This window comes from Pseudomonas sp. HUK17 (assembly GCF_001566765.1).
The window spans coordinates 1-56,295 of sequence record NZ_LSMW01000007.1 but is presented as its reverse complement, the minus strand read 5'-3'; the positions used below and the strand labels follow the sequence as shown (position 1 = coordinate 56,295).

At 65.3% G+C, this 56,295-nt stretch carries 52 protein-coding genes and 1 pseudogene (1 of these 53 only partly in view); 28 read left to right on the top strand and 25 right to left on the bottom strand.

The window, feature by feature from the left end; translation table 11 throughout:
* From AX284_RS04355 to AX284_RS04310, 10 genes are all read right to left on the bottom strand, one after another.
* On the bottom strand, positions 1 to 273 hold the 5' portion of the coding sequence (locus AX284_RS04355) for a GNAT family acetyltransferase (RefSeq protein ID WP_017642403.1). Its footprint begins 147 nt before the window's first position; 273 of the gene's 420 nt are visible here — the first part of the coding sequence; the start codon lies at positions 271 to 273; the stop codon falls past the left edge of the window.
* 106 nt (positions 274 to 379) lie between these two features.
* On the bottom strand, positions 380 to 1,405 hold the full coding sequence (locus AX284_RS04350; protein ID WP_017642402.1) for a peptide ABC transporter ATP-binding protein: 1,026 nt from the start codon (positions 1,403 to 1,405) through the stop codon (positions 380 to 382).
* Positions 1,392 to 2,423: an ABC transporter ATP-binding protein gene (locus AX284_RS04345; RefSeq protein ID WP_068383758.1), complete on the bottom strand. Its 1,032-nt coding sequence runs from the start codon at positions 2,421 to 2,423 to the stop codon at positions 1,392 to 1,394. Before AX284_RS04345 ends, AX284_RS04350 begins: the two co-directional genes overlap by 14 nt.
* Positions 2,420 to 3,331, bottom strand: a complete 912-nt coding sequence (locus AX284_RS04340; RefSeq protein ID WP_068383754.1) for an ABC transporter permease subunit — start codon at positions 3,329 to 3,331, stop codon at positions 2,420 to 2,422. Before AX284_RS04340 ends, AX284_RS04345 begins: the two co-directional genes overlap by 4 nt.
* Before the next feature lie 22 nt (positions 3,332 to 3,353).
* A complete protein-coding gene (locus tag AX284_RS04335; RefSeq protein WP_017642399.1) occupies positions 3,354 to 4,364 on the bottom strand; it encodes an ABC transporter permease subunit in 1,011 nt (336 codons plus the stop codon).
* A 360-nt stretch (positions 4,365 to 4,724) separates the two neighbouring features.
* Entirely contained in the window at positions 4,725 to 6,143 is a 1,419-nt protein-coding gene (locus AX284_RS04330; protein WP_068383753.1) for an OprD family outer membrane porin, read from the bottom strand.
* 145 nt (positions 6,144 to 6,288) lie between these two features.
* Positions 6,289 to 7,881 carry an ABC transporter substrate-binding protein gene (locus tag AX284_RS04325; RefSeq protein ID WP_064307245.1) on the bottom strand — a complete coding sequence of 531 codons (1,593 nt, stop codon included), beginning with the start codon at positions 7,879 to 7,881 and terminating at the stop codon, positions 6,289 to 6,291.
* Positions 7,882 to 7,918: 37 nt separating this feature from the next.
* Positions 7,919 to 9,517: an ABC transporter substrate-binding protein gene (locus tag AX284_RS04320; protein ID WP_068383752.1), complete on the bottom strand. Its 1,599-nt coding sequence runs from the start codon at positions 9,515 to 9,517 to the stop codon at positions 7,919 to 7,921.
* A 70-nt stretch (positions 9,518 to 9,587) separates the two neighbouring features.
* Complete coding sequence (locus AX284_RS04315; protein ID WP_068383750.1) at positions 9,588 to 11,186, bottom strand: ABC transporter substrate-binding protein; 1,599 nt, start codon at positions 11,184 to 11,186, stop codon at positions 9,588 to 9,590.
* 246 nt (positions 11,187 to 11,432) lie between these two features.
* Entirely contained in the window at positions 11,433 to 12,140 is a 708-nt protein-coding gene (locus AX284_RS04310; RefSeq protein WP_017642394.1) for an SIMPL domain-containing protein, read from the bottom strand.
* Positions 12,141 to 12,318: 178 nt separating this feature from the next.
* Here AX284_RS04310 and AX284_RS04305 point away from each other — a divergent pair, with 178 nt between their 5' ends.
* From AX284_RS04305 to kdgD, 5 genes are all read left to right on the top strand, one after another.
* Positions 12,319 to 13,578, top strand: a complete 1,260-nt coding sequence (locus AX284_RS04305; protein WP_017642393.1) for an ATP-binding protein — start codon at positions 12,319 to 12,321, stop codon at positions 13,576 to 13,578.
* Positions 13,579 to 13,594: 16 nt separating this feature from the next.
* Positions 13,595 to 14,155, top strand: coding sequence for a response regulator transcription factor (locus AX284_RS04300; protein ID WP_017642392.1), 561 nt, complete (start codon positions 13,595 to 13,597; stop codon positions 14,153 to 14,155).
* A 122-nt stretch (positions 14,156 to 14,277) separates the two neighbouring features.
* Positions 14,278 to 16,011 (top strand): ABC transporter ATP-binding protein/permease, encoded by a 1,734-nt coding sequence (locus AX284_RS04295; protein ID WP_068383748.1) that lies wholly within the window; start codon positions 14,278 to 14,280, stop codon positions 16,009 to 16,011.
* A gap of 83 nt (positions 16,012 to 16,094) precedes the next feature.
* On the top strand, positions 16,095 to 16,847 hold the full coding sequence (locus AX284_RS04290) for a FadR/GntR family transcriptional regulator (RefSeq protein WP_026083998.1): 753 nt from the start codon (positions 16,095 to 16,097) through the stop codon (positions 16,845 to 16,847).
* Positions 16,848 to 16,980: 133 nt separating this feature from the next.
* Positions 16,981 to 17,892: a 5-dehydro-4-deoxyglucarate dehydratase gene (gene kdgD, locus AX284_RS04285; RefSeq protein ID WP_017642389.1), complete on the top strand. Its 912-nt coding sequence runs from the start codon at positions 16,981 to 16,983 to the stop codon at positions 17,890 to 17,892.
* Positions 17,893 to 18,281: 389 nt separating this feature from the next.
* Here the strand turns inward: kdgD and AX284_RS04280 are convergent, their stop codons facing one another.
* The 4 genes from AX284_RS04280 to gatC form a co-directional block, all read right to left on the bottom strand.
* Complete coding sequence (locus AX284_RS04280; protein WP_068383746.1) at positions 18,282 to 18,680, bottom strand: septal ring lytic transglycosylase RlpA family protein; 399 nt, start codon at positions 18,678 to 18,680, stop codon at positions 18,282 to 18,284.
* An 89-nt stretch (positions 18,681 to 18,769) separates the two neighbouring features.
* A complete protein-coding gene (gene gatB, locus AX284_RS04275) occupies positions 18,770 to 20,218 on the bottom strand; it encodes an Asp-tRNA(Asn)/Glu-tRNA(Gln) amidotransferase subunit GatB (RefSeq protein WP_017642387.1) in 1,449 nt (482 codons plus the stop codon).
* A 14-nt stretch (positions 20,219 to 20,232) separates the two neighbouring features.
* Positions 20,233 to 21,684 carry an Asp-tRNA(Asn)/Glu-tRNA(Gln) amidotransferase subunit GatA gene (gene gatA, locus AX284_RS04270; protein WP_068383741.1) on the bottom strand — a complete coding sequence of 484 codons (1,452 nt, stop codon included), beginning with the start codon at positions 21,682 to 21,684 and terminating at the stop codon, positions 20,233 to 20,235.
* 8 nt (positions 21,685 to 21,692) lie between these two features.
* The gene (gatC, locus tag AX284_RS04265) at positions 21,693 to 21,980 is read right to left on the bottom strand and encodes an Asp-tRNA(Asn)/Glu-tRNA(Gln) amidotransferase subunit GatC (protein WP_017642385.1); all 288 of its coding nucleotides are present in this window, start codon (positions 21,978 to 21,980) and stop codon (positions 21,693 to 21,695) included.
* A 232-nt stretch (positions 21,981 to 22,212) separates the two neighbouring features.
* On the opposite strand from gatC, the gene mreB reads away from it, so the two are divergent.
* The 8 genes and pseudogenes from mreB to tldD all read left to right on the top strand — a co-directional run bounded on the left by mreB (position 22,213) and on the right by tldD (position 33,526).
* Positions 22,213 to 23,250 carry a rod shape-determining protein MreB gene (gene mreB, locus AX284_RS04260; RefSeq protein WP_007159533.1) on the top strand — a complete coding sequence of 346 codons (1,038 nt, stop codon included), beginning with the start codon at positions 22,213 to 22,215 and terminating at the stop codon, positions 23,248 to 23,250.
* 126 nt (positions 23,251 to 23,376) lie between these two features.
* A pseudogene (mreC, locus tag AX284_RS04255) lies at positions 23,377 to 24,345 on the top strand (rod shape-determining protein MreC); the annotation flags it as partial.
* 206 nt (positions 24,346 to 24,551) lie between these two features.
* Positions 24,552 to 25,040, top strand: a complete 489-nt coding sequence (gene mreD, locus AX284_RS04250) for a rod shape-determining protein MreD (protein ID WP_017642382.1) — start codon at positions 24,552 to 24,554, stop codon at positions 25,038 to 25,040.
* A 63-nt stretch (positions 25,041 to 25,103) separates the two neighbouring features.
* Positions 25,104 to 25,706: a Maf family protein gene (locus tag AX284_RS04245; RefSeq protein ID WP_017642381.1), complete on the top strand. Its 603-nt coding sequence runs from the start codon at positions 25,104 to 25,106 to the stop codon at positions 25,704 to 25,706.
* 61 nt (positions 25,707 to 25,767) lie between these two features.
* Positions 25,768 to 27,222, top strand: coding sequence for a ribonuclease G (gene rng, locus AX284_RS04240; protein ID WP_017642380.1), 1,455 nt, complete (start codon positions 25,768 to 25,770; stop codon positions 27,220 to 27,222).
* A 12-nt stretch (positions 27,223 to 27,234) separates the two neighbouring features.
* Entirely contained in the window at positions 27,235 to 31,071 is a 3,837-nt protein-coding gene (locus AX284_RS04235) for a YhdP family protein (protein WP_068383783.1), read from the top strand.
* A 58-nt stretch (positions 31,072 to 31,129) separates the two neighbouring features.
* Entirely contained in the window at positions 31,130 to 31,969 is an 840-nt protein-coding gene (locus AX284_RS04230) for a carbon-nitrogen hydrolase family protein (protein ID WP_068383736.1), read from the top strand.
* Between the two features lie 111 nt (positions 31,970 to 32,080).
* Entirely contained in the window at positions 32,081 to 33,526 is a 1,446-nt protein-coding gene (gene tldD, locus AX284_RS04225; RefSeq protein ID WP_068383735.1) for a metalloprotease TldD, read from the top strand.
* 35 nt (positions 33,527 to 33,561) lie between these two features.
* On the opposite strand, the gene yjgA is transcribed toward tldD, so the two are convergent.
* A complete protein-coding gene (gene yjgA / locus AX284_RS04220) occupies positions 33,562 to 34,086 on the bottom strand; it encodes a ribosome biogenesis factor YjgA (RefSeq protein ID WP_017642376.1) in 525 nt (174 codons plus the stop codon).
* Positions 34,087 to 34,178: 92 nt separating this feature from the next.
* Here yjgA and pmbA point away from each other — a divergent pair, with 92 nt between their 5' ends.
* Positions 34,179 to 35,528, top strand: a complete 1,350-nt coding sequence (gene pmbA / locus AX284_RS04215; protein WP_017642375.1) for a metalloprotease PmbA — start codon at positions 34,179 to 34,181, stop codon at positions 35,526 to 35,528.
* Positions 35,529 to 35,751: 223 nt separating this feature from the next.
* Positions 35,752 to 36,366: a superoxide dismutase gene (locus tag AX284_RS04210; protein ID WP_017642374.1), complete on the top strand. Its 615-nt coding sequence runs from the start codon at positions 35,752 to 35,754 to the stop codon at positions 36,364 to 36,366.
* Positions 36,367 to 36,437: 71 nt separating this feature from the next.
* On the opposite strand, the gene AX284_RS04205 is transcribed toward AX284_RS04210, so the two are convergent.
* From AX284_RS04205 to AX284_RS04165, 9 genes are all read right to left on the bottom strand, one after another.
* The gene (locus tag AX284_RS04205; protein ID WP_059314022.1) at positions 36,438 to 36,710 is read right to left on the bottom strand and encodes an HPr family phosphocarrier protein; all 273 of its coding nucleotides are present in this window, start codon (positions 36,708 to 36,710) and stop codon (positions 36,438 to 36,440) included.
* A gap of 31 nt (positions 36,711 to 36,741) precedes the next feature.
* On the bottom strand, positions 36,742 to 37,596 hold the full coding sequence (gene rapZ / locus AX284_RS04200) for an RNase adapter RapZ (RefSeq protein WP_017640050.1): 855 nt from the start codon (positions 37,594 to 37,596) through the stop codon (positions 36,742 to 36,744).
* A 1-nt stretch (position 37,597) separates the two neighbouring features.
* A complete protein-coding gene (gene ptsN, locus AX284_RS04195) occupies positions 37,598 to 38,062 on the bottom strand; it encodes a PTS IIA-like nitrogen regulatory protein PtsN (protein ID WP_017640051.1) in 465 nt (154 codons plus the stop codon).
* A gap of 17 nt (positions 38,063 to 38,079) precedes the next feature.
* Complete coding sequence (gene hpf, locus AX284_RS04190; RefSeq protein ID WP_017640052.1) at positions 38,080 to 38,388, bottom strand: ribosome hibernation-promoting factor, HPF/YfiA family; 309 nt, start codon at positions 38,386 to 38,388, stop codon at positions 38,080 to 38,082.
* A gap of 91 nt (positions 38,389 to 38,479) precedes the next feature.
* The gene (locus AX284_RS04185; RefSeq protein WP_026083728.1) at positions 38,480 to 39,979 is read right to left on the bottom strand and encodes an RNA polymerase factor sigma-54; all 1,500 of its coding nucleotides are present in this window, start codon (positions 39,977 to 39,979) and stop codon (positions 38,480 to 38,482) included.
* Between the two features lie 102 nt (positions 39,980 to 40,081).
* Positions 40,082 to 40,810 carry an LPS export ABC transporter ATP-binding protein gene (gene lptB / locus AX284_RS04180; RefSeq protein WP_068383734.1) on the bottom strand — a complete coding sequence of 243 codons (729 nt, stop codon included), beginning with the start codon at positions 40,808 to 40,810 and terminating at the stop codon, positions 40,082 to 40,084.
* Positions 40,807 to 41,349, bottom strand: a complete 543-nt coding sequence (gene lptA / locus AX284_RS04175) for a lipopolysaccharide transport periplasmic protein LptA (RefSeq protein ID WP_017640055.1) — start codon at positions 41,347 to 41,349, stop codon at positions 40,807 to 40,809. The genes lptB and lptA overlap by 4 nt, the downstream gene beginning before the upstream one ends.
* Complete coding sequence (gene lptC / locus AX284_RS04170; protein WP_007159515.1) at positions 41,336 to 41,908, bottom strand: LPS export ABC transporter periplasmic protein LptC; 573 nt, start codon at positions 41,906 to 41,908, stop codon at positions 41,336 to 41,338. Before lptC ends, lptA begins: the two co-directional genes overlap by 14 nt.
* Positions 41,909 to 41,989: 81 nt before the next feature.
* Entirely contained in the window at positions 41,990 to 42,964 is a 975-nt protein-coding gene (locus AX284_RS04165; protein WP_068383733.1) for a KpsF/GutQ family sugar-phosphate isomerase, read from the bottom strand.
* 204 nt (positions 42,965 to 43,168) lie between these two features.
* On the opposite strand from AX284_RS04165, the gene AX284_RS04160 reads away from it, so the two are divergent.
* The 10 genes from AX284_RS04160 to hisC all read left to right on the top strand — a co-directional run bounded on the left by AX284_RS04160 (position 43,169) and on the right by hisC (position 51,129).
* Positions 43,169 to 43,978 (top strand): ATP-binding cassette domain-containing protein, encoded by an 810-nt coding sequence (locus AX284_RS04160; protein WP_017640057.1) that lies wholly within the window; start codon positions 43,169 to 43,171, stop codon positions 43,976 to 43,978.
* On the top strand, positions 43,978 to 44,772 hold the full coding sequence (gene mlaE / locus AX284_RS04155) for a lipid asymmetry maintenance ABC transporter permease subunit MlaE (RefSeq protein WP_017640058.1): 795 nt from the start codon (positions 43,978 to 43,980) through the stop codon (positions 44,770 to 44,772). Before AX284_RS04160 ends, mlaE begins: the two co-directional genes overlap by 1 nt.
* Entirely contained in the window at positions 44,772 to 45,248 is a 477-nt protein-coding gene (gene mlaD / locus AX284_RS04150; protein WP_007159511.1) for an outer membrane lipid asymmetry maintenance protein MlaD, read from the top strand. Before mlaE ends, mlaD begins: the two co-directional genes overlap by 1 nt.
* 14 nt (positions 45,249 to 45,262) lie before the next feature.
* Entirely contained in the window at positions 45,263 to 45,913 is a 651-nt protein-coding gene (locus AX284_RS04145) for an MlaC/ttg2D family ABC transporter substrate-binding protein (protein WP_068383732.1), read from the top strand.
* Positions 45,910 to 46,224 (top strand): STAS domain-containing protein, encoded by a 315-nt coding sequence (locus AX284_RS04140; protein ID WP_064306770.1) that lies wholly within the window; start codon positions 45,910 to 45,912, stop codon positions 46,222 to 46,224. Before AX284_RS04145 ends, AX284_RS04140 begins: the two co-directional genes overlap by 4 nt.
* A 73-nt stretch (positions 46,225 to 46,297) precedes the next feature.
* A complete protein-coding gene (locus AX284_RS04135) occupies positions 46,298 to 46,537 on the top strand; it encodes a BolA family protein (protein WP_007159508.1) in 240 nt (79 codons plus the stop codon).
* 22 nt (positions 46,538 to 46,559) lie between these two features.
* Complete coding sequence (murA, locus tag AX284_RS04130; protein ID WP_017640061.1) at positions 46,560 to 47,825, top strand: UDP-N-acetylglucosamine 1-carboxyvinyltransferase; 1,266 nt, start codon at positions 46,560 to 46,562, stop codon at positions 47,823 to 47,825.
* 9 nt (positions 47,826 to 47,834) lie between these two features.
* Positions 47,835 to 48,467, top strand: coding sequence for an ATP phosphoribosyltransferase (hisG, locus tag AX284_RS04125; RefSeq protein ID WP_007159506.1), 633 nt, complete (start codon positions 47,835 to 47,837; stop codon positions 48,465 to 48,467).
* A gap of 290 nt (positions 48,468 to 48,757) precedes the next feature.
* Positions 48,758 to 50,077 (top strand): histidinol dehydrogenase, encoded by a 1,320-nt coding sequence (hisD, locus tag AX284_RS04120; RefSeq protein WP_017639067.1) that lies wholly within the window; start codon positions 48,758 to 48,760, stop codon positions 50,075 to 50,077.
* Positions 50,074 to 51,129 carry a histidinol-phosphate transaminase gene (gene hisC / locus AX284_RS04115; RefSeq protein ID WP_017639066.1) on the top strand — a complete coding sequence of 352 codons (1,056 nt, stop codon included), beginning with the start codon at positions 50,074 to 50,076 and terminating at the stop codon, positions 51,127 to 51,129. Before hisD ends, hisC begins: the two co-directional genes overlap by 4 nt.
* A 13-nt stretch (positions 51,130 to 51,142) precedes the next feature.
* Here the strand turns inward: hisC and AX284_RS04110 are convergent, their stop codons facing one another.
* Complete coding sequence (locus AX284_RS04110) at positions 51,143 to 52,264, bottom strand: S1C family serine protease (RefSeq protein ID WP_017639065.1); 1,122 nt, start codon at positions 52,262 to 52,264, stop codon at positions 51,143 to 51,145.
* Positions 52,265 to 52,379: 115 nt separating this feature from the next.
* Between AX284_RS04110 and AX284_RS04105 the strand changes: the two genes are divergently transcribed.
* The 3 genes from AX284_RS04105 to cysN all read left to right on the top strand — a co-directional run bounded on the left by AX284_RS04105 (position 52,380) and on the right by cysN (position 56,118).
* A complete protein-coding gene (locus AX284_RS04105) occupies positions 52,380 to 53,135 on the top strand; it encodes a Nif3-like dinuclear metal center hexameric protein (RefSeq protein ID WP_068383731.1) in 756 nt (251 codons plus the stop codon).
* 165 nt (positions 53,136 to 53,300) lie between these two features.
* A complete protein-coding gene (gene cysD / locus AX284_RS04100; protein WP_017639063.1) occupies positions 53,301 to 54,218 on the top strand; it encodes a sulfate adenylyltransferase subunit CysD in 918 nt (305 codons plus the stop codon).
* A gap of 1 nt (position 54,219) precedes the next feature.
* Entirely contained in the window at positions 54,220 to 56,118 is a 1,899-nt protein-coding gene (gene cysN / locus AX284_RS04095; RefSeq protein ID WP_068383729.1) for a sulfate adenylyltransferase subunit CysN, read from the top strand.
* Positions 56,119 to 56,295 lie beyond the last annotated feature (177 nt).

Below are 56,295 nucleotides of genomic sequence, written 5' to 3'. Positions count from 1 at the left end.
GGCAGTCGCCACCAGCCGCCGGGCGTGGCCACGCCGCTGATGCTCCGGTGCCACCGCCAGGTAGTAGAGCCAGCCGCGATGGCCATCGGTGCCGACCATGACGCTGGCCATGAGGGTGCCGTCCACCTCGCCCACCAGGAACAACTCGGGTTGCTCGGCAAGCTTGCGCTGGATGTCACGGTAGGGATCGTTCCAGGGGCGAGTCATATCACAGGCCTGCCAGAGGCTGACCAGGGCATCGGTGTCGGCGGACTGGAAGGGGCGGATGTGCATGGGGCGGGATCTCCATCGCGGCCATGGCGGTGCGCCGTAGCGACCGCTCCTACAGGTTACGGTACACCCTGTAGGAGCGGCCCATGGCCGCGATCAGCTTTTCCAGCTAGAGAAAGTTCTCCGCATAGTGGCAGGCCACCTGGCGGGCTTCCACGTTGCGCAACGCCGGGACCTCGGTCTTGCACTTCTCCGTCGCATAGGGGCAACGACGGTGGAAGACGCAACCGGGTGGCGGATCCAGCGGATTGGGCAGTTCGCCCTGGATGCGGATGCGCGGCTTGCTCGGATCCGGGTGCAGACTCGGGGTGGCCGACAGCAGCATCTGGGTATAGGGATGCAGGGGCCGCTCGAACAGCAGGTCGCGACTGGTCTTTTCGACGATGCAGCCCAGGTACATCACCATCACCTCGTCGGCGATATGGCGCACCACCGAGAGGTTGTGGGAGATGAACACATAGGCGGTCCGGTACTGCTGCTGCAGATCCATGAACAGATTGAGCACCTGCGCCTGGATGGAAACGTCCAGCGCCGAGGTCGGCTCGTCCGCCACCAGCACCTTGGGCTGCAGCATCATGGCGCGGGCCACGGCGATACGCTGGCGCTGGCCACCGGAGAACATGTGCGGATAGCGCTGGTAGTGCTCCGGACGCAGGCCCACCTGCTGCATCATCGCCTGCACCTTCTCGCGTCTTTCGCTGCGGGACAGGCTAGTGTTGATCTGCAGCGGTTCGGCCAGCTGGTCGCCGATCTTGCGCCGCGGATTGAGCGAGGCGTAGGGGTTCTGGAACACCATCTGCACCTCGCGGCGCAGTTCCTTGCGGCGGGCGGCGTCGGCGTTGGCCACGTCCTGGCCGCCGATGACCAGGCTGCCGGCGGTGGGCTGCTCGATCAGGGTCAGGGCACGGGCCAGGGTCGACTTGCCGCAACCGGACTCACCCACCACGGCCAGGGTGCGCCCGGCCTGCAGGTCGAAGGAGACGCCGTTGAGCGCCTTGACCGTGGCATTGTCCTTGAACAGCCCGCGGGAGATTTGATAGTGCTGGGTCAGGCCCTTGGCTTCGAGCACGAGGTGCTCGGGCGCCTGCTCCGCAGGGGTGGAGCGGGCGAGGACGGTGGCTTCAGACGGCGCCATGGCGATCCTCCGGCAACTGGCTGGGACGTTGATGTTCGGGCAGCACATCGGGCACCTCGCCGGGCGCTACGTTGCGCGGGAAGAAGCAGCGCACCGCCCCGCGATCGTAGGGCTCCAGCGCCGGGCGCTCCTGGCAGCGCGGCTGCACATAGGGGCAGCGCGGGCTGAGCAGGCAGCCGGCCGGCCGGTCGTAGCGACCGGGGACGATGCCGGGCAGGGTGTGCAGGCGGTCGGTCTGGCTGTGTTCGGGAATGGCCGCCAGCAGAGCTTCGGTGTAGGGATGGGCGGGGGCGTCGAACAGCGTCGGCACCACGCCTTTCTCCACCGCCTGACCGGCATACATCACCACCACGCGCTGGGCGGTCTCGGCCACCACGGCGAGGTCGTGGGTGATGAGGATCAGGCCCATGCCCTCGTCGCGCTGCAGATTGACCAGCAGCTCCATGATCTGCGCCTGGATGGTCACGTCCAAGGCGGTGGTGGGTTCGTCGGCGATGAGCAGGCGCGGCTCGGCGGCGATGGCCATGGCGATGGCGACGCGCTGGCTCATGCCCCCGGACAGCTGGTGCGGATAGGCGCCGAGGCGACTGGCCGCGGCCGGGATCTCGACCTTTTCCAGCAATTCCAGGGCGCGCTGGCGAGCGGCGCGACCCTTGAGGCCCAGGTGCTGGCGGATCACCTCTTCCAGCTGGAAGCCCACGGTGTAGCTGGGGTTGAGCGCCGTCATCGGGTCCTGGAAGACCATCGACAGCTCCTTGCCTATCAGGTGCCGCCGGCGGCGGCCCTTGAGGCTGAGCAGGTCCTGGCCGTCGAAGGCCAGGCGGTCGGCGGTGATGCGGCCGGGGTGATCGATCAGGCCCATCACGGCCATCATGGTCACCGACTTGCCGGAGCCGGATTCGCCGACGATGGCGACGATCTCGCCCTGATCCACGGTGAGATCGAGGCCTTCCACCACCGGCGGGGCGTCGGTGCCACCGAAGCGCACCGAGAGGTTCTGGATTTCGAGGAGGCTCATGACTGCACCTTCAGACGCGGATCGAGGGCATCGCGCAGGCCGTCGCCCATCAGGTTGATGGCCAGCACGGTGAAGAGGATGGCGAGACCCGGCAGGGTCACCACCCACCAGGCGCGCTCGATGTAGTCGCGGGCCGAGGCCAACATGGTGCCCCACTCGGGCGTGGGCGGCTGCACGCCGAGGCCGAGGAAGCCCAGGGCGGCGGCATCGAGGATCGCCGAGGAAAAGCTCAGGGTGGCCTGGACGATCAGCGGCGCCATGCAGTTGGGCAGCACGCTGACGAACATCAGGCGCAGGGTGCCGGCGCCGGCCAGTCGCGAGGCGGTGACGTAGTCGCGATGCAGTTCGCCCATCACCGCGGCGCGGGTCAGGCGGACATAGGAGGGCAGCGAGACGATGGCGATGGCCACCACGGTGTTGATCAGGCCTGGGCCGAGGATGGCGACGATGGCCACGGCCAGCAGCAGCGAGGGCAGCGCCAGCATGATGTCCATCAGGCGCATGATCACCGGACCGGCGCGGTTGGGCGAGAAGCCGGCGACCAGCCCAAGCAGGATGCCGGGGATCAGCGAGAAGACCACCGAGGCCAGGCCGATCAGCAGCGACAGCCGGGCGCCGTGGATCAGTCGGCTGAGCAGGTCACGCCCCAGCTCGTCGGTGCCCAGCGGGAACTGGCTGTTGCCACCGTCCAGCCACAGCGGCGGGGTGAGCATGAAGTCGCGGAACTGCTCGCTGGGCGCATGGGGTGCGACCCAGGGCGCGAAGAGCGCGCAGAACACCACGATGGCCATGAAGACCAGCCCACCGAGGGCGCCCTTGTTGCGGGCGAAGGCGTGCCAGAACTCCTTGAAGGGAGAGGGATAGAGGGCGCTCGGGTCTTGAGCGGCCGGGGTGTTTACCGTTGTCATAGGCTCTGTCCGTATGGGCGCATCAACGCTGGTGGCGGATGCGCGGATTGACCAGGCCGTAGAGGATGTCCACGACGAAATTGACCAGGATGACCAGGGTGGCGATCAGCAGGATGCCGTTCTGCACCACTGGGTAGTCCCGGGCGCCGATGGCCTCGATCAGCCACTTGCCGATGCCGGGCCAGGAAAAGATGGTCTCGGTGAGCACCGCGCCGGAGAGCAGGCTGCCGACCTGCAGGCCGAGCACCGTCAACACCGGGATCAGGGCATTGCGCAGGGCGTGGACGAAGACCACTCGGCCTGGCGACAGACCCTTGGCGCGAGCGGTGCGCACATAGTCCTCACGCAGGACCTCGAGCATGGCCGAGCGGGTCATGCGGGCGATTACCGCCAGGGGAATGGTGCCCACCACGATGGCCGGCAGGATCAGGTGCTTGAGGGCATCGACGAAGGCGCCGGGCTCATCGGAGAGCAGGGTGTCGATGAGCATGAAGCCGGTGCGCGGCGGAATGTCGTAGAGCAGGTCCAGGCGACCGGAGACCGGGGTCCAGCCGAGTTGCACCGAGAACAGCATGATCAGCAGCAGGCCCCACCAGAAGATCGGCATCGAATAGCCGGTCAGGGCCACGCCCATCACCCCGTGGTCCACCGTGGAGCCGCGCCTGAGGGCGGCGATGATGCCGGCCAGCACGCCGAAGACCGTGGCGAACAGCATGGCCGCCACCGAGAGTTCCAGGGTGGCCGGGAACAGGGTCAGGAATTCGTCCCAGACCCCGACGCGACTGCGTAGGGATTCGCCGAGGTTGCCCTGGGCGAGATTGCCGATGTAGTCGAAATACTGCTGGTACAGGGGCTTGTCGAGGCCCAGGCGGTGCATGGCTTCGGCGTGCATCTGCGGATCGACGCGGCGTTCGCCCATCATGACTTCCACCGGATCGCCGGGGATGAGGCGGATCAGGGCGAAGGTCAGCAGGGTGACGCCAAAGAACGTCGGTATCAGCAGCCCGAAGCGACGGGCGATGAAGGCGAGCATCGGAGGGGGTATCTCCTCTTGAGGCTGATCAAGACGGCGCGAGTACATGCCCGGCCGCGTTTTTAAGTGAGAGCCCGCGCAAAAGCTAAAGAGCTTTTGCTCTGACTCTCAGACCTTGTGGGTCTGGATTCATCCCTGAAGGGACCATCCTGGTCCGTACCGAACGCCACCTGCGGGCAGCAGGCTCGTTCGATCCTACGAGTAGGTTCGAAGAGCGCTCTGGGCCAGCGCTCCAAACCCGGCAGACTACCACGTTGCCACGGGCGTCGATATCCTCGACATGGCCGGGGCTTCGCCGGTGTTCGCGACGCGATCCCCGCCAGATGCCGGGCGCCGCGAGAAATCTGCCGGGCATGGCCGTCACAGCAGGTTGAACGGCAGGGTGGAGACCAGGCGCAGCTCCTTGACGTTGCCGTCGACCTGATTCTGGCTGGCGCGGTGATCGGTCAGCAGCAGGCGGAAGCGGCTGTCCTTGAGCGTGCCCTGTTGCACCTTGTAGGTGGTGACCAGGCCGATCTCGCGGTGCTTCTCGCCATCCTGCTGCAGGACTTCCGCATAGTTGGCGTACTTGCCGGCGCCGGCGTCGTAGTGGGTACCGTCGATGTCCCAGCCCTTGGCGTACCAGACGCCGGTGCTCAGACCGGGCACACCGAAGTAGCTCCAGTCGGTCTCGTAGCGGATCTGCAGCGACTTCTCGTTGGGGCCGTTGTAGTCCGAGACCAGGGAGTTGGCCAGGTAGATGGCCGCGGTCTCGTGGGCGTAGTCGAAGTACTCGTTGCCGTCGATCTGCTGGTAGGCCAGGGTCAGGCTGTGGGCTTGGTGGCTGCCGGTGAATGCCAGGCTCCAGGCGGTATTGTCGATGTCGCCGGCCTTGGCGCTGCCGGCGTCGACGGTGCGATAGGCGTTGGCCACCGCCTTCCAGGCGAAGGTGTCGAGGTTGCCGCCGGCCTGGGTGACGCTCAGGAAGTACTGGTTCCAGACGTCCTCGAAGTTGGCGCCATAGACGCTGACTTCCCAGCCCTGGGGCAGCTTGTAGTTGCCGCCCAGAAAGCTCAGGCGGTCGGCGGTGACCTCGCGGGTACCGTACTCGGTGGTCCACTTCTCGTCGCCGGCGCCGGTCCGCGGGCTGACGCGGGTGAAGCTGCCACCTTGCAGCGAGAGGTTGTCCCATTCATCGCTGGTCAGGGCGAAACCGTCGAAACCAGAGGGGAAGGGCCGGTTGTCGTTGTAGCTGATCACCGGGGTGTCGAGTATGAAACGACCGATCTTGAGCTCGGTGTTGGAGACGCGGAAGCGCGCATCGGCGATGCCCAGCTTGGACCACTCGGCATGACCCTCGCCCTCGGCGTTGGCCAGGGTGCGGTTGCCGCCGCCACCGATCTGGCCCTTGCCGCGCTCCAGGTTGGTGGCCTGGTAGCCGGCCACGTCGATGCCGAAGCCCACCGGACCCTGGGTGTAGCCGGAGCTGTACTTGAGCGCCGTGGCCTGGACCCAGGTATTGCGCGAGTGGGTGCGCACCCGGGTGCCGTTCTTGCTGTAGCTGAAGACCGGATCGGAGCTGGTCTCGCGGGCAAAGAAGTTGCGCGTGGTCAGGGTCAGGCTGTCATCGGCGAAAAAGCCCTTGGCGCCTTCCTGGCCCTTCACCGGCTTCTGCACGTTGGGCAGGGTCTGGACCTCGTTGGCGTAGCTGGGATCTTCCGGCGCCGGGGACTGGGCGTGGGCGGTCAGGGCCAGGGTGAGTAGCGAGAGGGCGAGGCCTCCACGGTGGACGTTGGTCATAGAAGGTGCTCCAAAGCGGTCGTTTTTTCTGTTATCTGGGCGTTTTCCGGCACGACCGAACCCGTCGCGCCGAAACACGGCGCGAGACGGGAAAGGTCGAGGGGCGGGCCGCCCGGGCCCGATCGTTTACGGCATCAGCTGCCGATCAATCGAGGGTCACCGTGGAGAAGTCGTAGACCCCCAGCGGACTCTGCACATAGCCCTGCACCTTGGGCTGCAGGACGTCGGTGAACAGCGGGTGCGCCAGCGGAATCCAGGGCATCTGCTGGTGGAAGATCTGCTGCGCCTGCTCATACAGCGCCGTGCGCTGGGCCGGGTCATTGATGCGCTTGGCCTTTTCGATGGCATCGTTGAAGGCCTTGTCGCACCAGAAGGCGCGGTTCTCGCCACTTTCAGTCGCAGCGCAGCTCAGGTTGGTGGTGAGGAAGTTGTCCGGATCGCCGTTGTCGCCGGTCCAGCTCATCATCATCAGGTCGTGCTCGCCGGCCTTGGTGCGCTTGACGAATTCGCCCCACTCGAACTGGGTGATTTCGGCCTTGATGCCGATCTTGGCCAGGTCACCCTGGATCAGCTGGGCCACCAGGGCCGGACTGCCGCCAGGGCCGCTGCCGGTGCTGATGTAGTACTTGAGGGTGAGGCCGTCGGCGTAGCCGGCTTCCTTGAGCAGCGCCTTGGCTTTTTCCACATCATGGGGCCAGGGCTTGATGTCCTTGGCGTAGCCCAGCAGCGAAGATGGATAGGGGTTGATCGCCGCCTTGGCACCGCCTTCGCCGAACACCGTCTTCAGGTAGTTCTGCTGATCGAAGGCCATGGCGATGGCCTGGCGGACCCGTACGTCGCTCAGCGCCTTGTGCCGGGTGTTCATCGCCAGGAAGGAGGTGGTCTGGCTTTCCACCTGGGCCAGCTTGAGGCTCTTGTCCTGCTTGAGCATCGGTACGTCCTGCGGTTTGACCGTCAGGCCGATCTGGCACTCGTTGTTGCGCACCCGCTGGATGCGCACATTGGGATCCAGGGTCACCGCCAGCACCAGGCCATCCATCTGCGGCTTCTTGCCGAAGTAGTCCGGATTGACCTTGTAGCGGGTATTGGAATCCTTGGCATAGCGCTGGAAGACGAAGGGACCGGTGCCGATGGGCTTCTGGTTGATGTCGTCGGTCTTCTTGCTGGCCAGCAGGCTGTCGGCGTATTCCTTGGACAGGATCGAGCCGAAGGCCATGGCCAGGTCGGCGAGGAAGGGCGCCTCGGGCTGGTTGAGGGTGAAGCGCACATGGCTGTCGTCCACCTTGTCGATGGACTTGATCAGGGTGCCCATCTCCATGGCCGCGGCATAGGGATAGCCGCTGGGGGAGAGGTTGTACCAGGGATTGTTCTTGTCGAGCATGCGCTCGAAGCTGAACACCACGTCGTCGGCGTTGAAGTCGCGGCTGGGCTTGAAGTAGTCGGTGGTGTGGAATTTCACCCCCTGGCGCAGGGCGAAGGTGTATTGCAGGCCATCGGCGGAGACCTCCCAGCTTTCGGCCAGGCCCGGCTCCAGCTCGGCGGTGCCCTGCTTGAATTCCACCAGGCGGTTGTACAGCGGCGTGGCCGAGGCGTTGAAGGTGTAGCCCGAGGTGTAGCGGCCTGGATCGAAGCCTTCCGGATTGGCCTCGGTGCAGACCACCAGGGGCCGCGCCAGGGCGGCGTTGGCCGTCAGGCAGAGGAGGGCGGCGAGAGACAGCGAGAATAGCGGTTTGGACACGGAAGGCTCCTCGTAAAGGCCCGCGGGCCGGACAGGATCAGCGGTCGAGGCTTACGCCATAGAAACCGGTGACACCGAAGGGGTTGATCTTGAAGCCCTGCACCTCTTTGCGCATGGGCTGGGACACCACCGAATGGGCCATGGGGCTCACCGGCATCTGCTGGCGAATGAGCTGTTGCGCCTGCTCGTAGAGACGGGTGCGCTCGGCGCGATCGTTGCTGGTCTTGGCCTGCTGGATCAGGGCGTCGTAGTCCTTGTCGCACCAGCGCGCATAGTTGCTGCCGCCGATGGCGCTGCAGCCATAGAGCACGCCCAGCCAGTTGTCTGGATCACCGTTGTCGCCGGTCCAGCCATAGGTCAGGACGTCGTGTTCGCCGGCCTTGGCTCTCTTGATGTACTCGCCCCATTCGTAGCTGACGATCCTGGCCTTGATGCCTACCTTGGCCCAGTCCTGCTGGATCATCTGCGCCGACTGGCGGGCGTTGGGGTTGGAAGAGCGCTGCACGGTCATGGCCCAGAGGGCGATCTCGGTGCCGTCCTTGATCCCGGCTTGCTTGAGCAGCGCGCGGGCCTTGGTCGGATCATAGGGCGCGCCCTTGATCTGCTTGTCGTAGGACCACTGGTTGGGCGGGATCACGTTCTGCGCGACTTGGCCGGCCCCCTGGAACACGGTATCGACGATGGCCTGCTTGTTGATGGCCATGTCCAGCGCGCGCCGCACATCGGGCTTGTCCAGCGGCGGGTGCTGGACGTTGTAGGCGAGGAAGCCGACGTTGAAACCTGGCTGCTGCAGCACCTTGAGATGAGGATCCTGCTTCATCTCCACCAGATCCGCCGGGCGCGCATAGCCGCTGACCTGGCACTCGTTGGCCTTGAGCTTCTGCAGGCGGGTAGCGGCATCGGGGGTGATGGCGAAGATCAGGTTGTCGAGCTTGACGTCCTCAGGCTTCCAGTAGTCTGGATTGCCCTTGAAGCGGATCACCGCATCCTTCTGGTAGCGGCTGAAGACGAAGGGCCCGGTGCCGATGGGCTGCTGGTTGAGCAGTTCCGGCTTGCCTTCCTTGAGCAGCTGCGCGGCGTACTCGGCCGATTGAATGGAGGCGAAGCTCATGGCCAGGTCGGCGGCGAAAGCGGCATCGACCTTGTTCAGGGTGAAGACCACGGTGTGGTCATCGACCTTGGCCACGTTGGCGATGTTCTGGTCCAGCCCCATGTCGGTGAAGTAGGGGAACTCCGTGGGATAGGCCTTACGGAACGGCTGCTCCTTGTCGAGCATGCGCTGGAAGGTGAAGACCACGTCGTCGGCAGTGAAGTCGCGTGTGGGCTTGAAGTAGTCGGTGGTGTGGAATTTCACGCCCTGGCGCAGGTGGAAGGTATAGGTCTTGCCATCCGCGCTCACGTCCCACTGGGTCGCCAGGCCCGGCTCCAGGGTGGTGCCGCCGCGCTGGAACTGCACCAGGCGGTTGAAGACCGTTTCCGCCGAGGCGTCGAATTCGGTGCCCGAGGTGTATTGCGCGGGATCGAAACCGGCCGGGCTGGCTTCCGAGCAGTAGACGAGATTGCTCGCGGCCTGGGCCAGGGGAGCGCAGGCGAGCAGGCTCGCCGCCAGCAGCGAGTAGGCGTAGGGAAGGCGCATGGGTCTCACTCCATCAGTCAAATGAACGGCCAGGGCCGGGAGTCTGGCTCCCGACCCTGGCCAAGAGGCTTCACTTGCTGACGCTGACGCCGTAGAACTGGTTCAGTCCGAAGGGGCTGATCTTGAAGCCCTGGACCTCTTTGCGCATGGGCATATAGAGGGTCGAATGGGCGATGGGCGCCAGCGGGCGCTGCTCCATGATGACCTTCTGAGCCTGCTGGTAGAGCTCGGTACGCTTGGCTTGGTCGGTGGTGCGCTTGGCAGCCTGGATCAGATCCTCGTAGGGCTTGTAGCACCACATGGAGAAGTTGTTGCCACCGACCGCGTCGCAGCCGAAGTTGGTGCCCAACCAGTTGTCCGGGTCACCGTTGTCGCCACTCCAGCCGATCAACAGGCTGTCGTGCTCGCCGTTATGGGCACGCTTGATGTACTCGCCCCATTCGTAGCTGACGATCCTGGCCTTGACGCCGACCTTGGACCAATCCTGCTGGATCATCTCGGCCATCAGGCGAGCATTGGGGTTATAAGGCCGTTGCACCGGCATGGCCCAGAGGGTGATCTCGGTGCCTTCCTTGACGCCTGCCTTCTCAAGCATGGCCTTGGCCTTGGCAGGATCGTAGGGCACCGCTTTGATCGAGGTGTCATAGGACCACTGGGTCGGCGGCATGGCATTGACCGCTTCCTGACCGGCGCCCTGGTAGACGGTGTCGATAATGGCCTTCTTGTTGATAGCCATGTCCAGCGCCTGGCGCACCTCGACCTTGTCCAGCGGCGCGTGCTTGACGTTGAAGCCCAGCCAACCTTCGTTGAAGCCGGGCTGCGACGGCATCTGCAGGTTGGCGTCCTTCTTCAGACCTTCCAGGTCGGCCGGGCGCGGGTAGGCGGTGATCTGGCACTCGCCGGCCTTGAGTTTCTGGATGCGTACGGAAGGATCGGTGTTGATGGAGAAGATCAGGTTGTCCACCTTGGGGCCGTCTTCCTTGTCCCAGTAGCTGGGGTTGGCCTTGTAACGGATCACCGCATCCTTCTGGTAGCGGCTGAAGACGAAGGGACCGGTACCGATGGGCTTCTGGTTGATCTCGGCAGCCTTGCCGGCCTTGAGTAGCTGATTGGCGTACTCGGCGGAAAGGATCGAAGCGAAGGGCATGGCGACATTCTGCAGGAAGGCCGCGTCGACGTCGTTCAGGGTGAAACGCACGCTGTGCTCATCGACCTTCTCGACCTTGGCGATGTTCTTGTCCAGGCCCATGTCGGTGAAGTAGGGGAACTCGGTGGGATAGGCCTTACGGAACGGCTGGTTCTTGTCCAGCATGCGCTGGAAGGTGAAGACCACGTCATCGGCATTGAAGTCGCGGGTCGGCTTGAAGTAGTCGGTGGTATGGAACTTCACGCCCTGGCGCAGATGGAAGGTGTAGGTCTTGCTGTCCGGGCTGATGTCCCAGCTTTCGGCCAGGCCAGGCTTGACCTGGGTGCCGCCGCGCTCGAACTGCACCAGTTCGTTGAACACGGTCTCGGCCGAGGCGTCCCAGTCGGTGCCAGTGGTGTATTGCGCCGGATCGAAGCCGGCGGGGCTGCCTTCGGAGCAGAACACCAGGTTGGCCGCCTGGGCCAGGGGTGCGCCGGCCAGCAGACCGGAAGCGAAGAGGGCAGCGAGTACGTTCTTGTGCATGGAGACCTCATGTCGGGGACGGCGCAACACGATGTGGCGTTGCGAAACAGAATGCCGGTGTCTTGTGGACAAATGAGCCCACATGCACAGCTTATGCCCATGTCCATAGCTCAGGCGAGCTATTGACCCAAGGTGACCCAAACACAAAACAGATGTCGCAAAGATGTAAGACGAGGTGTCGCAACTAGAAATCGGTGCGCACCAAAAGTGCGCACCGAGACAGCATTGTTACTTTTCTGCACTAGATCAGGGCATCTGTACTTCGATGGTACCGCCTGCCGTCACTTCGACAGTGGTCGTGCCCGGGGCGACGTCAGGGGTCACGGCATCACTGGCGGCCTTCATCGCCGACATGCGCAGCATCGGCAGCGGCTGGGGAACACCGCTGGTGCCCAGGTCCAGATTGACGATGCGATAGCCCGAGCCACCCAGGGCCTCGGTGGCCAGTTGGGCGCGTGCCTTGAAGGCGGCCACGGCGTCCTTGAACAGGGCGTCCTCCTGCTGCTTGCGGGTGCCGTCGGCGATGGTGAATTGCAGATTGCCCATCTTCAGGCTGCCCAGCAGTTCGCCGGTCAGCTTGGACAGGGCGGCGAAGTCGGCGCTTTCCAGGCGCAGTTCACCGCGCTCGCGCCAGGCGTTGATCGCCCGGCCCTGGTCTTCGTAGACCGGATAGGTGTTGCGATTGCCCAGGGAGACGTCCACGCCTTTGACCTTGCGTGCCTGTTCCAGGGCCGCGTTGAGGGTCTTGGTGGTGTCGCTGGCCAGGGCCGCGGGATCCTGGCCCTGGCTTTCGGTATAGAGCATGACCTGCATGCGGTCGCGCGGCACTTCACGACTGACCTCGGCCCTCAGGCTGATCTGGTTGTAGCGCGGTTCGTCGGCCTGGACGCCGGTGGCGAGCAGGGCACTGAACAGGGCGGCGCCCAGCGCGAGCGGGCGTAGGGAAGGGGTCATGGTGTTCTCCTGATTGGCGGTACGACAGCGGTGTGACCTCAGACCCGCCGGTTGGTGCGTCGCTTTGCCGCGTCGGCGGCTGAGGGCGAACGGCTCTCGCTATAATGGCGAGTCTGCTCTGACGGGCAGGCCCGCCAGGGGCTGCCGTCTCGATCGTTTCTTGCGCCTGGAACCTCGCATGTTCTCCTTGCCCGTTCAATGGTTGTCCGCCAATCGCCAGAATCTCGGGCGCCTGGTGCTTATCCGCGTGCTGGTGCTGGCCGCCCAGGCCGGCTCGGTCGGCATCGCCCGGCTGTCGGGCATCGTCCAGCTGCCCTGGACGGCCCTGGCCATCACCCTGGGCGTCTCCGCGGTGCTCTGCCTGTTCGCCGCCCTGCGGCTGACCCGCCCCTGGCCGGTCACCGAGCAGGAATATGCCGCGCACCTGGGCTGCGACCTGGCCATCCACAGCGCCCTGTTGTATTTCGCCGGAGGTCCGACCAACCCCTTCGCCTCCTATTACCTGGTGCCCCTGACCATCGCCGCGGCCACGCTGCCCTGGCTCTACACCCTGGTGCTGGCGGCCCTGACCCTGGTGGTCTTCTCGCTGATGCTGCTCTCCTACGAGCCGCTGCATCTGCTGGTGGCCAACGACGGTGCGGTGCTCAGCTACGGCATGTGGCTGAGCTTCGCCCTGTCCGCCGCCGTCATCACCCTGTTCGTCGCGAGGATGGCCACTGCCCTGCGCGAGCAGGAAAATCTGCAGGCCCAGCGCCGCGAGCAAGCCATGCGCGACCAGCAACTGCTGGCGGTGGCCACCCAGGCCGCGGGCGCTGCCCACGAACTGGGCACGCCGCTGTCCACCATGAGCGTGCTGCTCAAGGAATTGCAGCAGGAGCATGCCAATCAGCCGACCCTGAGCGAGGACCTCAAGCTGTTGCAGGCGCAGGTCGGCCAGTGCAAGCAGACCCTGCAGCAACTGGTGCGCGCCGCCGAGGCCGACCGCCGGCAGACGGTGCAGGAACAGACCGCCGTGGAGTGGCTGGAGGCGACCATGGATCGCTGGCACCTGATGCGCCCGGAAGCCAGCTACAGTTTCGAGGTGGTGAGTCTGGGCACGCCGCCGCGGCTGACGCCGCCGGTCGAACTTACCCAGGCGCTGCTGAATCTACTCAACAATGCCGCCGACGCCTGCCCGGAAAACCTGGCCATCCGTCTGCACTGGGATGCTCGCGAGCTGTGCCTGTCGATCCGCGACCATGGCGCCGGCGTGCCTCTGGCCATCGCCGAGCAGCTGGGCAAGCCCTTCTTCACCACCAAGGGCAAGGGCTTCGGCCTGGGCCTGTTCCTCAGCCAGGCCAGCGTCACCCGCGCCGGTGGCACGGTGAAGCTCTACAATCACGAAGAAGGCGGCACCCTGACCGAATTGCGCCTGCCGCGGCACTACGCCCTGGCGTGAATGCCTGGAGAATTCTATGACTGACGACCTCAACAGCGGTTTCGACGACCAGCCCCATATCCTGCTGGTCGACGACGACCCTACCTTTACCCGGGTGATGGCCCGCGCCATGGACCGTCGCGGCCTGCGCGTGTCCATCGCCGACAGCGCCGAAGAAGGCCTGCAGCTGGCCAAGGACGACCTGCCGGACTACGCCGTGGTCGACCTGAAGATGGAAGGCGACTCGGGCCTGGTGCTGCTGCCCAAGCTGCTGGAATTGCATCCGGACATGCGCGTGGTCTTGCTGACCGGCTATTCCAGCATCGCCACCGCCGTGGAAGCCATCAAGCGCGGCGCCACCAACTACCTGTGCAAGCCGGCCGATGCCGACGACGTCCTGGCTGCCTTGCTCGCCCAGCACGCCGATCTCGACACCCTGGTACCGGACAATCCCATGTCGGTGGATCGCCTGCAGTGGGAACACATCCAGCGGGTACTGTCCGAGCACGAAGGCAACATCTCCGCGACCGCCCGCGCCTTGGGCATGCACCGCCGGACCCTGCAGCGCAAGCTGCAGAAGCGCCCCGTACGCCGCTGAGCGAGCCTCATCGTCCACCGGCCATGGACGATGAGTGTTACATTGTTTCAGTCAGAATTCGTTCAGGCTTTCCGGCATAGGCTGTGCAGGCGTCTCGTTGAGCAGTCCTTGAGAGTCCGAGCATGTCCGAATCCGCCGTACCCGTGCCCTCCGTCTACGGGGCTTCCCGTGGGCATTTCCTGGCCCGCGTCTGGGCCCTGATCACCCCCTACTGGCGCAGTGAAGAGAAGGGCAAGGCCTGGCTCCTGCTGTCCGTGGTTATCGCCCTGTCCCTGGCCGGGGTCGGCTTGTCCGTGGCCCTGAACACCTGGTATCGCTACTTCTACGATGCCCTGCAGAATCGCGATCTGGCCGCCTTCATCCGGCTGATGCTGTACTTCTGCGGCCTGGCGACCACCGCCATCCTGCTGGCGGTGTACCGGCTGTACCTGACCCAGGCGCTGACCATCAACTGGCGGCGCTGGCTGACCGAAAAGCACTTCGGCCTCTGGCTGTCCGATCGCAACTACTATCAGCTGGAACGCGAGGGTGGTGCCGACAACCCCGACCAGCGCCTCACCGAAGACATCCGCGACTTCGCCGACACCACCCTGAGTCTGGGCCTGGGCTTCATCCGTACCGTGGTCAGCCTGGTGTCCTTCAGCATCATCCTGTTCGGCATCTCCGGCGACATCACCCTGTTCGGCATCACCATCCCGGCCTATATGTTCTGGGCCGCGCTGATCTACGCCACCATCGGTACCTGGCTGACCCACCTCATTGGCCGTCGGCTGATCGGCCTCTATAACCAGCAGCAGCGTTATGAAGCCGACCTGCGCTTCGGCCTGATCCGCGTCCGCGAAAAGGCCGAGAGCGTGGCGTTGTTTCGCGGTGAAGCCAACGAGCACCAGCGTCTGCTGGAGCGCTTCGGCTATGTCTGGGGCAACTACCACCTGGTAATGAACTACACCAAGCGACTGACCTTCTTCACCGCCGGCTACAGCCAGATCGCCATCATCGCCGGCTTCGTCCTGGCGGCGCCGCGTTACTTTTCCGGCAAGATCCAGCTGGGCGATCTGATGCAGATCAACTCGGCCTTCGGCAATGTCCAGGAAAGCCTCAGCTGGTTCGTCGACGCCTACGTCAGCCTGGCGTCCTGGCGCGCCATCTCCGATCGCCTGCTCACCTTCCGCGAGACCATGGCCGAACTGGGCCAGGAATCCGAAGTGCTGGTGCCGCGTGCCGGCGACCAGGACCTGCTGCTGGAGAGCCTCACCCTGAGCGCCGCCGGCCGGCTGCTGCTACACCCCACCGATCTGCGCATCGCCCGTGGTGAGCACCTGCTGATCGAAGGCGCCTCGGGCAGCGGCAAGAGCACCCTGCTGCGCGCCCTGGCCGGACTCTGGCGGCAAGGGCAGGGCGGTATCGCCGTACCGCCGGGGCGTCAGCTGTTCCTGCCGCAGCAACCCTATCTGCCCATCGGCACCCTGCGTGAAGCCCTGGCCTATCCGCAGCCGGCGGATGCCTATTCCGACGAGCGCCTGGCCGCGGTGCTGCATCAATGCCGCCTCGATCACCTGCGCGAGCACCTGGACGAAGCCCGTCATTGGGAGCGCACCCTGTCGCCGGGCGAGCAGCAGCGCGTGGCCCTGGCGCGGGCGCTGCTCTATGCCCCCGACTGGCTGTTCCTCGATGAAGCCAGCTCGGCATTGAGCGAAGCGGACGAACGCGCCCTTTACGAACGCCTGCTGAGCGAGAATCCCGGCCTTACCCTGGTCAGCGTCGGCCATCGTCCGAGTCTGCGCGCCTACCACCGCCGCCACCTGCTGCTGGAGGGACAAGAACTGCGTCCTAGAGCGGTTGGCGAAGTGCCTTGATATGGACTAAGCGGTCTAAATCGGGCGTTTTGGGGAAGGTGGGTGCTATGATTCCGGAGTTACTTCAATTGGTACGAAAATCCATGTCAGCACCCACCGTATCCCGCCCCCGAAAAAGACCCCGTAGCCTGGCAGAAGAGGTCGTCGGGGTGCTGATTCAGCAGATCGGCGATGGCCAGTTCCAGCCCGGCGACAAGCTTCCCACCGAGTCGGCCATCATGCAGGCCCAGGGCGTGAGCCGCACCGTGGTGCGCGAGGCCATTTCCCGACTGCAGGCCGGTGGCTATGTGGAGACTCGCCACGGCATCGGCACCTTCGTGCTGGAGCGGCGCCCCGAGTCGCCGCTGCCGATCGATCCGGCCACCATCACCACCCTCAAGGACGTGCTGGCGATGCTCGAATTGCGCATCAGCCTGGAAGTCGAGGCCGCCGGTCTGGCCGCCCAGCGCCGCTCGGCCGAGCAACTGCAGGCCATGTGGGCATTGCTGGAAGCCATGCGCACCGGCGTCGAAGAGCCTGATCGCGCGGTGAGCGCCGACCTGGAGCTGCACCTGCTGATCGCCAGCTCGACCGGCAATCGCTATTTCAGCGACATCATGAGCTACCTAGGCACGGTGCTGATTCCCCGGACCCGCCTCAATTCCGCCTATCTCGCCCACGATGACCAGCAGCTCTACCAGCGTCGTCTGGATGCGGAGCACGAAGCCATCGTCCAGGCCATCGAAGACGGCAACTTGGAAGCGGCTCGCGCCGCCATGCGGCTGCACCTGAGCAACAGTCGAGAGCGTCTGAGACGCGCTCACGAAGAAATGGAGCGTCAGGCGGAAGAGGTCTGAAACAGGGCTGGAGCGTCTTAAGGAGCATTTTTCTGGTTGGGGCTTGCCCCTTCCATAAAAGAGGTTGTACGATGACTTACAACAGGTGGCGGACCTGCCGCACCTTAGTCCAACCTATGCCGAGGCACTCAAGATGACTCCACAAGAACTCAAACACGTCCTCTCTTCCGGTCTGCTGTCCTTCCCGCTGACCGACTTCGATGCCAACGGCGACTTCCGTCCCGACACCTATGCCAAGCGCCTGGAGTGGCTGGCCCCCTATGGCGCGACCGCGCTGTTCGCTGCCGGCGGCACCGGTGAATTCTTTTCCCTGGAAGCCAGCGAATACAGCGGCATCATCAAGACCGCCGTGGATACTTGCCAGGGCAGCGTACCGATCCTCGCCGGTGTCGGTGGCTCCACCCGCCAGGCCATCGCCTATGCCCAGGAAGCCGAGCGTCTGGGCGCCAAGGGTCTGCTGCTGCTGCCGCACTACCTCACCGAAGCCAGTCAGGACGGCGTGGCCGCCCATGTCGAAGCCGTCTGCAAGTCGGTCAAGATCGGTGTGGTGGTCTACAACCGCAACGTCTGCCGCCTGCAGCCGCACCATCTGGAGCAACTGGCCGAGCGTTGCCCGAACCTGATCGGCTACAAGGACGGTCTGGGTGACATCGAACTGATGGTCGCCATCCGCCGCCGCCTGGGTGATCGCTTCAGCTACCTGGGTGGCCTGCCCACCGCGGAAGTCTATGCCGCCGCCTACAAGGCGCTGGGTGTTCCGGTCTATTCCTCGGCCGTGTTCAACTTCGTTCCCAAGACCGCCGTGCAATTCTACGAAGCCATCGCCCGTGACGATCATGAGGCGGTCGGCAAGCTGATCGACGACTTCTTCCTGCCGTACCTGGAAATCCGCAACCGTTGCGCCGGCTATGCCGTCAGCATCGTCAAGGCGGGCGCCAAGATCGCTGGCTACGATGCCGGTCCCGTGCGTACCCCGCTGACCGATCTCAAGCAGGACGAATACGAGCAACTGGCGGCACTGATGGACAAGCTCGGTCCGCAGTAACCACGGTTATCTAAGAGCGGCCTCACGGCCTCTCTTCCTGTTGCACAACCCGCGTCCAGTCTCTTGGTCGCGGGCTTTTTTTGTCCGCTTTACCTGAGTGCGGCGGGGTTTGAGGGCGTTAGGGTGTGGGTGCCACGCTGGATTACCCACCACGCCCCGATCCTGGAAAGGGTAGGGCGGCACCTGCCCATACGTGCAAGGTGCAGCCAGAGAATCCCGCCATGAGCGCGGCCCTGTTGTGTCTGGCACTTGCCACGCCGCCTGTGCGTGCCGCCCTGGCCCAGGCAATCAGGTCGGCGCAGCCGTGAGGATTCCGCCATGCCAAGAGGCGCTTCGACCTGCAGCGCGCGGTGGCCGGACTACCCGGCCTGTCGAGCCTAGCGCAATGGTCAGTCCAGGCTGCGGATGCTGACCTTGGAGGTGCCATCGGCCACCATGTCGAGGCGATCGGCCGCACTGCGTGACAGGTCGATCACCCGGCGACGCACCGTCGGGCCGCGATCATTGATGCGGACCACTACGCTGCGACCGTTGGCCAGATTGGTGACCTGGACCCGGGTGCCGAAGGGCAGGGTGCGGTGGGCCGCGGTCAAGGCGGTGGGATCGTACTTCTCGCCGCTGGCGGTGCGGCGACCGGCGTGCCACTTGGAGTAGAAGGACGCCATGCCGGTGTCCTGATAGTCATGGGCCGCGCTGGAGGATAGCGGTGGCGGGAAGCTCTCATGACTGGCGCAACCAGCGAACAGCAGGACCAGCGACAGCAGTCCGGCACGGTGGATCCGATGCATCTCGATGCCTCCTGGCAAAACGACCGGCAGCAGCTTAAGGGGTCGGACCGAGACTGTCAGCCCAGGTCCGTAACCCCGTGCGACTGCCGTCAGCCTTCCAGTTTCTGCTTGAGCAACTGGTTGACCTGGCCGGGGTTGGCCTTGCCCTTGGAAGCCTTCATCGCCTGGCCGACGAAGAAGCCGAACATCTTGCCGCGCTTGGCTTCGTCGCTGGCGCGGTATTGCTCGACCTGGGCGGCGTTGGCCGCCAGGACCTCGTCCAGCATGGCCTCGATGGCGCCGCTGTCGGTGACCTGCTTGAGGCCCTTGGCTTCGATGATGGCATCGGCGCTGGCGCCTTCGCCGGCGGCCAGGGCTTCGAACACCATCTTGGCGATCTTGCCGGAGATGGTGTCGTCCTTGATGCGCAGGATCAGGCCGCCCAGCTGGGCCGCGCTCACCGGTGCCTGGCCGATCTCCAGGTCCTGCTTGTTGAGCAGGCTGGACAGGTCGCCCATCACCCAGTTGGCGGCCAGCTTGGCATCGCCGCTCACCCGCTGGACCTCCTCGAAGTAGTCGGCCAACTCACGGCTGGCGGACAGCACGCTAGCGTCATAGACCGACAGGCCGTATTCGTTCTGGAAGCGATCACGCTTCTCGGTCGGCAGCTCGGGCAGCTGGCTGCGCACCTCGGCCAGGAAGGCCGGCTCGATCACCACCGGCAAGAGATCGGGACAGGGGAAGTAACGGTAGTCGTTGGCTTCTTCCTTGCTCCGCATGGAGCGGGTCTCGTCCTTGTTGGGGTCGTACAGGCGGGTTTCCTGCACCACCTTGCCACCGTCCTCGATCAGTTCGATCTGGCGCTGCACCTCGTGGTTGATGGCCTTTTCGATGAAGCGGAAGGAGTTGACGTTCTTGATCTCGGCACGGGTGCCGAAGGCTTCCTGACCCTTGGGGCGCACCGAGACGTTGCAGTCGCAACGCAGCGAGCCTTCGGCCATGTTGCCGTCGCAGATGCCCAGGTAGCGCACCAGGGCATGGATGGCTTTCACATAGGCCACGGCTTCCTTGGCGCTGCGGATGTCCGGCTCGGAAACGATCTCCAAGAGCGGCGTACCGGCGCGGTTCAGGTCGATGCCGCTCATGCCGTGGAAGTCTTCGTGCAGGCTCTTGCCGGCGTCTTCTTCCAGGTGCGCTCGGGTGATGCCGATGCGCTTGACGGTGCCATCTTCCAGGGTGATGTCCAGGTGGCCCTTGCCAACGATGGGATGATCCATCTGGCTGGTCTGGTAGCCCTTGGGCAGGTCCGGGTAGAAGTAGTTCTTGCGCGCGAAGACGTTGCGCTCGGCGATCTCGGCATCGATGGCCAGGCCGAACTTGCAGGCCATGCGCACGGCCTCGGCGTTGAGCACCGGCAGGGTGCCGGGCATGCCGAGGTCGACCAGGCTGGCGTGGGCGTTGGGCTCGGCGCCGAAACTGGTGGCGCTGCCGGAGAAAATCTTCGATTGGGTGCTGAGCTGAGCGTGGATCTCAAGCCCGATCACGGTTTCCCATTGCATGTCTCTATCCTTCCTCAGAAGCCGCTCGGCGCCTGGCGATGCCAGTCGCTGACCTGCTGGTACTGGTGGGCGACGTTGAGTAGCCGGCCTTCCTGGAAATAGTTGCCGAGCAGCTGCACGCCCACCGGCAGGCCGTCGACGAAGCCGGCCGGCATCGACAGGCCGGGGATGCCGGCGAGGTTGGCGGCGATGGTGTAGAGGTCTTCGAGGTAGGCGGAGACCGGATCGTTGCTCTTCTCGCCGAGTTTCCAGGCCAGGTTCGGCGTGGTCGGGCCGAGGATGACGTCGACCTCGGCGAAAGCCGCGACGAAGTCGTTCTTGATCAGCCGGCGGATGCGCTGGGCCTTGAGGTAGTAGGCGTCGTAGTAGCCGGCCGACAGGGCATAGGTGCCGACCATGATGCGCCGCTTCACCTCGGCGCCGAAGCCTTCACCACGGGACCTCTTGTAGAGATCCTCCAGGTTGACCGGGTTCTCGCAGCGATAGCCGAAGCGCACGCCGTCGAAGCGCGACAGGTTGGAGCTGGCCTCGGCCGGGGCGATGACGTAGTAGGCCGGAATCGCGTGCTGCAGCGTGGGCAGGGAGATGCCCTTGACGGTGGCGCCGAGCTTTTTCAGCGCCTCGACCACGGCCAGCACCTTGTCACCGATGCGGGCATCCAGCCCGGCGCCGAAGTATTCCCGCGGCAGGCCGATGCGCAGGCCGGTCAGCGGCTGCTGCAGGGCGGCGCGGTAGTCGTCCACCGGCTGGTCGACGCTGGTGGAGTCCTTGGGATCGAAGCCGGCCATGGCCTGCAGCAGCAGGGCGCAATCCTCGGCGGTGCGGGCCAGGGGGCCGCCCTGGTCGAGGCTGGAGGCGTAGGCGATCATGCCCCAGCGCGAGACGCGGCCATAGGTGGGCTTGATGCCGGTGAGGTTGGTCAGGGCCGCCGGTTGGCGGATCGAGCCGCCGGTGTCGGTGCCGGTGGCAGCCGGCAGCAGGCGCGCGGCCACGGCCGCGGCGGAACCGCCGGAGGAGCCACCCGGGACGCGGGTGAGGTCCCAGGGATTCTTCACCGGGCCGTAATGGCTGGATTCGTTGGCCGAGCCCATGGCGAATTCGTCCATGTTGAGCTTGCCGAGGGAAACGGTACCGGCCGCGGCCAACCGCTCCACCACGGTGGCGTCATAGGGCGCCTTGAAGCCGGTGAGGATCTTCGAGCCGCAGCTGGTGAGCACCCCCTGGGTGCAGAACAGGTCCTTGTGGGCGAGGGGCGCACCGAGCAGGGCGCCGGTCTCGCCCGCGGCGCGGCGGGCGTCGGCGGCGCGGGCCTGGGCCAGGGCCGCATCGGCGGTCACGGTGATGAAGCTGTTTAGCTGGGGATCGAGCTGCTCGATCCGCTGCAGCAGGCCGCGGGTCAATTCCTCGGCGGAAAAATCCTTCGCGGCCAGGGCGGCGGCGATCTCGGTCAGGGTCAGCTGATGCATGTCGTGTCTCACTCGATCACCTTGGGGACCAGGTACAGGCCGGCTTCCACCGCCGGGGCGATCGCCTGGTAGGCCGCGCGCCGGTCGCCTTCGGTGGCCTGGTCGGGGCGCAGCCGCTGGGTGGCTTCCAGCGGGTGGGCGAGGGGATCGATACCCGTGGTGTCCACGGCCTGCATCTGGTCGACGAGGCCGAGGATGTCGTTGAGGGTAGCGGTGGTAGCGGCGAGATCCGCTTCATCGAGACCCAGACGGGCCAGGTGAGCGATCTTTTCGACGTCGGTGCGTTCGAGCGCCATCGGCTTCTCCAAGCAGGAAGGCGGCGTGACCCGGTTGGCGGCCGCGTATGCTGGAGACGGGCTGGGCGGGTCGGGCGCCGCGTTGAACAGGGGCTTAACGGCCCGGAAAAGCTCTCAATCTAGCATATCGGCGCCTTGCCCTAAATCCCTGCGATTGTTAGAGTCTGCCGCACTTTTTTACCCGCACGTTTGTCCTGTCGCGTGCCTGCTTGTCACCGCCTAGGGTCACCTCATGTTCAAGAAATTGCGTGGCATGTTCTCCAGCGATCTGTCGATCGACCTGGGAACCGCCAACACCCTGATTTATGTCCGCGAGCGTGGCATCGTGCTCAACGAGCCGTCCGTCGTCGCCATTCGTACCCATGGCAACCAGAAGAGCGTCGTCGCCGTCGGTACCGACGCCAAGCGCATGCTCGGTCGGACGCCGGGCAACATTTCCGCCATTCGCCCGATGAAGGACGGTGTCATCGCCGACTTCAGCGTCTGCGAAAAGATGTTGCAATACTTTATCAACAAGGTGCACGAGAACAGCTTCCTGCAGCCCAGTCCGCGGGTGCTGATCTGCGTGCCCTGCAAGTCGACCCAGGTCGAGCGTCGCGCCATTCGCGAATCCGCGCTGGGCGCCGGTGCCCGCGAGGTGTTCCTGATCGAGGAGCCCATGGCCGCAGCCATCGGCGCCGGTCTGCCGGTCGAGGAAGCCCATGGTTCCATGGTCGTCGACATCGGTGGCGGCACCACCGAGATCGCGCTGATCTCGTTGAACGGCGTGGTCTATGCCGAATCCGTCCGCGTCGGCGGTGATCGCTTCGACGAAGCCATCGTCACCTACGTGCGTCGCAACTACGGCAGCCTGATCGGCGAATCCACCGCCGAGCGCATCAAGCAGGAAATCGGCACCGCCTATCCGGGCGGCGAGGTCCGCGAGATCGACGTCCGTGGCCGCAACCTGGCCGAAGGCGTACCGCGCAGCTTCACCCTCAATTCCAACGAGGTGCTCGAAGCCATGCAGGAATCCCTGGCGACCATCGTCCAGGCGGTCAAGAGCTGCCTGGAGCAGTCGCCGCCGGAACTGGCCTCCGACATCGCCGAGCGCGGCCTGGTGCTGACCGGTGGTGGCGCGCTGCTGCGCGACCTGGACAAGCTGCTGTCGCTGGAAACCGGGCTGCCGGTGATCGTCGCCGAAGACCCGCTGACCTGCGTGGCTCGTGGCGGCGGCAAGGCGCTGGACATGATGGATCGCCACGCCATGGACCTGCTGTCCACCGAATAAGGCAGTTCCAGGCTACAGGCCCCGCTCCGGCTGTACCTGGCGGCCGGAGCGCTGGGCGCGTTCTGCGAGGAACTCACCATCAAGCCGATTTTCAGCAAAAGCCCGGCGCTGGGCATTCGTCTGCTGATCCTGGCCGCCCTTTCGGTGGGTGTCATGGTCACCGACGCGCGCTTCGACTACCTGAAACCGGTACGCAGCGAACTGGCGCTGGTCCTCTCGCCCCTCTATGAGGTGGCGGGCTTTCCCCTGCGCGCCTGGGAAGGCGTCAGCGATCAGTTTTCCAGCCGCACCGAGCTGATGGCGGAAAACGAGCGTCTCAAGGCCGAACAGCTGCTGCTGCAACGCCGCCTGCAGAAACTCGCCGCCCTCACCGAACAGAACGTGCGTCTGCGCGAACTGCTCAATTCCGCCGCCCTGGTGGACGACAAGGTGCTGGTCGGTGAACTGATCGGTGTCGACCCCAATCCCTATACCCATCGCATCATCATCGACAAGGGCGCGAAGGACGGCGTCTTCGTCGGCCAGCCGGTGCTCGACGCCAGCGGCCTGATGGGCCAGGTGGTGGAAGTGATGCCCTATTCGGCGCGCGTCCTGCTGCTCACCGACGTGACCCACAGCATTCCGGTGCAGGTCAATCGCAACGGCCTGCGCGCCATTGCCGTCGGCACCGGCAACCCCGAGCGCCTGGAACTGCGCTATGTGGCCGACACCGCCGACATCAAGGAAGGCGATCTGCTGGTGAGTTCCGGCCTGGGGCAGCGCTTCCCGGCCGGCTATCCGGTGGCCACGGTATCCAAGGTGATCCACGATTCGGGGCAACCCTTCGCCGTGGTGCGCGCCATTCCCACCGCCAAGCTCAATCGCAGTCGCTACATGCTGCTGGTGTTCAGCGATACCCGCACCCCCGAGCAGCGCGCCAATGACGCTGCCGAGGCGCAGGAAGCCGCGGATCGCCACGCGGCCCAGCGTCCGGCCGCCCCGGCGAATCCGCCCCCGGCCGGGGCCTCTGCCGCGCAACCGGCGGCAGCCAACGCCACGCCGGCGCCCGCGGCCACCACGGGCAGTCGCACCGCGATCCCCACCAAGCCGCCGGCAGCGGCCCAGGGCAGTAGCGCGACTCATCCCGCCACGCCGACCAAGCCTCCGGCGAACGCCAACGGCAGCACCGCTCATCCGGCCACCGCCACCAAGCCACCCGTCCACGGGGCGACCGGTACCTCTGGGCAACCGGCGGCGGGCAGTCAGGCGCCAGGCCGCACTCAGCAACCCGCACCGGAACTGCCGGACGAGGGTGATCGTTGATGGCGCTGCGCATCGGCCACAAGGGGTGGGTAATCTGGCTCACCCTGCTGGTCGGCTTGCTGCTGTCCGTCGCGCCCATGCCGGAATTCATGGAGATCGGCCGCCCGCTGTGGCTGGCCATGCTGCTGACCTTCTGGACCCTGACCCTGCCGCATCGCGTCGGTCTGTTCACCGCCTGGGTGATGGGCATCGCCGAAGACGTGCTCTATGGCAACCTGCTGGGCCAGACCGCCCTGGTGCTGAGTCTGGTGGTGTTCCTCGTCCGCTCCCTGGCGCAGCGATTGCGCGCCTTTCCCATCTGGCAACAGAGCTTCGTGCTGCTGGTGATCTACGGCATCGCCCAGCTGCTGGCACTGTGGCTCAACGCCCTGGCCGGCAGCCGACCTCCGACCCTGGTGTTTCTCACTCCCTCGCTGGTCAGCGCGCTGCTCTGGCCATGGATCTATCTATTGCTCCGCGGGCTGCGCCTCAGATTCGGCGTCAACTGAACTGGTTTCGCGGGTCCCGGACTGGCATGCTCCCGTCATCTTCCTGTCGTCTGGTCGTCGTCGATGCCCCAGCTCTACCTTGCCTCCGCTTCGCCTCGTCGCGCCGAACTGCTCGAACAGATCGGCGTCGCCTTTCAGAAGGTCGCTGCGGCGGTGGACGAAACCCCCCATCCCGGCGAGGCGGCGGACGCCTATGTCGAGCGCCTGGCGCGGGCCAAGGCGGCGATGGGCTGGCAGGTGCTGGCCGGTGCCTCCGCCGGCTGCGTGCTGGGCGCCGACACCTGCGTGGTGCTCGATGACCAGCTGCTCGGCAAGCCCCGGGATCGCGCCGACGCCCTGGCCATGCTCGCCGCCCTCAGCGGGCGCCGACACCGGGTGGTGACCGGCGTCGCCGTCGCCGATGGCGAGCGCTGCCTGAGTCGCGTCGTATCCGCCGAGGTGGAATTCCGCCCCCTGGCGCCCGGGGAGGCCGAACGCTACTGGGACACCGGCGAGCCGGCCGACAAGGCTGGCAGCTACGCCATCCAGGGCGCCGGCGCGGTCTTCGTGCGTGGCCTGCAGGGTAGCTACAGCGCCGTCGTAGGGCTGCCGCTGTGCGAAACCGCGGAACTGCTGAGCGCTTTCGCCATCCCTTGTTGGCGGTCTGTCGGACGGCCGACCATCTAGTCCTGAGGCGCCTGGCGCCTTGGTCCCCTTTCTGCCCTTCCACGTCGTCCAAGAGTCCTCCATGAGCGAAGAGATCCTCATCAACATCACTCCCATGGAGTCCCGTGTCGCCGTCGTGGAAAACGGTGTGCTGCAGGAGGTGCACGTCGAGCGCACCCTGAGACGCGGCATCGTCGGCAACATCTATCGCGGCCGGGTGGTGCGGGTGCTGCCGGGCATGCAAGCGGCCTTCGTCGACATCGGCCTGGCCCGCGCGGCCTTCATCCATGCCGCCGAGATCTCCCAGCGCGAAGGCGCGGCGGTGGAGAGCATCAATGCTCTGGTGCGCGAGGGCCAGACCCTGGTGGTCCAGGTCACCAAGGATCCCATCGGTACCAAGGGCGCGCGCCTCACCACCCATCTGTCCATCCCCTCGCGCTACCTCGTCTATATGCCACGCACCTCCCACGTTGGTATCTCGCTGAAGATCGAGGACGAAGCCGAGCGCGAGCGGCTCAAGGCGATCATGGCGCGCTGCGTGGAGAGCGAGGGCATCGAGCACGAAGGCGGCTTCATCCTGCGCACCGCCGCCGAGGCGGCGCGCGAAGAAGACATCCTGGCCGATATCCGCTATCTGCGGCGGCTCTGGCAGCAGATCTCCGGCAACCTCCAGGGGCCGACGCCGGTGCCCATCTACGAAGACCTGACCCTGGCCCTGCGCGCCCTGCGCGATCTGGTCGGGCCGCGCACGGAAAAGATCCGCGTCGACAGCCGCGAGAATTTCCAGCGCATCGGCCAGTTCGTCGAGGAGCTGATGCCCGAGGTGGCGACCCGGCTGGAGCACTATCCGGGCGAACGGCCGATCTTCGACCTCTATGGCGTGGAAGACGAGATCCAGAAGGCTCTGGAGCGCAAGGTGCTGCTCAAGTCCGGTGGCTATCTGGTGATCGACCCCACCGAGGCGATGACCACCATCGACGTCAATACCGGCGCCTTCGTCGGTCATCGCAATCTGGAAGAGACCATCTTCAAGACCAATCTGGAGGCGGCCACCGCTATCGCTCGCCAACTGCGGCTGCGTAATCTCGGTGGCATCATCATCATCGATTTCATCGACATGGAAGACGAAGAGCACCAGCGCCAGGTGATCCGCACCCTGGAAAAGCAGCTCGAACGCGACCATGCCAAGACCAACATCATCGGCATCACCGAGCTGGGTCTCCTGCAGATGACCCGCAAGCGCACCCGCGAGAGCCTTTCCCAGGTGCTCTGCGAGCCCTGCGCCAACTGCCAGGGGCGCGGCATTCTGCGTACCGCCGAGACCATCTGCTACGAGATCTTCCGCGAGATCCTGCGCGAGGCGCGGGCCTACCAGGCCAATTCCTATCTGGTGCTGGCCAACCAGAAGGTAGTGGATCGGCTGCTGGACGAGGAGTCAGGCAACGTCGCCGATCTCGAAGCCTTCATCGGCCGTACCGTCAAATTCCAGGTGGAGACCATGTATTCCCAGGAGCAGTACGATGTCGTGCTGCTCTAGGTCCGCGCCTTGATGGCCCTGTTCAAGCGCGGCGCGCTGGCTCTGGCGCTGCTGCTGCTCGTCCTGGTGACCCTCTATATGGGCCTGGGGCGGCTGCTCATGCCCTGGGTCGGCGAATACCGCAACGAAGTCGAGACGCGCGCCGCCGCTGCCCTGGGCGAACCGGTGCGCCTGGGGCGACTCGAGGGGCGCTGGGCCCGCTGGAATCCGGTGCTGATCCTGCGCGACCTGAGTCTCGGACGCGGCGAAGGTACGGTGCAGCTGGATCATCTCAAGGTGGTGCCGGATGTCCTTGGCAGCCTCTGGCATCGCCAGCTGCGGCTCAAGTCCGTGCAGATCGACGGGGTCCATCTGGTGCTGGAGGAGGATGCCCAGGGGCACTGGCAACTGCGCGGCCTGCCGCCGCGCGCGCCGGATGCCAAGCCCTTCGATCCGGGTCCCGTGCTCGATGGCCTGGCGCGGCTGGGCCATGCCAGTCTGCTGGACAGTCAGCTCAGTCTGATCCCCCAGCAGGGTTCCCCGGTGACCCTGAGGTATGCCGAGGCCAGCCTGTCCCGGCAGCTCAGCGGCGCCCTGGAATTGGCGACGCGTTTCCGCCTGCCCGATGGCGGCACGGTCGCGGCGCACTTCAGCGCCATGCCACGTCCTGAGGACTGGCGCGCCAGTGGGCTGGAAGGCTATGTCAGTTTGCCCGCCAGCGACTGGTCCCGCTGGGTCCCGGGCACCCTGACCCGACAATGGCAATTGCGCCGTGCCCAGGCGGAAGGCGAGCTCTGGTTCGCCTGGGCCGAAGGGCGGTTGCAACGTTCCCACCTGCGCCTGAAGGCGGATGAACTGACCCTCGCCTATGCCGACCATACCCCGGTGCGACTGCAGGCCCTGACCCTGGACGCCGACCAGCAGGCCGGCGATGCCAACCGGTACAACGGGGCTCTGGCGCTTAAGACCCAACTCGACGGCAAACCGCTGGAGGCACGCTATGGTCTGGGCTATGACAGCACCGCCCAGCACCTGCAGGTCCGTGGCGACCAGTTGGATCTCAAGCAGGCTGCCCGGCTGGCCCGGGACCTGGCGCCCTTGCCGGCGCCGGTGGTCCAGGCGCTCCAGGCGTTGGCGCCCCATGGCCAGCTGCGCAATCTCAACGCCGACTTGTATCTGCAGAAGCCACTGCGCGAGCGGCTTTCCTATGCGGCCAACCTGGAGCGGGTGGGCTTTGCCGCCTATCGTGGCGCCCCGGCCGCCGAGGGCGTCACCGGCAGCCTGAGCGGCAGCCTGGGCGGTGGCGAATTGCGCCTGGACAGCTCCGACTTCATGCTGCACCTGAGCGATCTCTTCCCTGAGCCCTGGCGCTATCGCACCGCCAAGGCGCGGCTGACCTGGAGTCTCGACGACCAGCGTTTCACCCTGGGCAGTGCCTTGATGCAGGTCACCGGGCCGGAGGGCGCGGCCAGTGGCGACATGCACATCCAGCTTGGCCTGCATCCGGAGGTGGACAGCTACATGGACCTGCGCGTCGGCCTCAAGGATGGCGACGCCAGCTACACCCGCAAGTACCTGCCGACCAAGCTGCCGGCCACGGATTTCAGCCCGGAGCTGGCCCAGTGGCTGACCACCGCCATCGTCGGCGGCCGCATCGACGAGGCCATCTACCAGTACCAGGGCTCCCTGCGCCACGGCTCGCCCGCGCACTCGCGCACCATGAGTCTGTTCTTCCGCGTGCACGACGCCCAGCTGGCCTATCAGCCAGGCTGGCCCGCTCTGCGCGAGGCGCGTGGCGATGTCTTCATCGAAAGCGACGGGGTCAAGGTCCAGGTCCCCGAGGGACGCATTCTCGACACCCGGGTCAGAGACGTTGAGGCGCGCATCCCGCTGCTGCACGATGGCAGCGCGCCGCATCTGCGTCTCTCCGCCCGACTCGACAGCAGCGTGCGCGATGGCCTGAAGATCCTCCAGGATACGCCGCTGCCGACCGCCAAGGTCTTTGCCGGCTGGAAGGGCGAGGGTGCGCTGAACAACAGCAGCCTCAATCTGGACATCCCCCTGGCCAAGGGGCAGCCACCGGCGGTGGTGGTCGAGCTGACGCCGGACAAGGCGCGCCTGGAACTGGCCGATCCCCAACTGACCCTCACCGACCTGCGCGGCAGCTTTCGCTACGACACTCGCAGCGGCCTCAGCGCCCCCGACATCCAGGCGCGGGTCTTCGACCAGCCCATCCGCGGTCAGGCGCTGGCCGAGGGCAAGCCCGACGATCCCCGCACCCGACTGGTGGTGGACGGCCGCGTCGACGTCGACCAGCTGGCGCGTTGGCTGGGTAGCGAAGGGCGACCCCTTCCGGCGCGTGGCCTGCTCGGTTATCGCCTCGGCCTGACCCTCGCCGAGCACAGCGAACTGGCCGTCACCTCGGATCTGCGCGGGGTGACCATCGAGCTGCCGGCACCCTTCGGCAAGAGCGCCGAGGAGACGCGCGAAGGCTTCTTCAGCCTGGCGCTCAACGATGGCGAGCGCCGGGTGGAGGCGACCTACAAGGGCCTCGCCGATGCCGTGCTGATGCTCGATCCCAAGGCCATCGCCAAGGGCCGCGGCGAGATCGTGCTGGGGGGCGGCACCGCCAATTTGCCCACTGCCCCCGGCTACGACCTGCGCGGGCAACTGGCGGAATTCGATCTGGCCGCCTGGCAGGACGTCTACCAGCGCTTTGGCAAGGCCAGTGCCGGTGGCGGTGGTAGCGCAGGGCAGGGCGGTGGCAATACCCTGGACATCTCCAGCCTCGGGCGGGGTGATCTCAGCTTCGGGCGCTTCCTGGCCTTCGGTCAGCAGATCGACAACCTGCGCCTCACCTACGAACCCCTGGGTATTGCCTGGCAACTCGGCCTGGCCAGCCAGACCATCGCGGGCCAGGTGCGCATTCCCCGCCAGACCGGGCAGCCGATCGACATCAATCTGCAACACCTGCGCATTCCCCAGACGCCGGCGGATCCCTCGGTGGCAAGCGAGGCGCCACGTCCCGATCCCCTGGCCGACGTCGATCCGCGCGCCCTGCCAGCGCTGAATCTGGCCATCGATCGTCTGGAACTGGGTGGTCGCCTGGTCGGCGCCCAGCGCCTGCAGCTCAGGCCTTCGCCGTCAGGCGCCAATTTCAATGCCCTGGATCTCGACCTGCGGGGCCTCAAGGTCATGGGCGCCCTGCGTTGGGAAGGCGCACCGGGTGCGACCCACAGCTACTACCAGGGACGTCTGTCTGGCGGCAACATCGCCGACATCCTGCTGGGCTGGAATTTCGCCTCCAGCGTCACCAGTCGTGATTTCCGCCTGGATGCCCGGGTCGACTGGCCTGGCTCGCCGGCCCATGTCGCCCTGGCCCGACTCAATGGCAGTCTCGATGCCCGCTTCAACGATGGCCAGCTGCGCCAGGTGGAAGGCACGGCTTCGGCGCTACGCATCTTCGGCCTGCTCAACTTCGAGTCCATCCGCCGCCGCCTGCGCCTGGACTTCTCCGATCTGTTCGGCAAGGGCCTGAGCTACGACAGCATCACCGGCGTGCTCGACGCCCAGCAGGGCGCCTTCCGCACCCGCAAGCCCATCAGCCTCAGCGGGCCGGGTGCCGAGATGAGTCTGCAGGGCCTGTTGGACATGGCCAGCAACCGGGTCGACGCCAACCTCAAGGTCGGGCTGCCGGTCAGCAACTCCCTGCCGCTGGCCGCCCTGATCGCCGGGGCACCCGCCATCGGTGGCGCGCTGTTTATCGTCGATCGGCTGATTGGCGACCGCATCACCCGCATGGCCAGCATCAACTATCACATCGAAGGCCCCTGGCAGAATCCAACCATGACCACGGGCAAGCGCGATTGAGCATTGCCCTGCGGTCGCCCCGCTGCTTAGGATGGACGCTTCCTTCTGGAGTGCCTGCATGTCCATAGCCATCCTGCAGATGGTCAGCGGCCCCGCGGTGGCGGCCAATCTGCGCGCTGCCGAGCGACTGCTCGAACGCGCCGCCAACGCGGGTGCGCAACTGGCGGTGCTGCCGGAAAACTTCGTCGCCATCGGCCATTCGGCTCCCGCCGAACTGGCCCGAGCGGAGGCGCTCGGCGAGGGTGAGATCCTGCCCTGGCTGTCCAGCCAGGCGCGTGAACGAGGCCTCTGGCTGCTCGCCGGCACCCTGCCGCTGCTGCCCGACGGCGCCACCGAAGGCAAGCCCTGTGCCTGCTCGCTGCTGTATGACGACCGGGGACAGCGCATCGCCCGCTACGACAAGTTGCACCTCTTCGATGCCGACGTCAGCGACAGCCAGGGCAGCTATCGCGAATCCGATCACTATGCCGCCGGTGAAACCCTCACGGTGGTGGATACCCCGGTCGGCCGCCTGGGCCTGACCGTCTGCTACGACCTGCGCTTTCCCGAACTCTACGGCGCCCTGCGCGCTGCCGGTGCGGAGCTGATCAGCGCCCCCTCGGCCTTTACCGTGCCGACCGGCCAGGCCCACTGGGAGCTGCTGCTGCGCGCCCGGGCGGTGGAGACCCAGAGCTATCTGCTGGGCGCCGCCCAGGGCGGTGTCCACGCCAATGGCCGCACGACCTGGGGCCACGCCATGGCCGTGGATCCCTGGGGCGAGATCCTGGCCGTCCAGGCCAGCGGCGAGGCGGTGCTGCTCATCGAACGCGATGCCGAGCGCCAGGCCGAGTTGCGGCGGCGGATGCCCGTTACCCAGCACCGCCGCTTCGCACCGGCGCGCCTGGCCGAACGGCAATGACGGCCATTGGTCTTTTGCATCAGGGACCCGAGACGTCCGCGAGTAGGCTAGAGGCCAGCTCGCGACCCCTTCATCGTTCCGACGCCCCTGTTGGCGTCGTCTGGAGTTTCCATGAGTGATTACCTGAATAGCGTCGGCTCGGCCCTGCTGGGTCCCGGCGGACTCGCGGTGGACGATCTGCAACCCGTGCTGCAGCGTCTGGCCGGGCCCGGCATCGACGCCGCCGACCTGTATTTCCAGAGCATCGTCTCCGAGTCCTGGCTGCTGGAAGACGGCATCGTCAAGGAAGGCGGCTTCCACCTCGACCAGGGCGTCGGGGTGCGGGCGCTGTCCGGCGAGAAGACCGGCTTCGCCTACAGCAACGCCATTACCGGCGAGGCCCTGGATCTGGCCGCCCAAGCCGCGCGTTCCATCTCCCGTAGCGGCGTCGAGGGCCAGGTCCAGGCATTTCGTGCGGTAGAACCCGCGCAGCGCCTCTATGGCCAGGACAATCCCCTCGATGTGCTGGATCGCGCTACCAAGGTCACCTTCCTGAAGCAGCTGGACGAGGCCACCCGCGCCCTGGATCCGCGCATCCAGCAGGTCACCATCAGCCTGGCCGGGGTCTGGGAGCGCACTCTGGTGGCCGCGGTCGACGGCACCCTCGCCGCCGATGTGCGCCCGCTGGTGCGCCTGGGCGTCAGCGTCATCGTCGAGCAGAACGGCCGCCGCGAGCGCGGCAACAGCGGTGGTGGTGGTCGCTGCAACTATCGTTACTTCCAGCGTGACGACCGCGCCCTGGGCTATGCCCGCGAAGCGGTCCGCCAGGCGCTGGTCAATCTGGAGGCCACCGCGGCCCCGGCCGGTACCCTGCCGGTGGTGCTGGGCGCCGGCTGGTCCGGCGTGCTGCTGCACGAAGCGGTCGGCCATGGCCTGGAAGGCGATTTCAACCGCAAGGGCAGCTCCAACTACAGCGGCCAGCTCGGGCGCCAGGTAGCCTCGTCGCTGTGCACCATCGTCGACGACGGCACCCTGCCGGATCGCCGTGGCTCCCTGTCCATCGACGACGAGGGCACGCCCAGCGACTACAACGTGCTGATCGAGAACGGCATCCTCAAGGGCTACATGCAGGACAAGCTCAACGCCCGGCTGATGGGCGTGGCGCCCACCGGCAATGGTCGCCGCGAGTCCTATGCCCACCTGCCCATGCCGCGCATGACCAACACCTACATGCTCGCCGGCCAGAGCGATCCGGCCGAGATCATCGCCTCGGTGGAGAAGGGCATCTATTGCGCCAGCCTGGGTGGCGGTCAGGTGGACATTACCAGTGGCAAGTTCGTCTTCACCACCAACGAGGCCTACCTGATCGAGAACGGCAAGCTCGGTCGTCCGGTGAAGGGCGCCACCCTGATCGGCAACGGACCCGAGGTCATGAACCGCGTGTCCATGGTCGGCAACGACCTGGCGCTGGATGCGGGGGTAGGGACCTGTGGCAAGGACGGCCAGTCACTGCCGGTGGGCGTGGGTCAGCCGACGCTGAAGATCGACGCCATCACCGTGGGCGGCACCGGCGCCTGATGCGGGCACCGGCCGTAGCCGTAGCGGACAGAAACCTAGCGCAGACCGCGCTGGGTTTCGTCGAGGGTGCGGATGTACTTGAAGACCTTGCGCGCCGCCGCGGGCGGCTTGTTGTGCGCCGCCTCGTGCTGGGCATGGCGCACCAGGCCGCGCAGATGCTGGCGATCGGTTTCCGGATACAGCGCCACGAAGGCCTCCAGCGCCTGGTCGCCCTCGGCGATCAAGCGGTCACGCCAGCGCTCCAGGGCGTGGAAGCGCTCGTTGTACTGCCGCGTCGAAGTGTCCATCTGGTCGGCCAGCGCCAGGATCGCTTCCAGGTCCTGGTCGCGCATCAGCTTGCCCAGGTACTGGACATGCCGTTTGCGCGCAATGTGGGTCTTGTGCTTGGGCGCCTCGGCCAGGGCCTTGCGCAGCGGATCGGTCAGCGGCAGGCGGTCCAGCTGCTCGGCCGGCAGCCCGGCCAGGCGCTCGCCCAGCTCCTGCAGCGCGTGCAGCTCGCGCTTGACCTGCGTCTTGCTCTTTTCGCCCAGCGGCGCGTCGTCGTCGTAAGAATCAACCATGAACTATGGGGTCCAGCTAAGAATGGGCGCCATCATAACGAGTTGCCGCACGGTTGTCCGGCCTGGCCGGCGCCGTCCGTAAGGAGAACGTCATGAATCGCAACGCCGCCGTGGGTCCCGCCGCGCTCCCCGAATTGCGCGAACAGGTCGAGGCCATCCTGGCCGAGGCCCGGCGCCAGGGCGCCAGTGCCGGTGAAGTGGCCGTCTCGGTCGACCAGGGCCTGTCCACCTCGGTCCGCAAGGGCGAGGTGGAAACGGTCGAATTCAATCGTGACCAGGGCTTCGGCATCACCCTCTATGCCGGTCAGCGCAAGGGCTCGGCCAGTACCTCCGCCACCGGCCCCGAGGCGATCCGCGAAACCGTGGCCGCGGCCCTGGCCATCGCCAAGCACACCTCGGAGGATCCCTGCGCGGGCCTGGCGGATGCCGAATTGATGGCACGCGGCGAGCTGCCCGATCTCGACCTCTATCATCCCTGGGACATTACTCCAGAGCAGGCCATTGAGCAGGCCCTGGCCTGTGAAGCGGCCGCCTATGCCGCCGACAGCCGCATCGGCAATGCCGACGGTACCACCCTCAATACCCACCAGAGCTGCCGGGTCTACGGCAACAGCCACGGTTTCGTCGGCGGCTACGCCAGCACCCGGCACAGCCTGAGCTGCGTGATGATCGCCGGCAGCGGCGAGGCCATGCAGCGCGACTACTACTACGACGTCAACCGCATCGGCAGCGAGCTGATGAGCGCCGAGGAGATCGGTCGCCGCGCCGCCGAGCGTGCCGTGAGTCGCCTGGGTGCCAGGCCGGTGCCCACCGCCAAGGTCCCGGTGCTGTTTTCCCCGGAAATGGCCGCCGGCCTGTTCGGCACCTTTCTCGCCGCCATTTCTGGTGGCAACCTCTATCGCAAGTCGTCCTTCCTCGAAGGCGCCCTGGGTCAGCAGGTGTTTCCCGACTGGCTGACCCTTGACGAGCGGCCGCACCTGCCGCGCGCCCTGGGCAGTGCCGCCTTCGATGGCGAAGGCCTGGCCACCTACGCCAAGCCCTTCGTCGAGAACGGCCAGCTGGTGTCCTATGTGCTCGGCAGCTATTCCGCGCGCAAGCTGGGCATGCAGAGCACCGCCAACGCCGGTGGCGTGCACAATCTCCACGTCAGTCATGGCACGGCCGACCAGGCCGAGCTGATCCGGCAGATGGGCACGGGCTTTCTGGTCACGGAAATGATGGGGCAGGGCACCAACCTGGTCACCGGCGACTACTCCCGAGGTGCCGGTGGCTTCTGGATCGAGAATGGCGAGATCCAGTTTCCGGTCCAGGAGGTCACCATCGCCGGTCGCCTCGGCGACATGTTCCGCCAGATCCTGGCCGTGGGCAGCGACGTGGAACGCCGCGGCAGTCTACGCACCGGCTCGGTGCTGATCGACGGCATGACCCTGGCGGGCAGCTAGAACTGCGGTTGGAGTTGTCGCGATGAGGAAAATCCCGTCGAACGGGAGACAGCCCACCCCGTTACTCGTTAGTATCCTAGCAATGCACTAGGACATAGCCGTGCGGTCGAATCCGTTGACCGGACGGCCCAGGCTTCACAGGATGCGCCCTCGCGCATCTGCCGTACTCCCCGGCGCCCTCGGGCGCTGGGTCCATACCAAAGCCACCATGGAGACAATCCGCATGCCGCATACTCTGCCTCAGCTGCCCTACGCCTACGACGCGCTGGAACCGCACGTCGATGCCCAGACCATGGAAATCCACCATACCAAGCATCACCAGACCTACATCAACAACCTGAACGCGGCGCTGGAAGGCACCGAGTTCGCCAACCTGTCGGCCGAAGACGTGGTTCGTCAACTGGACAAGCTGCCCCAGGACAAGCGCGGCGCCGTGCAGAACAACGGTGGCGGCCATGCCAACCACAGCCTGTTCTGGACCGTGATGGCCCCCAACGCCGGCGGCAAGCCCGAAGGCGCCCTGGCCGAAGCCATCGAGTCCCAGCTGGGTGGCTTCGATGCCTTCAAGGAAGCCTTCACCAAGGCGGCCCTGACCCGCTTCGGCAGCGGCTGGGCCTGGCTGAGCGTCACCCCCGAGAAGAAGCTGGTGGTCGAGAGCACCGGCAACCAGGACAGCCCGCTGATGACCGGCAATACCCCGATCCTCGGCCTGGACGTCTGGGAGCACGCCTACTACCTGCGCTACCAGAACCGTCGTCCCGACTACATCGGCGCCTTCTTCAACGTCATCAACTGGCCGGAAGTGTCCCGTCGCTACGAAGCGGCGCTGAACGCCTGAGTTGACGCCCCATAAAAAAAGCCGCCCTCGGGCGGCTTTTTTTATGGGATACGGCTGGAGCAGGGTGCTTATCACTCACCCTCGTCGAAGTAATTGTTGATCAGCTCGATCAGGGCGCGCATGGCCTCGTCGCTCTGTTCACCTTCGGTTTCCAGTTGCAGCACCGTGCCCTTGCCGGCGGCCAGCATCATGACCGCCATGATGCTCTTGCCATCGACTGGCGGCTCGCCACTACGGCCGACGCGAACGCTGGCGGGATAGCGGCCAGCCACGCCGACGAACTTGGCGGCGGCACGGGCGTGCAGACCCAGCTTGTTGATGATGGTGATCTGTTGGGCAGGCATTGAGTCTGTCCTTGTCGAAACGAAACGGGCGTCAAAGATCGCGGTGACGAATCTGGACGTTCTTGAGCAGGTCTTTGAGTTCGCGACCCAGGCGATCGGCCAGATAGACCGAACGGTGATGACCACCGGTACAGCCGATGGCCACGGTCACATAGGACCTGTTGTTGGCGGCGAAACGCGGCAGCCACTTCACCAGGTAATCGCGGATGTCATTGTACAGGGTCTCTACCTCGGGCTGTTGCTCGAGATACTCCCGCACCGGGGCGTCCAGTCCGGAAAAGTCGCGCAGGTCCGGTTTCCAATAGGGATTGGGCAGGAAGCGCACATCGAAGACCATGTCGGCATCCACCGGCAGGCCGCGCTTGAAGCCAAAGGACTCGACCAGGTAGGCGGTACCCGGCTCCGGCGCGTTCAGCAGGCGCAACTTGAGGATGTCGCGCAGCTGATAGAGATTCAGGTGGGTGGTATCGATCTTCAGGTCGGACAGATCGGCGATGGGCGACAGCAGCACCTGTTCGTCGTGAATGGCCTCGGCCAGGGATCTTTCCTGGTTGGATAGCGGATGCCGGCGGCGCGTCTCGGAAAAGCGCTTGAGCAGCGTCTGGTCATCGGCATCCAGATAGAGGATGTCACAGCGGATGTTGCGGCTGCGTACCTGTTCGAGCAATTCGGGAAAGCGCTGCAACTGGCTGGGCAGGTTGCGTGCATCGATGGACAGGGCGACCTTGGGCTGGGGCCGCTCCATGTCGGTCAGGGCGTGCTGGGCCAGCTCGGGTAGCAGACTGGCCGGCAGGTTGTCGATGCAATAGAAGCCATTGTCCTCAAGCACGTTGAGCGCCGTACTCTTGCCCGACCCGGAACGTCCGCTCACGATGATGAGGTGCATGTCAGTGTCCGCTCTGGGCCTCGACGACGATCTGATAGAGCGCCTGGCTGTCCTTGGCCTTGCGCAGTCGGTCGCGGATGTCGGCGCGATCCAGGATGCCGGCGATCTGGCGTAGCAGGGTGAGGTGTTGTTCGGTGGCCGCTTCCGGGACCAGCAGGACGAACACCAGGTCTACCGGGGCGCCGTCCAGGGAATCGAAGTCCACCGGCTGCTGCAGGTGGAAGAGTACGCACAGCGGTTGCTGCAGACCCGCCAGGCGGCAGTGGGGAATGGCGATGCCATTGCCGAACCCAGTGGAGCCCAGGCGTTCGCGCGCCATCAGGCATTCATGGATGTGCGCCGCATCATGGCCGGGCAGTTCCTGCGCGGCCAGCTCGGCGATGCGTTCCAATACGGCGGCTTTGCTGCCACCCGGCGCACCCGTCTGGGTACGGCCGGGGGTCAGGATGTTTTCGAGTTTGATCATAAAGCGGCGATCGAACCTCAGCGGACGCCAATGCCCTGCTGGCGTTCGATCGATTTTTCCTTGTGTTTAATCAGTTGGCGGTCGAGCTTGTCGGCCAGGAGATCGATGGCGGCATACATGTCGTCGTGCTCGGCGTTGGCGACCACCGCAGCGCCGGAGACGTGCAGGGTGGCTTCGGCCTTTTGCTTGAGCTTGTCCACTTCCAGGATGACCTGGACGTTGGTGATGCGATCGAAGTGCCGTTCGAGGCGGGCGAGTTTCTCGCCGATGTAGTCACGCAGGGCTTCCGTCACTTCAAGCTGATGGCCACTGATGTTGACTTGCATACCGCTTCTCCTTATTGCCGGGCTGCGATCGGCGAAGCTGCTCGCCGACATGACACGGGTCGATCGAGGCACGGTCACACATCAGGACGCGTCATAGGAGACGCTTGCGTTCGCTGGACGGAGCGATACCCAGGGATTCCCGATACTTAGCCACCGTGCGACGAGCGACTTGTATACCTTGCGATTCCAGTAAACCAGCGATCTTGCTGTCACTCAACGGCTTTTTCGCGTTTTCCGCCGCCACCAATTTCTTGATGATCGCGCGGATCGCGGTGGAGGAGCATTCGCCGCCCTCGGCGGTGCTGACGTGGCTGGAGAAGAAGTACTTGAGTTCGTAGATGCCACGCGGAGTGTGCATGAATTTCTGGGTGGTCACCCGAGAGATGGTCGACTCGTGCATGCCCACCGCCTCGGCGATGTCGTGCAGGACCAACGGCTTCATGGCCTCTTCGCCATATTCGAGAAAACCCCGCTGGTGCTCGACGATCTGGGTCGCCACCTTCATCAGGGTCTCGTTGCGGCTCTGCAGGCTCTTGATGAACCAGCGCGCTTCCTGGAGCTGGTTGCGCATGTAGGTGTTGTCGGCGCTGCTGTCGGCGCGTTTGACGAAACCGGCGTACTGGGGATTGACCCGCAGGCGCGGTACGGCTTCCTGATTGAGCTCCACCAGCCAACGCTCGTTGTGCTTGCGCACGATGACGTCCGGCACCACGTATTCGGCTTCGCCGGATTCGATCTGCGAGCCGGGACGCGGGTGCAGGGTCTGGATCAGCTCGATGATCGGCTTGAGCTCGTCTTCCTTGATCTTCATGCGCCGCATCAACTGCGCATAGTCACGGCTGCCGAGCAGATCCAGGTAGTCGCCAACCAGGCGCTTGGCTTCGCCGAGCAGGGGCAGGGTGGCGGGCAGCTGGGCCAGCTGGATCAGCAGGCATTCGCGCAAGTTGCGCGCGGCGACGCCGGCGGGCTCGAATTGCTGGACGCGTCTGAGCACCACCTCGACCTCGTCGAGATCGACTTCCAGCTCGGGGTCGAGGGAGGCATGGATGTCTTCCAGGCTTTCCTGCAGATAGCCGTCGGTGTCGATGCCGTCGATGATCGCCAGGGCGATCAGGCGGTCGAGATCCGACATGGGCGCCAGGTTCAACTGCCAGAGCAGGTGGGTCTGCAGGCTCTCGCCGGCGGAGGTACGGGTGGTGAAGTCCCACTCGTCGTCGTCATTGCTGGGCAGGCTGCTGGCGCTGGTCTGGTAGATGTCTTCCCAGGCGGTATCGACCGGCAGCTCGCTGTCGCTGGGGATGCGCTCGCTCCACTCGGATTCGTCGGCCATCTCGTTGGTGGCGACCGAGGTTTCCTTGAAGGTGGTTTCCATGGTGCCGGAGCCTGAGCTCTCATCGCCTTCGCCCGAGGCTTCGCTCTGGTCGAAGTCTTCGCCTTCTTCCTGGCGTTCCAGCATCGGATTGGATTCCAGGGCTTCCTGGATCTCCTGCTGCAAGTCGAGCGTCGAGAGCTGGAGCAGACGTATGGCTTGTTGCAGCTGCGGCGTCATCGTCAGCTGCTGGCCCATCTTGAGGACTAGCGATGGTTTCATGGCTGCGGAAATACACCTTGTCTACCGACGCGAACAGCGCCACCGAACCTCGCGAACCCTGCGAGCGTTAGCAAATTATATGCCTTGTTTCCCCGGGTTTGCCTAGAGGCGGAATTCGTGGCCCAGATAGACTTCCTTCACCAGGTCGTTGGCGAGGACTTCTTCGGCGGTACCCTCGGCGATGAGCTGGCCATCGTTGACGATGTAGGCCGTTTCGCAGATGGTCAGGGTTTCCCGCACGTTGTGGTCGGTGATGAGCACACCGATACCCTTGGCCTTGAGGTGGCGGATGATCTGCTTGATGTCACCCACCGAGATAGGGTCCACACCGGCGAAGGGTTCGTCCAGCAGGATGAACTTGGGCGCGGTGGCCAGGGCGCGGGCGATCTCGACACGGCGACGCTCGCCACCCGACAGGCTCATGCCGCGGTTGTCGCGGATATGGGTGATGTGGAATTCCTGCAACAGGCTTTCCAGCTCGCGCAGACGACCGGCCTTGTCCAGGTCCTTGCGGGTTTCCAGGATGCCGAGGATGTTGTCGGCCACGGTCAGCTTGCGAAAGATCGAGGCTTCCTGCGGCAGGTAACCGATCCCGGCGCGGGCACGACCGTGCATGGGCAGGGCGGTGACATCCTGCTCGTCGATCAGCACGCGGCCCTGATCGGCCTTGACCAGGCCGACGATCATGTAGAAGCAGGTGGTCTTGCCGGCGCCGTTCGGGCCGAGCAGGCCGACGATCTGACCGCTGTCGATGCTGACGCTGACGTCGCGAACGACCTGACGACCCTTGTAGCTCTTGGCCAGATGCTGGGCTTTGAGCGTAACCGTCATTGTCCCTGCCCCGACTGCTGCTGATCCTTGGGCTGGATGACCATGTCGATCCGCGGCCGCGGCGTGGTGACCTTGCTGCCATTGGCACGACCGGCATTGACGATCTGGCGCTGGGTGTCGTAGACGATCTTCTCGCCTTCGAAGGTGTTGCCCTGTTGGACCACCTTGGCCTGGTCGATCAGGATGATGCGATTTTCCTGGGCGAAATACTGGATGGTCAGACCATAGGCCTTGACGATGTCCTTGTCCGCCGAAGGCTTCTGCTCGTAGTAGGCCGGCTTGCCCACTGCGGTGGCGACCTTGATGTTGCCCTGGTTGTCCTGGGTCAGGGTCACCGTATTGCCGGTGATCTTCATGCTGCCCTGGGTGATGACCACGTCTCCGCGGTACACGGCCACGCCCTGCTTGTCGTCGAGCTCGGCGCTGTCGGCCTGCACGCGGATCGGCTGGGTGCGATCGGTCGGCAGGGCCCAAGCCGCGGCACTGCCAAGGGTGGCGCCGAGGGTGAACAGGAAGGGGAGGGTTTTAACGAACCTCATGCTGGCCTCTTACGTTGGACAGCAGGAGCATTCTGCCGTCTTCTAGATACGCTTTCATGCCATTGGCCGTGGTCACCCCATTGGCGGCCTCGATTCTAACGGCTTGCTCGGTTTGCGCATATTGTTTGTCAGGAAAGACGGTCATGCGGGTGGTGGTCAACACCACTGGGCGGCCTTTCTCATCGGTACGCTCGACGCGTACGTCATCGATCAGCTCCGCCTGACTGCCACCGGGGGCGACCTCGGCGCGGGCACTGCGAATGTGCCAGGGATAGTCGGTACCGCGAAAGGCCAGCATGTCGGGGCGGGTCACCAGGGTGACGTCGGTCGCCTTGACGTGTTCGCTGCGCTCGGCCTTGAGTTCGTACTGGATCTTGCCATCCAGGCGATACTGGATCGTCCGGGTATTGAGGGCGTAGCCGTCGATGGCGCTGTCTTGCGGGGTCGACGAGGCCGGAGCATCGACGAAGCGCTGCGGCAGGATGTTCCAGTAGCCGATCGCGATGAGCGCGGCGGCGATCAGGACCAACAGCACGGGGCGGCGCAAGCTGCGAAACATGAGGGTACCTGTGGTGGGCCGCACCAGGGCGGCGGGTTGAACACGAGAGTGCAGCGTATTAGTCGGGCAGTATAACCCGGCCTACAGCACCCCGGCGCGTAGCAGGTCACCCATGTTGAGGGCACCGATCGGGCGCCGTTCGTCATCGATCACCACGAGCGCGTTGATCTTGTGCTCCTCCATGATCTTCAACGCCTCGGCCGCGAGCATCGGCGCCCTGGCGGTTCGACCACCGCGGGTCATCACGGTTGCGATGGGCGTGGTGCGCACATCGATGCCGCGATCCAGGGCACGACGCAGATCGCCGTCGGTGAAGATGCCGGCGAGACGGCCATCGGCGGCGAGCACGCTGGTCATGCCCAGCCCCTTGCGCGACATCTCCAGCAAGGCATCGGACACCAGGGTGTCTTCGCCGACCTGCGGCAGGTCGGCGCCGGCATGCATGACGTTTTCCACCTTGAGCAGCAGGCGCCGGCCCAGGGCGCCGCCCGGGTGGGAAAAGGCGAAGTCCTCGGCGGTGAAGCCACGGGCCTCGAGCAGGGCGATGGCCAGGGCATCGCCCAGCACCAGGGCGACGGTGGTGGAGGAGGTGGGTGCCAGATTGAGCGGGCAGGCCTCGGTGGCGACGCTGGTGTCCAGGTTGACGTCCGCGGCCTTGGCCAGCGGCGAGGCGGGATTGCCGGCAAAGCTGATCAAAGGGACGCCCAGGCGCTTGATCAGCGGCAGCAGGGTCAGGATCTCACTGGAGGTGCCCGACTGGGAGATGGCGATGATGACGTCATCGCGGGTGATCATGCCCATGTCGCCATGGCTGGCTTCGGCCGGATGCACGAAGAAGGCCGGGCTGCCGGTGCTGGCCAGGGTCGCGGCGATCTTGTTGCCGACATGCCCGGATTTGCCCATGCCCAGGACCACGATACGCCCACGGCAGGCGAGCAGGTGGCGACAGGCGGCGGCAAAGCTTGCGTCGATGCGTTCGCCCAGGGCGGCCACGGCCACTCGCTCTACATCTATGGTGCGCTTGGCGGAAGCGATGAAATCTATTGAGTCGGGCATGGGTCAGAAGGCAGGTGACGGGACAATCGGAAATTATATGCGCAAAGCCGCGACACTCAGCAACGCCGCCTGCAGCTTGGAAGTCTCATCGGCAACGAATGCTATAGTGCCGCCCTTTTGCCGGGGCCGCCGAACGCAAGAGCCGCGTGCCCTGAAGCGGCGGAGCGGCGTCTCCCTGCACAGAGTTGAACGTTAGGAGTCTTGATGACCGTCGATAGCCCGTACGCCGTGGAGTTGAAGGGTGTTTCCTTCAAGCGCGGCACGCGTCTCATCTACGACCGCGTCGATATCCGCATCCCGCGGGGCAAGGTCACCGGGATCATGGGACCGTCCGGCAGTGGCAAGACCACTCTATTGCGTCTCATCGCCGCCCAGTTGCGGCCGAGCAGCGGCGAGATCTGGGTCAATGGCGCCAATCTGCCGCAGCTGTCCCGCGGCGAACTGTTCGAGATGCGCCGGCAGATGGGCGTGCTGTTCCAGAGTGGCGCGTTGTTCACCGACCTCGATGTGTTCGAGAACGTGGCCTTTCCGCTGCGCGTGCACACCAAGCTGCCCGAGGAAATGATCCGCGACATCGTCCTGCTCAAGTTGCAGGCGGTGGGGTTGCGTGGCGCCGTCGAACTGATGCCGGACGAACTGTCGGGTGGCATGAAGCGCCGGGTCGCCCTGGCGCGGGCCATTGCCCTGGATCCGCAGATCCTCATGTACGACGAGCCCTTCGTCGGCCAGGACCCCATCGCCATGGGCGTGCTGGTGCGCTTGATCCGCCTGCTCAACCAAGCCCTTGGATTGACCAGCATCGTGGTCTCCCACGACCTGGCCGAGACCGCCAGCATCGCCGACTACCTCTATGTGGTGGGCGACACCAAGGTGCTGGGGCAGGGCACGCCGAAGGAATTGCGCGAATCGCCGGATCCGCGGGTTCGCCAGTTCATGCAGGGCATCCCCGATGGCCCGGTACCCTTCCACTATGCCGCGCCGGATCTGCGCGATGCCTTGCTGGGGAAACACTGATGCGTAAGGTCTCCGCCGTGGAGCGGATTCGTCGGCTGGGCCGAGCCGGGCTGGACGTCGTGGCGGCCATCGGCCGCTCGGTGATCGTCCTGCTGCTGGCGGTGTTCGGTCGCGGTGGCGTGGGCAACGGCCTGCAGCTGCTGGGCAAGCAACTCTATTCGGTGGGCGTGATGTCGCTGCCGATCATTGTGGTGTCGGGCTTCTTCATCGGTATGGTGATCGCCCTGCAGGGCTACAACATCCTGGTCAAGTACGGTTCCGAGCAGGCCGTGGGGCAGATGGTGGCCCTGACCCTGCTGCGCGAACTTGGCCCGGTGGTGACCGCGCTGCTGTTCGCCGGCCGGGCGGGTTCCGCCTTGACCGCCGAGATCGGCAACATGAAATCCACCGAGCAGCTGTCCAGCCTGGAAATGATCGGCGTGGATCCGCTCAAGTACATCGTCGCGCCGCGTTTCTGGGCCGGTTTCATTTCCATGCCCCTGCTGGCCGCCATGTTCAACGTGGTGGGCATCTGGGGCGCGGCCATGGTCGCCATCGACTGGCTCGGTGTCTACGACGGCTCCTTCTGGGCCACCATGCAGAACAGCGTGATGCTCAGCGACGTGCTCAATGGCGTGGTCAAGAGCCTGGTGTTCGCCTTCGTGGTGACCTGGGTCGCCGTCTTCCAGGGGTATGACTGCGAGCCGACCTCCGAAGGCATCGGTCGCGCCACTACCCGTACCGTCGTCTATGCGTCGCTCGCCGTGCTCGGCCTCGACTTCATTCTTACCGCCCTGATGTTTGGAGATCTCTGATGCAAACCCGCACCCAGGAAATCGGTGTCGGACTCTTCCTGCTGGCCGGCGTGCTCGCACTGCTGCTGCTGGCACTGCGGGTAAGCGGTCTGACGATGAGCGACCACCACGATACCTACAAGGTCTACGCCTACTTCGACAACATCGCCGGTCTCACCGTGAGATCGCGGGTGACCATGTCGGGCGTGACCATCGGCAAGGTCACCGCCATCGATCTCGACCGCAACAGCTACCGCGGTCGGGTCACCATGCAGATCGACAAGCAGGTGGACAACCTGCCGACCGACTCCATCGCCTCGATCCTGACCGCCGGCCTGCTTGGTGAGAAGTACATCGGCATCAGCGTGGGCGGTGACGAGCAGGTGCTCAAGGAGGGTTCGACCATTCGAGATACACAATCCTCGCTGGTTCTCGAAGACCTGATTGGCAAATTCCTGCTCAACTCGGTCAATAAAGACTCTTCCGCCAATAAATGATGAGAGGCTTCTCCATGCTCAAGCTACTTCGTCACGGAGTGATCGCGATCCTGGCCCTGCTGCCGCTGGTGTCCCAGGCGGCGCCCTCGGCCCATGACGTCATCCAGCAGACCACCAGCACGCTGCTCAGCGACCTCGAGACCAATCGCGACCGGTATCGCAGCAGCCCGGAAGCCTTCTACGAGTCGCTCAACAACATCCTCGGCCCGGTGGTGGATGCCGAAGGCATCTCGCGCAGCATCATGACCGTGCGCTATAGCCGCAGTGCCTCGCCCGAGCAGATGGCGCGCTTCCAGGAAAACTTCAAGCGCAGCCTGATGCAGTTCTATGGCAATGCGCTGCTGGAGTACAACAACCAGGGTATCCGCGTGCTGCCTGAAGGTCCGTCCGACGGTCCCGACCGCACCAGCGTGGGCATGGAGGTCAAGGGCAACAATGGCGCCGTGTATCCCGTGCAGTACAGCATGGTCAAGCAGGGCGAGGACTGGAAGGTCCGTAACGTCATCATCAACGGCCTGAACCTCGGCAAGCTGTTCCGTGACCAGTTCGCCCAGGCGATGCAGGAGAACGGCAACGACCTGGACAAGACCATCAACAACTGGGCGGGCACCGTGGCCAAGGCCAAGGACTCTCCCGAGGCCCAGAAGGCCAAGGTCGGTTCGTGAGTCGCGCCGCCATCACCGGCGAGGGCGCTCGACTGCAGCTGTCGGGCGTGCTCGATCACGCCAATGTGCCGGCCCTGCGTGAGCAGGGCCGGGCACTGATCGGTCAGGGCAGTGGGCCGCTGGTGCTCGACTGCGCTGGCATAGAACGCTCCAACAGCGCCGGATTGGCGCTGTTGCTGGCCTGGCTGCGCGATGCCCAGGTCGCGGGGCGCCCGCTGACCATCGCCGGTCTGCCCTCCGAGTTGCGGCAGATCGCCGAGGTCTCGGATGCCCTGGAGTTGCTGCCCCTGGCGGACGACGCTCACGGCTAACGGTCATCGCAGTCGCCGTACAGCCGGTTTTTTTGTATGATCGCCGGCTGTACTAGATTGCCGAGGTGCCGCCATGCAGGCCCAAGAAGTCAAAAGCCTCCTGGAGGCAAAACTGGCCGATACCCAGGTCGAAGTGGAAGGCGAGGGCTGCAACTTCCAGCTCTACCTGATCAGCGACGAGCTCCAGGCACTCAGCCCGGTCAAGCGTCAGCAGCAGGTCTACTCCCACCTCCAGCCGCAGATCGCCGATGGCAGCATCCATGCTGTCACCATGAAATTCTTCACCCGTGCTGCCTGGGCCGAACGCGCCTGATTCGCAGCGCCGAGAACTCGCTATGGACAAACTGATCATTACCGGCGGCAACTGCCTGAACGGTGAAATTCGCATTTCCGGGGCCAAGAATTCGGCCCTGCCGATCCTGGCCGCGACCCTGCTCGCCGACACTCCGGTGACCATCGCCAACCTGCCGCACCTGCACGACATCACCACCATGATCGAGCTGTTCGGTCGTATGGGCGTCCAGCCGGTGATCGGTGAAAAGCTCAACGTCGAGGTGGATGCCTCCAGCATCAAGACCTTGGTCGCGCCCTATGAGCTGGTCAAGACCATGCGCGCCTCGATCCTGGTGCTGGGCCCGATGGTCGCCCGCTTCGGCGAGGCGGAAGTCGCCCTGCCCGGCGGTTGCGCCATCGGTTCGCGTCCGGTCGATCTGCACCTGCGTGGCCTGGAGGCCATGGGCGCCAAGATCACCGTCGAAGGCGGCTACATCAAGGCCAAGGCGCCGGCCGGCGGCCTGCGCGGTGCCCACTACTATTTCGATACCGTCAGCGTGACCGGTACCGAGAACGTGCTGATGGCCGCCACCCTGGCCAAGGGCCGCAGCGTGATCCAGAACGCCGCTCGCGAACCCGAAGTCGTCGATCTGGCCAACTGCCTGATCGCCATGGGTGCCAACATCCAGGGCGCCGGTACCGACACCATCACCGTGGAAGGCGTCGAGCGCCTCGGTGGGGCCACCTATTCGGTGCTGCCGGACCGCATCGAGACTGGCAGCTACCTGGTTGCCGCCGCTGCCACCCGCGGCCGCGTCAAGCTCAAGGATACCGATCCGACCATCCTCGAGGCCGTGCTGGCCAAGCTGGAAGAGGCCGGTGCCCACATCGCCACCGGCAGCAACTGGATCGAGCTGGACATGAAGGGCAATCGCCCCCGCGCGGTCAACATCCGCACGGCGCCCTATCCGGCGTTCCCCACCGACATGCAGGCCCAGTTCATCTCCATGAACGCCGTCGCCGAAGGCACCGGTACCGTGGTCGAGACCATCTTCGAGAACCGCTTCATGCACGTTCACGAGATGGTACGCATGGGCGCCAACATCGCCATCGAAGGCAATGCCGCCATCGTCACCGGCGTGCCCAGCCTCAAGGCCGCCCCGGTCATGGCGACCGACCTGCGCGCCTCGGCGAGCCTGGTCATCGCCGCCCTGGTAGCCGAAGGCGATACCCTGATCGATCGCATCTACCACATCGACCGCGGCTACGAATGCATCGAGGAGAAATTCCAGCTGCTCGGCGCCAAGATCCGTCGCACGCCCAAGTAAGGACCTCCGATGCTGACCATCGCCCTGTCCAAGGGCCGTATCCTCGACGATACCCTGCCGCTGCTGGCGGCGGCGGGGATCGCCCCGACCGAGAATCCGGACAAGAGCCGCAAGCTCATCATCCCGACCACCCAGGACGATGTGCGCCTGCTCATCGTCCGCGCCACCGACGTGCCCACCTATGTGGAACATGGCGCCGCGGACCTGGGCGTGGCCGGCAAGGACGTGCTGATGGAATACGGCGGCGATGGTCTCTATGAGCCGCTGGACCTGCGCATCGCCCGCTGCAAACTGATGACCGCGGGCGCCGTGGGCGCTCCGGCGCCGCGTGGCCGGCTGCGGGTGGCGACCAAGTTCGTCAATGTCGCCAAGCGCTACTATGCCGAGCAGGGTCGTCAGGTCGACATCATCAAGCTGTACGGCTCCATGGAGCTTGCACCGCTCGTGGGGCTGGCCGACAAGATCATCGACGTGGTCGACACCGGCAATACCCTCAAGGCCAACGGACTCGAACCCCAGGAGCTGATCGCCCATATCAGCTCGCGCTTGATCGTCAACAAGGCCTCGATGAAGATGCAGCATGGCCGTATCCAGGCCCTCATCGAGACCCTGAGACACGCCGTCGAGGCGCGCGGCGCCTGAGAACCTGTTCAAAGCCTGCTGCGCGTCGGCCAAACTGCGTTAAAAATGGCTTCGGAATGCTCATTTACCACTCGTAAACTCCGCTTCCTCAGCCATTTTTGCCTTGTTTGTCTCTAGCTCGCGAGACTTTGAACAGGCTCTACGTCCTGGCCGGCATGCCGAATGCCGGTCAAGGCTGCTTCCATCCCTCCAGCTTCGCCTATCCGTGCCATAGCCAAATTGTCGGGCGCCCACACGGAACCGGCTGTTACTCTCGGGCGCCCCTTTCGCTCTCCTGAAGAGGATCCGCCATGACCGCTCCGCTCGCCATCCGCCGACTTGCCGCCGCCGCTCCGGATTTCGCCGAGCATCTGGATCATCTGCTGAGCTGGGAAGGGGTGTCCGACGCCGACATCAACCAGCGGGTCCTGGCGATCATCGCCGACGTGCGCCACCAGGGCGACGCCGCGCTGCTCGAATACACCCGGCGCTTCGATGCCGTCGAGGCGACCGCCATGAGCGATCTCATCCTGCCGCGCGCGCGTCTGGAAGAAGCCCTGACCCGCATCACGCCGGAGCAGCGCACCGCGCTGGAAGCCGCCGCCGAGCGCGTTCGTCGTTATCACGAAAAGCAGCGCCAGGATTCCTGGCAGTACCAGGAGGCCGACGGCACCGTGCTCGGCCAGCAGGTCACCCCGCTGGATCGTGCCGGGCTCTATGTGCCGGGGGGCAAGGCCTCCTATCCCTCCTCGGTGCTGATGAACGCCATCCCCGCCAAGGTCGCCGGCGTAAAGGAAGTGGTCATGGTGGTGCCCACGCCCCGCGGCGAGGTCAACGAACTGGTGCTGGCCGCCGCCGCCCTGGCCGGTGTCGATCGCGTCTTCACCATCGGCGGCGCCCAGGCCGTGGCCGCCCTGGCCTATGGCACCGAAAGCGTGCCGCCGGTGGACAAGATCGTCGGCCCCGGCAACATCTATGTCGCCACCGCCAAGCGCCACGTGTTCGGCAAGGTAGGCATCGACATGATCGCCGGCCCGTCGGAGATCCTGGTGGTCTGCGACGGCCAGACCGATCCCGACTGGATCGCCATGGACCTGTTCTCCCAAGCCGAGCACGACGAAGACGCCCAGGCCATCCTGGTCAGTCCGGACGGCGCCTTCCTCGACGCCGTAGCGGCCAGCATCGCCCGCCTGCTGCCGGAGATGGAGCGCGCCGACATCATCCGTGCCTCGCTGGAAGGGCGGGGTGCCCTGATCCAGGTCACCGACATGGCCCAGGCCATCGAGGTGGCCAACCGCATCGCCCCCGAGCACCTGGAGCTGTCCGTCGCCGAGCCCGAGCAGTGGCTGCCCGAGATCCGCCATGCCGGCGCCATCTTCATGGGGCGCTACACCGCCGAGGCCCTGGGCGACTACTGCGCCGGTCCCAACCATGTGCTGCCGACCTCGGGCACCGCGCGCTTCTCCTCGCCCCTGGGCGTGTACGACTTCCAGAAGCGCTCCTCGATCATCCACTGCTCGGCCGCCGGCGCTTCCGCGCTGGGCCGGGTCGCCTCGGTCCTGGCGCGTGGCGAGTCCCTGACCGCCCACGCCCGCAGCGCCGAATACCGCATTCAGGAGGAGCAGGCATGAGCGAACTCTGGAGTCCCTTCGTCAAGAACCTGGTGCCCTATGTCCCGGGTGAGCAGCCCAAGCTGACCAACCTGGTCAAGCTCAACACCAACGAGAATCCCTACGGTCCATCACCGCGGGCGCTGGACGCCATCCGCGCCGCTGCCACCGACGACCTGCGTCTCTATCCCGATCCCAACGGCCAGGCGCTCAAGGATGCCGTCGCTCGCTACTACGGCATCCAGAGCGACCAGGTCTTTGTCGGCAACGGCTCGGACGAGGTGTTGGCGCACATCTTCCTGGGCCTGTTCGGCCATGGCCGACCCGTGCTGTTCCCGGACATCAGCTACAGCTTCTATCCGGTCTATTGCGGCCTCTACGACATCGCCTTCGAGACGCCAGCGCTGGACGAGGATTTCCAGATCGTCCCCGAGGACTATCTGCGGCCCAATGGCGGCATCATCTTCCCCAACCCCAATGCGCCGACTGGCAGCGCCCTGGCGCTGGACGCCATCGAGCGCATCGTCGCCGGCAATCCGACCTCGGTGGTGGTGGTGGACGAGGCCTACGTCGACTTCGGGGCGGAGTCGGCAGTCGCCCTGATCGAGCGCCATCCCAACCTGGTGGTGACCCAGACGCTGTCCAAGTCCCGCTCCCTGGCCGGCTTGCGCGTTGGCCTGGCCATGGGCCAGGCGCCGCTGATGGAGGCCCTGGAGCGGATCAAGAACAGCTTCAACTCCTATCCGCTGGATCGCCTGGCCCTGGCCGGCGCGACCGCGGCCTTCGAGGATCGCGCCTATTTCGACGAGACCTGTCGGCAGGTGATCGAGAGTCGTGAAGCGCTGGTGGGCGAATTGCTGGCGCGCGGCTTCGAGGTCCTGCCCTCGGCCGCCAACTTCATCTTCGCCCGTCATGTGCAGAAGGGCGGGGCGGTGCTGGCCGCGGGCTTGCGCGAGCATGGCGTCATCGTGCGCCACTTCAGCCGACCCGAACGCATCGCCGACTTCCTGCGCATCACCATCGGTACGCCGGCGCAGAATCAGGCGTTGATCGCGGCCCTCGATACCCTCTGAGAGACGCCCATGGCTAGCGCGCCTTTTCCATCAGGGGGCGCAGCCCGACGGTGACCTTGACCTGCACCGTCTTGTCCTGGCGCCGCACCTCGATGGGGATGCTGTCGCCGGGTTGCTTGCGGGCGATCTGGTTCATCGCCAGCCGGCCATCCTTGATCGGTTGGCCCGCCAGCTTGACCAGTACATCGCCGGCGCGCAGACCGCCCTTGTGCGCCGGTCCATCGGGATCTATGTCCGTCACCACGATGCCCTGATCGACCTTGAGGCTATAGGTCTTGACCAGTTCCGGGGTGATCACCTCCACCGCCACGCCCAGCCAGCCACGGATGACCTGGCCATGCTGGATGATCGAGCGCATGACCTCCATGGCCAGCTTGATCGGGATGGCGAAGCCGATGCCCTGGGAGCCGCCGGAGAGGATGGCGGTGTTGATGCCGATCAGATTGCCGCTGGCGTCCACCAGCGCCCCGCCGGAATTGCCCAGGTTGATCGCCGCATCGGTTTGGATGAAGTCCTCGTAGGTATTGAGACCCAGCTGGTTGCGACCGGTGGCGCTGATGATGCCCATGGTCACCGTCTGGCCGACGCCAAAGGGGTTGCCGATGGCCAGCACCACGTCACCGATGCGGATGGCGCTCGAATCGCCCACCGAGATGGCCGGCAGATTGGGCAGGTCGATCTTCAGTACGGCGAGGTCCGTGGCGGGATCGCTGCCGATCAGCTTGGCCAGGGTCTGGCGGCCGTCGGCCAGCGCCACCACGATGGACTCGGCGTCCAGGGTCACGTGGTTGTTGGTCAGCAGATAGCCGTCATGGCTCATCAGCACGGCGGAACCCAGGCTGAGTTCTTCCACCGGCTTGGTCGCGCCTTTGCGATCGCTGGCCGTATCTCCGGCCTTGCCCGGCTTGGCCGCCTTGGTCGAGCGCAACGACACCACCGCGGGCGCGGCGCGACTGGCCGCGTCGGCGTAGGAAACCGGTCCCTCCTGGCGCGAACTGGCGGGCGCCTGGGCGGCCTCGAACAGCGGCGGCTGGGCGGGCAGGCCGAGCCACTGGGGATAGCGCTGCATGATCAGGGCTGCAACGAGCAGACCGCACAGCACGGGCCAGCCGAGATAACGCAAAGCCTTGTACATCGATCACATCCTTGAATTTGTCCACCCGGGGTGCGCCGGATAAGCTGGCGGCCATTATAAGGAGCGGCGCCAGCCGAAGACACGCTGGCGCCGCCAACGAGGAGGTAAGCCGCACGTGACCCTGTCCCTTGAGCAACTGGTAGAGACCGCCGACCGCTACCTGGAATCGGCCCGGATCCAGGATTATTGCCCCAACGGCCTGCAGGTCCAGGGCCGCGAGCAGGTGCGCCTGCTGGTCAGTGGCGTTACGGCTTCCCAGCAGCTGCTGGACGCCGCCGTCGCCGCCGGTGCCGATGCCATCCTGGTGCACCATGGCTATTTCTGGAAAAACGAGGACGCCCGCCTCATCGGCATGAAGCACCGGCGGATCAAGACGCTGCTGAGCCATGACATCAGCCTGCTGGCCTACCACCTGCCCCTGGATGTCCATCCCGAGGTGGGCAACAACGTCCAGCTGGGACGCCGCCTGGGGCTGCAGGATATCCGGCCGCTGCCAGGGGATGCCAAGGGGCTGATCTGGCAGGGCGAGTTGCCGCAGGCGCAATCCGCCGGGGACTTCGGTCGGCAGGTGGCGGACGTGCTGCAGCGCGAGCCGCTGGTGGTCGACGGCGGGCGCTCGATCCGGCGCCTGGCCTGGTGCACCGGGGGCGCCCAAGGCTACATCGACCAGGCCATCGCCGCCGGAGTGGATGCCTACCTGACCGGCGAGGTATCCGAGCAGACGGTGCACAGCGCTCGCGAGAACGGGGTGAGTTTCTTCGCCGCCGGCCACCATGCCACCGAGCGCTATGGGGTGCAGGCGCTGGGCGACCATCTGGCTGCGCAGCTGGGTATCCAGCACCTCTTCATCGACTGCGACAATCCCGCCTGAGCGTCATAAGCATAGAACTTCTGGTTCTAAATAGCCTGGCGGGCCATAACCGTTGCCTATGGTAAGGTTGAGGTTCGTCCACGGCCCGCTCTGTCCGGTGTGTCCAGTCGACTGGATGCCGCAACGGACCTCTCCTAGGCCACCTTTCTGCAATCGTGAGTAGCCATGCTCGACAAACAGACGCACCTCAAACAGCTTGAGGCGGAAAGCATCCACATCATCCGTGAAGTGGCCGCCGAGTTCGACAATCCGGTCATGCTGTATTCCATCGGCAAGGATTCGGCCGTGATGCTGCACCTGGCCCGCAAGGCCTTCTTTCCCGGCAAGCTGCCGTTCCCGGTACTCCACGTGGACACCGGCTGGAAATTCCAGGCCATGTATGAATTCCGCGATCGCATGGTCGCCGACATGGGCCTCGATCTGCTGGTGCACAAGAATCCGGAAGGGGTCGCCCAGGGCATCAATCCCTTCACCCATGGCAGTGCCAAGCACACCGACATCATGAAGACCCAGGGCCTCAAGCAGGCGCTGGACAAGTACGGCTTCGACGCCGCCTTCGGCGGTGCCCGCCGCGACGAGGAGAAGTCCCGCGCCAAGGAGCGCGTCTACTCCTTCCGGGACAGCAAGCACCGCTGGGATCCCAAGAACCAGCGTCCCGAGTTGTGGAACATCTACAACGGCAAGACCAACAAGGGCGAGTCGATTCGCGTCTTCCCGCTGTCGAACTGGACCGAGCTGGACATCTGGCAGTACATCTACCTCGAAGGCATCCCGATCGTGCCGCTGTACTTCGCCGCCGAGCGCGAGGTGATCGAGAAGAACGGCACCCTGCTCATGATCGACGACGACCGTATCCTCGAGCACCTCTCGTCCGAGGAGAAGGCCCGCATCCACAAGCGCCAGGTGCGCTTCCGTACCCTTGGCTGCTACCCCCTGACCGGCGCGGTGGAGTCCCAGGCGACCACGCTGACGGACATCATCCAGGAGATGCTGCTCACCCGCACCTCCGAACGCCAGGGCCGGGTCATCGACCACGATGGCGCCGGGTCCATGGAAGAGAAGAAACGTCAGGGGTATTTCTAAGATGTCGCACCAATCCGATCTGATCGGCCAGGACATCCTGGCCTACCTCGCACAGCACGAACGCAAGGAGCTGCTGCGCTTCCTTACCTGCGGCAACGTCGACGACGGCAAGAGCACCCTGATCGGGCGCCTGCTGCACGATTCCAAGATGATCTACGAGGATCACCTGGAAGCCATCACCCGCGATTCCAAGAAGGTCGGCACCACCGGCGAAGAGGTCGATCTGGCGCTGCTGGTGGACGGTCTGCAGGCCGAGCGCGAGCAGGGCATCACCATCGACGTGGCCTACCGCTACTTCTCCACCGCCAAGCGCAAGTTCATCATCGCCGATACCCCCGGCCATGAGCAGTACACCCGCAACATGGCCACCGGGGCCTCCACCTGCGACCTGGCGATCATCCTGGTCGACGCCCGTCACGGCATCCAGACCCAGACTCGCCGGCACAGCTACATCGCCTCGCTGCTGGGCATCAAGCACATCGTGGTCGCCATCAACAAGATGGACCTGCTGGGCTTCGACGAGGCGGTGTTCGAGCGCATCAAGGACGACTACCTGGCCTTCGCCCAGCGCATCGACCTCAACGCCAAGGACATCCACTTCGTCCCCATGTCGGCGCTCAAGGGCGACAACGTGGTGAATCGCAGCGAGCAGACGCCCTGGTACAGCGGCAAGCCGCTGATGGAAATCCTCGAGACCGTGGAGATCGCCGCCGATCGCAATCTCGACGACCTGCGCTTCCCGGTGCAGTACGTCAACCGGCCCAATCTCAACTTCCGCGGCTTCGCCGGGACCCTGGCTTCGGGCGTGGTCACCAAAGGCGATGCCGTGGTGGTCCTGCCGTCGGGCAAGGGCAGTCGCATCAAGTCCATCGTCACCTACGAAGGCGAGCTGGAGCAGGCCGGACCCGGCCAGGCGGTGACCCTGACCATGGAAGACGAGATCGACATCTCCCGCGGCGACGTCCTGGTACATGCCGACAACCGTCCCCAGGTCACCGACAGCTTCGAGGCCATGCTGGTGTGGATGGCCGAAGAACCCATGCGGCCCGGCAAGAAGTACGACATCAAGCGCGCCACCAGCTACGTGCCCGGCTCGCTGCCGAGCATCGTGCACACGGTGGACGTCAACACCCTGGAACGTGGCGCCGCCAGCGAGCTCAAGCTCAACGAGATCGCCCGGGTCAAGGTGGCTCTCGATGCGTCCATCGCGCTGGATGGCTATGGCGTCAACCGCACCACCGGCGCCTTCATCGTCATCGATCGCCTGACCAATGGCACCGTCGGTGCCGGCATGATCATCGCCGACCCGGTGGGCCGGGGTGGCCATGGCCAGGGCGCGCACCAGCTGCACGTCGGCAATGGCGAGCGGGCCGCGCGTTTCGGTCAGCAGCCCAGCACCGTGCTCTTCACCGGTCTCTCCGGCGCCGGCAAGACCACCCTGGCCTATGCCCTGGAGCGTCGCCTGTTCGATGCCGGTCGCGCGGTCTTCGTGCTGGACGGTCAGAATCTGCGCCACGACCTGAACAAGGGGCTGCCCCAGGATCGCGCCGGGCGTCGCGAGAACTGGTTGCGTGCCGCCCAGGTGGCCCGCCAGTTCAACGAAGCGGGTCTGATCGCTCTGGCGGCCTTTGTCGCGCCGGATGCCGAGGGCCGTGCCCAGGCCCAGGCGCTGATCGGTGCCGAGCGTCTGCTGACCGTACACGTCAAGGCGTCGCCCAAGGCCTGCGCCGAGCGCGATCCCCAGGGGCTCTACGCCGCCGGTGGCGACAACATTCCGGGTATCTCCTTCGCCTACGATGCCCCGGAAGATGCCGATCTGGTGATCGACACCGAGCAGCTGTCGGTGGAGGAGGGGGTCCAGCAGATCCTCGACGTCCTGCGTCGGCGCCAGGTGGTCTAGGGCGTTTAGCCAAGAAAAAACCCGCCGAGAGGCGGGTTTTTTCTTGGGTCCTTACCAGCGCGGGGGGGGGCCGTAGTAGTAGGCGCCGGGCGGCGGGCCGTAATACACCGGGCGGGGCTCCACCACGCGATATTCGTAGACCGGTGCCGGCTCGTAGTAGACCACGCGCGGCGGCGG

What these genes read in the sequence shown, in the direction of transcription:
- AX284_RS04350 (WP_017642402.1), bottom strand. Translation starts at nt 1,405, where the DNA reads ATGGCGCCGTCTGAAGCCACCGTCCTCGCCCGCTCCACCCCTGCGGAG.
- AX284_RS04345 (WP_068383758.1), bottom strand. Translation starts at nt 2,423, where the DNA reads ATGAGCCTCCTCGAAATCCAGAACCTCTCGGTGCGCTTCGGTGGCACC.
- AX284_RS04340 (WP_068383754.1), bottom strand. Translation starts at nt 3,331, where the DNA reads ATGACAACGGTAAACACCCCGGCCGCTCAAGACCCGAGCGCCCTCTAT.
- AX284_RS04335 (WP_017642399.1), bottom strand. Translation starts at nt 4,364, where the DNA reads ATGCTCGCCTTCATCGCCCGTCGCTTCGGGCTGCTGATACCGACGTTC.
- AX284_RS04330 (WP_068383753.1), bottom strand. Translation starts at nt 6,143, where the DNA reads ATGACCAACGTCCACCGTGGAGGCCTCGCCCTCTCGCTACTCACCCTG.
- AX284_RS04320 (WP_068383752.1), bottom strand. Translation starts at nt 9,517, where the DNA reads ATGCGCCTTCCCTACGCCTACTCGCTGCTGGCGGCGAGCCTGCTCGCC.
- AX284_RS04315 (WP_068383750.1), bottom strand. Translation starts at nt 11,186, where the DNA reads ATGCACAAGAACGTACTCGCTGCCCTCTTCGCTTCCGGTCTGCTGGCC.
- AX284_RS04310 (WP_017642394.1), bottom strand. Translation starts at nt 12,140, where the DNA reads ATGACCCCTTCCCTACGCCCGCTCGCGCTGGGCGCCGCCCTGTTCAGT.
- AX284_RS04305 (WP_017642393.1), top strand. Translation starts at nt 12,319, where the DNA reads ATGTTCTCCTTGCCCGTTCAATGGTTGTCCGCCAATCGCCAGAATCTC.
- AX284_RS04300 (WP_017642392.1), top strand. Translation starts at nt 13,595, where the DNA reads ATGACTGACGACCTCAACAGCGGTTTCGACGACCAGCCCCATATCCTG.
- AX284_RS04295 (WP_068383748.1), top strand. Translation starts at nt 14,278, where the DNA reads ATGTCCGAATCCGCCGTACCCGTGCCCTCCGTCTACGGGGCTTCCCGT.
- AX284_RS04290 (WP_026083998.1), top strand. Translation starts at nt 16,095, where the DNA reads ATGTCAGCACCCACCGTATCCCGCCCCCGAAAAAGACCCCGTAGCCTG.
- kdgD (WP_017642389.1), top strand. Translation starts at nt 16,981, where the DNA reads ATGACTCCACAAGAACTCAAACACGTCCTCTCTTCCGGTCTGCTGTCC.
- AX284_RS04280 (WP_068383746.1), bottom strand. Translation starts at nt 18,680, where the DNA reads ATGCATCGGATCCACCGTGCCGGACTGCTGTCGCTGGTCCTGCTGTTC.
- gatB (WP_017642387.1), bottom strand. Translation starts at nt 20,218, where the DNA reads ATGCAATGGGAAACCGTGATCGGGCTTGAGATCCACGCTCAGCTCAGC.
- gatA (WP_068383741.1), bottom strand. Translation starts at nt 21,684, where the DNA reads ATGCATCAGCTGACCCTGACCGAGATCGCCGCCGCCCTGGCCGCGAAG.
- gatC (WP_017642385.1), bottom strand. Translation starts at nt 21,980, where the DNA reads ATGGCGCTCGAACGCACCGACGTCGAAAAGATCGCTCACCTGGCCCGT.
- mreB (WP_007159533.1), top strand. Translation starts at nt 22,213, where the DNA reads ATGTTCAAGAAATTGCGTGGCATGTTCTCCAGCGATCTGTCGATCGAC.
- mreD (WP_017642382.1), top strand. Translation starts at nt 24,552, where the DNA reads ATGGCGCTGCGCATCGGCCACAAGGGGTGGGTAATCTGGCTCACCCTG.
- AX284_RS04245 (WP_017642381.1), top strand. Translation starts at nt 25,104, where the DNA reads ATGCCCCAGCTCTACCTTGCCTCCGCTTCGCCTCGTCGCGCCGAACTG.
- rng (WP_017642380.1), top strand. Translation starts at nt 25,768, where the DNA reads ATGAGCGAAGAGATCCTCATCAACATCACTCCCATGGAGTCCCGTGTC.
- AX284_RS04235 (WP_068383783.1), top strand. Translation starts at nt 27,235, where the DNA reads ATGGCCCTGTTCAAGCGCGGCGCGCTGGCTCTGGCGCTGCTGCTGCTC.
- AX284_RS04230 (WP_068383736.1), top strand. Translation starts at nt 31,130, where the DNA reads ATGTCCATAGCCATCCTGCAGATGGTCAGCGGCCCCGCGGTGGCGGCC.
- tldD (WP_068383735.1), top strand. Translation starts at nt 32,081, where the DNA reads ATGAGTGATTACCTGAATAGCGTCGGCTCGGCCCTGCTGGGTCCCGGC.
- yjgA (WP_017642376.1), bottom strand. Translation starts at nt 34,086, where the DNA reads ATGGTTGATTCTTACGACGACGACGCGCCGCTGGGCGAAAAGAGCAAG.
- pmbA (WP_017642375.1), top strand. Translation starts at nt 34,179, where the DNA reads ATGAATCGCAACGCCGCCGTGGGTCCCGCCGCGCTCCCCGAATTGCGC.
- AX284_RS04210 (WP_017642374.1), top strand. Translation starts at nt 35,752, where the DNA reads ATGCCGCATACTCTGCCTCAGCTGCCCTACGCCTACGACGCGCTGGAA.
- AX284_RS04205 (WP_059314022.1), bottom strand. Translation starts at nt 36,710, where the DNA reads ATGCCTGCCCAACAGATCACCATCATCAACAAGCTGGGTCTGCACGCC.
- rapZ (WP_017640050.1), bottom strand. Translation starts at nt 37,596, where the DNA reads ATGCACCTCATCATCGTGAGCGGACGTTCCGGGTCGGGCAAGAGTACG.
- ptsN (WP_017640051.1), bottom strand. Translation starts at nt 38,062, where the DNA reads ATGATCAAACTCGAAAACATCCTGACCCCCGGCCGTACCCAGACGGGT.
- hpf (WP_017640052.1), bottom strand. Translation starts at nt 38,388, where the DNA reads ATGCAAGTCAACATCAGTGGCCATCAGCTTGAAGTGACGGAAGCCCTG.
- AX284_RS04185 (WP_026083728.1), bottom strand. Translation starts at nt 39,979, where the DNA reads ATGAAACCATCGCTAGTCCTCAAGATGGGCCAGCAGCTGACGATGACG.
- lptB (WP_068383734.1), bottom strand. Translation starts at nt 40,810, where the DNA reads ATGACGGTTACGCTCAAAGCCCAGCATCTGGCCAAGAGCTACAAGGGT.
- lptA (WP_017640055.1), bottom strand. Translation starts at nt 41,349, where the DNA reads ATGAGGTTCGTTAAAACCCTCCCCTTCCTGTTCACCCTCGGCGCCACC.
- lptC (WP_007159515.1), bottom strand. Translation starts at nt 41,908, where the DNA reads ATGTTTCGCAGCTTGCGCCGCCCCGTGCTGTTGGTCCTGATCGCCGCC.
- AX284_RS04165 (WP_068383733.1), bottom strand. Translation starts at nt 42,964, where the DNA reads ATGCCCGACTCAATAGATTTCATCGCTTCCGCCAAGCGCACCATAGAT.
- AX284_RS04160 (WP_017640057.1), top strand. Translation starts at nt 43,169, where the DNA reads ATGACCGTCGATAGCCCGTACGCCGTGGAGTTGAAGGGTGTTTCCTTC.
- mlaE (WP_017640058.1), top strand. Translation starts at nt 43,978, where the DNA reads ATGCGTAAGGTCTCCGCCGTGGAGCGGATTCGTCGGCTGGGCCGAGCC.
- mlaD (WP_007159511.1), top strand. Translation starts at nt 44,772, where the DNA reads ATGCAAACCCGCACCCAGGAAATCGGTGTCGGACTCTTCCTGCTGGCC.
- AX284_RS04145 (WP_068383732.1), top strand. Translation starts at nt 45,263, where the DNA reads ATGCTCAAGCTACTTCGTCACGGAGTGATCGCGATCCTGGCCCTGCTG.
- AX284_RS04135 (WP_007159508.1), top strand. Translation starts at nt 46,298, where the DNA reads ATGCAGGCCCAAGAAGTCAAAAGCCTCCTGGAGGCAAAACTGGCCGAT.
- murA (WP_017640061.1), top strand. Translation starts at nt 46,560, where the DNA reads ATGGACAAACTGATCATTACCGGCGGCAACTGCCTGAACGGTGAAATT.
- hisG (WP_007159506.1), top strand. Translation starts at nt 47,835, where the DNA reads ATGCTGACCATCGCCCTGTCCAAGGGCCGTATCCTCGACGATACCCTG.
- hisD (WP_017639067.1), top strand. Translation starts at nt 48,758, where the DNA reads ATGACCGCTCCGCTCGCCATCCGCCGACTTGCCGCCGCCGCTCCGGAT.
- hisC (WP_017639066.1), top strand. Translation starts at nt 50,074, where the DNA reads ATGAGCGAACTCTGGAGTCCCTTCGTCAAGAACCTGGTGCCCTATGTC.
- AX284_RS04110 (WP_017639065.1), bottom strand. Translation starts at nt 52,264, where the DNA reads ATGTACAAGGCTTTGCGTTATCTCGGCTGGCCCGTGCTGTGCGGTCTG.
- cysD (WP_017639063.1), top strand. Translation starts at nt 53,301, where the DNA reads ATGCTCGACAAACAGACGCACCTCAAACAGCTTGAGGCGGAAAGCATC.
- cysN (WP_068383729.1), top strand. Translation starts at nt 54,220, where the DNA reads ATGTCGCACCAATCCGATCTGATCGGCCAGGACATCCTGGCCTACCTC.